Annotated in this window: 41 protein-coding genes and 2 pseudogenes (2 of these 43 cut by a window edge); 19 read left to right on the top strand and 24 right to left on the bottom strand. The window is 46.3% G+C overall.

The features are described 5' to 3' along the window. The 4 genes from Xbud_RS06555 to Xbud_RS06540 form a co-directional block, all read right to left on the bottom strand. Positions 1 to 2,799: the 5' portion of an RHS repeat protein gene (locus Xbud_RS06555; protein WP_099135306.1), read on the bottom strand. 339 nt of this gene lie to the left of the window's left edge; 2,799 of the gene's 3,138 nt are visible here — the first part of the coding sequence; its start codon is at positions 2,797 to 2,799; its stop codon lies off the left edge, out of view. Positions 2,800 to 2,850: 51 nt separating this feature from the next. Further along, complete coding sequence (locus Xbud_RS06550; RefSeq protein WP_099135305.1) at positions 2,851 to 7,266, bottom strand: SpvB/TcaC N-terminal domain-containing protein; 4,416 nt, start codon at positions 7,264 to 7,266, stop codon at positions 2,851 to 2,853. A 1,328-nt stretch (positions 7,267 to 8,594) separates the two neighbouring features. Next, entirely contained in the window at positions 8,595 to 9,137 is a 543-nt protein-coding gene (locus Xbud_RS06545) for a transcription repressor NadR (RefSeq protein ID WP_209026520.1), read from the bottom strand. Then, complete coding sequence (locus Xbud_RS06540) at positions 9,127 to 10,281, bottom strand: IscS subfamily cysteine desulfurase (protein WP_099135303.1); 1,155 nt, start codon at positions 10,279 to 10,281, stop codon at positions 9,127 to 9,129. The genes Xbud_RS06545 and Xbud_RS06540 overlap by 11 nt, the downstream gene beginning before the upstream one ends. 101 nt (positions 10,282 to 10,382) lie before the next feature. Between Xbud_RS06540 and nadB the strand changes: the two genes are divergently transcribed. From nadB to nadA, 3 genes are read left to right on the top strand one after another with little or no spacing between them, the layout of a single operon-like run. Then, positions 10,383 to 11,933, top strand: coding sequence for an L-aspartate oxidase (gene nadB, locus Xbud_RS06535; protein ID WP_211283498.1), 1,551 nt, complete (start codon positions 10,383 to 10,385; stop codon positions 11,931 to 11,933). After that, positions 11,933 to 12,796, top strand: a complete 864-nt coding sequence (gene nadC, locus Xbud_RS06530; RefSeq protein WP_099135301.1) for a carboxylating nicotinate-nucleotide diphosphorylase — start codon at positions 11,933 to 11,935, stop codon at positions 12,794 to 12,796. The genes nadB and nadC overlap by 1 nt, the downstream gene beginning before the upstream one ends. After that, complete coding sequence (gene nadA, locus Xbud_RS06525; protein WP_099135300.1) at positions 12,783 to 13,889, top strand: quinolinate synthase NadA; 1,107 nt, start codon at positions 12,783 to 12,785, stop codon at positions 13,887 to 13,889. The genes nadC and nadA overlap by 14 nt, the downstream gene beginning before the upstream one ends. Before the next feature lie 101 nt (positions 13,890 to 13,990). On the opposite strand, the gene Xbud_RS06520 is transcribed toward nadA, so the two are convergent. The 7 genes from Xbud_RS06520 to Xbud_RS06490 all read right to left on the bottom strand — a co-directional run bounded on the left by Xbud_RS06520 (position 13,991) and on the right by Xbud_RS06490 (position 20,608). Beyond that, positions 13,991 to 15,532, bottom strand: coding sequence for an NAD(P)/FAD-dependent oxidoreductase (locus tag Xbud_RS06520; RefSeq protein WP_099135299.1), 1,542 nt, complete (start codon positions 15,530 to 15,532; stop codon positions 13,991 to 13,993). A 26-nt stretch (positions 15,533 to 15,558) separates the two neighbouring features. Then, a complete protein-coding gene (locus Xbud_RS06515) occupies positions 15,559 to 15,957 on the bottom strand; it encodes a DUF805 domain-containing protein (protein WP_099135298.1) in 399 nt (132 codons plus the stop codon). A gap of 97 nt (positions 15,958 to 16,054) precedes the next feature. Beyond that, on the bottom strand, positions 16,055 to 16,807 hold the full coding sequence (locus Xbud_RS06510) for a cache domain-containing protein (RefSeq protein ID WP_099135297.1): 753 nt from the start codon (positions 16,805 to 16,807) through the stop codon (positions 16,055 to 16,057). A gap of 53 nt (positions 16,808 to 16,860) precedes the next feature. After that, on the bottom strand, positions 16,861 to 17,598 hold the full coding sequence (locus tag Xbud_RS06505) for a FadR/GntR family transcriptional regulator (protein ID WP_099135296.1): 738 nt from the start codon (positions 17,596 to 17,598) through the stop codon (positions 16,861 to 16,863). A 53-nt stretch (positions 17,599 to 17,651) separates the two neighbouring features. Continuing rightward, complete coding sequence (locus tag Xbud_RS06500; protein ID WP_099135295.1) at positions 17,652 to 18,425, bottom strand: nuclear transport factor 2 family protein; 774 nt, start codon at positions 18,423 to 18,425, stop codon at positions 17,652 to 17,654. A gap of 15 nt (positions 18,426 to 18,440) precedes the next feature. After that, on the bottom strand, positions 18,441 to 19,871 hold the full coding sequence (locus Xbud_RS06495; protein WP_099135294.1) for a gamma-aminobutyraldehyde dehydrogenase: 1,431 nt from the start codon (positions 19,869 to 19,871) through the stop codon (positions 18,441 to 18,443). Between the two features lie 269 nt (positions 19,872 to 20,140). Beyond that, the gene (locus Xbud_RS06490; RefSeq protein WP_099135293.1) at positions 20,141 to 20,608 is read right to left on the bottom strand and encodes a MarR family winged helix-turn-helix transcriptional regulator; all 468 of its coding nucleotides are present in this window, start codon (positions 20,606 to 20,608) and stop codon (positions 20,141 to 20,143) included. A gap of 152 nt (positions 20,609 to 20,760) precedes the next feature. On the opposite strand from Xbud_RS06490, the gene Xbud_RS06485 reads away from it, so the two are divergent. From Xbud_RS06485 to Xbud_RS06470, 4 genes are all read left to right on the top strand, one after another. Next, the gene (locus tag Xbud_RS06485; protein WP_099135292.1) at positions 20,761 to 21,216 is read left to right on the top strand and encodes a hypothetical protein; all 456 of its coding nucleotides are present in this window, start codon (positions 20,761 to 20,763) and stop codon (positions 21,214 to 21,216) included. Positions 21,217 to 21,380: 164 nt separating this feature from the next. Beyond that, positions 21,381 to 22,127 carry a bifunctional NADP-dependent 3-hydroxy acid dehydrogenase/3-hydroxypropionate dehydrogenase YdfG gene (gene ydfG / locus Xbud_RS06480; protein ID WP_099135291.1) on the top strand — a complete coding sequence of 249 codons (747 nt, stop codon included), beginning with the start codon at positions 21,381 to 21,383 and terminating at the stop codon, positions 22,125 to 22,127. A 129-nt stretch (positions 22,128 to 22,256) separates the two neighbouring features. Next, on the top strand, positions 22,257 to 22,619 hold the full coding sequence (locus Xbud_RS06475; RefSeq protein WP_099135290.1) for a DUF1283 family protein: 363 nt from the start codon (positions 22,257 to 22,259) through the stop codon (positions 22,617 to 22,619). 33 nt (positions 22,620 to 22,652) lie between these two features. Next, positions 22,653 to 22,994 carry a DUF1161 domain-containing protein gene (locus tag Xbud_RS06470; RefSeq protein ID WP_244589865.1) on the top strand — a complete coding sequence of 114 codons (342 nt, stop codon included), beginning with the start codon at positions 22,653 to 22,655 and terminating at the stop codon, positions 22,992 to 22,994. Positions 22,995 to 23,054: 60 nt separating this feature from the next. On the opposite strand, the gene bioD is transcribed toward Xbud_RS06470, so the two are convergent. From bioD to Xbud_RS06430, 8 genes are all read right to left on the bottom strand, one after another. Next, the gene (bioD, locus tag Xbud_RS06465; RefSeq protein ID WP_099135289.1) at positions 23,055 to 23,618 is read right to left on the bottom strand and encodes an ATP-dependent dethiobiotin synthetase BioD; all 564 of its coding nucleotides are present in this window, start codon (positions 23,616 to 23,618) and stop codon (positions 23,055 to 23,057) included. Between the two features lie 120 nt (positions 23,619 to 23,738). After that, positions 23,739 to 24,959 (bottom strand): sugar metabolism global transcriptional regulator Mlc, encoded by a 1,221-nt coding sequence (gene mlc / locus Xbud_RS06460; protein WP_099135288.1) that lies wholly within the window; start codon positions 24,957 to 24,959, stop codon positions 23,739 to 23,741. A 347-nt stretch (positions 24,960 to 25,306) separates the two neighbouring features. After that, positions 25,307 to 26,599 carry an iron uptake transporter deferrochelatase/peroxidase subunit gene (gene efeB, locus Xbud_RS06455; protein ID WP_099135287.1) on the bottom strand — a complete coding sequence of 431 codons (1,293 nt, stop codon included), beginning with the start codon at positions 26,597 to 26,599 and terminating at the stop codon, positions 25,307 to 25,309. Further along, on the bottom strand, positions 26,596 to 27,495 hold the full coding sequence (locus Xbud_RS06450) for an EfeM/EfeO family lipoprotein (RefSeq protein WP_099135286.1): 900 nt from the start codon (positions 27,493 to 27,495) through the stop codon (positions 26,596 to 26,598). Before Xbud_RS06450 ends, efeB begins: the two co-directional genes overlap by 4 nt. Further along, positions 27,485 to 28,324, bottom strand: coding sequence for an FTR1 family iron permease (locus Xbud_RS06445; protein WP_099135285.1), 840 nt, complete (start codon positions 28,322 to 28,324; stop codon positions 27,485 to 27,487). The genes Xbud_RS06450 and Xbud_RS06445 overlap by 11 nt, the downstream gene beginning before the upstream one ends. 22 nt (positions 28,325 to 28,346) lie before the next feature. Further along, entirely contained in the window at positions 28,347 to 28,685 is a 339-nt protein-coding gene (locus Xbud_RS06440; RefSeq protein WP_099135284.1) for a cupredoxin domain-containing protein, read from the bottom strand. A gap of 78 nt (positions 28,686 to 28,763) precedes the next feature. Further along, a complete protein-coding gene (locus Xbud_RS06435; RefSeq protein WP_099135283.1) occupies positions 28,764 to 29,318 on the bottom strand; it encodes an iron transporter in 555 nt (184 codons plus the stop codon). Between the two features lie 301 nt (positions 29,319 to 29,619). Continuing rightward, complete coding sequence (locus Xbud_RS06430; RefSeq protein WP_099135282.1) at positions 29,620 to 30,252, bottom strand: helix-turn-helix domain-containing protein; 633 nt, start codon at positions 30,250 to 30,252, stop codon at positions 29,620 to 29,622. 313 nt (positions 30,253 to 30,565) lie between these two features. Between Xbud_RS06430 and tus the strand changes: the two genes are divergently transcribed. After that, positions 30,566 to 31,492 carry a DNA replication terminus site-binding protein gene (gene tus / locus Xbud_RS06425; RefSeq protein WP_099135281.1) on the top strand — a complete coding sequence of 309 codons (927 nt, stop codon included), beginning with the start codon at positions 30,566 to 30,568 and terminating at the stop codon, positions 31,490 to 31,492. Between the two features lie 90 nt (positions 31,493 to 31,582). Here the strand turns inward: tus and fumC are convergent, their stop codons facing one another. Next, entirely contained in the window at positions 31,583 to 32,977 is a 1,395-nt protein-coding gene (fumC, locus tag Xbud_RS06420) for a class II fumarate hydratase (protein WP_099135280.1), read from the bottom strand. Between the two features lie 173 nt (positions 32,978 to 33,150). Between fumC and manA the strand changes: the two genes are divergently transcribed. From manA to add, 3 genes are all read left to right on the top strand, one after another. Continuing rightward, complete coding sequence (gene manA / locus Xbud_RS06415; RefSeq protein ID WP_099135279.1) at positions 33,151 to 34,326, top strand: mannose-6-phosphate isomerase; 1,176 nt, start codon at positions 33,151 to 33,153, stop codon at positions 34,324 to 34,326. 171 nt (positions 34,327 to 34,497) lie between these two features. Continuing rightward, positions 34,498 to 36,021, top strand: a complete 1,524-nt coding sequence (locus Xbud_RS06410) for a YdgA family protein (protein ID WP_099135278.1) — start codon at positions 34,498 to 34,500, stop codon at positions 36,019 to 36,021. Positions 36,022 to 36,186: 165 nt separating this feature from the next. Continuing rightward, the gene (add, locus tag Xbud_RS06405; RefSeq protein WP_099135277.1) at positions 36,187 to 37,188 is read left to right on the top strand and encodes an adenosine deaminase; all 1,002 of its coding nucleotides are present in this window, start codon (positions 36,187 to 36,189) and stop codon (positions 37,186 to 37,188) included. 43 nt (positions 37,189 to 37,231) lie between these two features. On the opposite strand, the gene Xbud_RS06400 is transcribed toward add, so the two are convergent. Together Xbud_RS06400 and Xbud_RS06395 are read right to left on the bottom strand one after the other, a co-directional pair. Further along, positions 37,232 to 38,239 carry a bile acid:sodium symporter family protein gene (locus Xbud_RS06400; protein WP_099135276.1) on the bottom strand — a complete coding sequence of 336 codons (1,008 nt, stop codon included), beginning with the start codon at positions 38,237 to 38,239 and terminating at the stop codon, positions 37,232 to 37,234. A gap of 39 nt (positions 38,240 to 38,278) precedes the next feature. Continuing rightward, a complete protein-coding gene (locus Xbud_RS06395; protein ID WP_099135275.1) occupies positions 38,279 to 39,319 on the bottom strand; it encodes an oxidoreductase in 1,041 nt (346 codons plus the stop codon). Between the two features lie 140 nt (positions 39,320 to 39,459). On the opposite strand from Xbud_RS06395, the gene Xbud_RS06390 reads away from it, so the two are divergent. From Xbud_RS06390 to nth, 8 genes are all read left to right on the top strand, one after another. After that, entirely contained in the window at positions 39,460 to 39,900 is a 441-nt protein-coding gene (locus tag Xbud_RS06390) for a DUF2569 domain-containing protein (RefSeq protein ID WP_099135274.1), read from the top strand. A 125-nt stretch (positions 39,901 to 40,025) separates the two neighbouring features. Further along, a complete protein-coding gene (rsxA, locus tag Xbud_RS06385) occupies positions 40,026 to 40,607 on the top strand; it encodes an electron transport complex subunit RsxA (RefSeq protein WP_047680103.1) in 582 nt (193 codons plus the stop codon). Then, positions 40,607 to 41,230 carry an electron transport complex subunit RsxB gene (gene rsxB, locus Xbud_RS06380; protein WP_099135273.1) on the top strand — a complete coding sequence of 208 codons (624 nt, stop codon included), beginning with the start codon at positions 40,607 to 40,609 and terminating at the stop codon, positions 41,228 to 41,230. The genes rsxA and rsxB overlap by 1 nt, the downstream gene beginning before the upstream one ends. Beyond that, on the top strand, positions 41,223 to 43,235 hold the full coding sequence (gene rsxC / locus Xbud_RS06375; RefSeq protein WP_099135272.1) for an electron transport complex subunit RsxC: 2,013 nt from the start codon (positions 41,223 to 41,225) through the stop codon (positions 43,233 to 43,235). The genes rsxB and rsxC overlap by 8 nt, the downstream gene beginning before the upstream one ends. 12 nt (positions 43,236 to 43,247) lie before the next feature. Further along, the gene (gene rsxD, locus Xbud_RS06370) at positions 43,248 to 44,327 is read left to right on the top strand and encodes an electron transport complex subunit RsxD (RefSeq protein WP_099135271.1); all 1,080 of its coding nucleotides are present in this window, start codon (positions 43,248 to 43,250) and stop codon (positions 44,325 to 44,327) included. Between the two features lie 10 nt (positions 44,328 to 44,337). Further along, entirely contained in the window at positions 44,338 to 44,964 is a 627-nt protein-coding gene (gene rsxG / locus Xbud_RS06365) for an electron transport complex subunit RsxG (RefSeq protein ID WP_099135270.1), read from the top strand. Continuing rightward, positions 44,965 to 45,672 (top strand): electron transport complex subunit E, encoded by a 708-nt coding sequence (locus Xbud_RS06360; RefSeq protein ID WP_099135269.1) that lies wholly within the window; start codon positions 44,965 to 44,967, stop codon positions 45,670 to 45,672. A 14-nt stretch (positions 45,673 to 45,686) separates the two neighbouring features. Next, positions 45,687 to 46,319 (top strand): endonuclease III, encoded by a 633-nt coding sequence (gene nth, locus Xbud_RS06355; RefSeq protein ID WP_099135268.1) that lies wholly within the window; start codon positions 45,687 to 45,689, stop codon positions 46,317 to 46,319. A gap of 139 nt (positions 46,320 to 46,458) precedes the next feature. On the opposite strand, the pseudogene Xbud_RS21595 reads toward nth, so the two are convergent. Both Xbud_RS21595 and Xbud_RS06350 read right to left on the bottom strand, forming a co-directional pair. Then, positions 46,459 to 47,775, bottom strand: a pseudogene (locus Xbud_RS21595) (condensation domain-containing protein); the annotation flags it as partial. Positions 47,776 to 47,844: 69 nt separating this feature from the next. Further along, positions 47,845 to 57,671: pseudogene (locus tag Xbud_RS06350) on the bottom strand (amino acid adenylation domain-containing protein); its annotated part runs 4,981 nt beyond the window's last position; the annotation flags it as partial.

Genomic DNA, 57,671 nt, shown 5'->3' with positions numbered 1-57,671 from the left:
CGCAGCAACGTCACCAACCCCTTCCAGCGTTTTCTGAGATTCAGACACCTGAGAACCCATTGCAGCCGCGCTTGCGGCAATACCTGATTTAACCAAGTCATCGTTTAAAACAGCGGAAACTGTGCCGGATGCAATGCCTACCTCAACACCAGCTACACTTCTGTATTCACCTGTCCGTCCCTGCCGTTTTAAAACGGGATCATTCATGCTTGTCACACCATGAGCAACAGCCGCGCTACCAACACTTCCACCAGCCATAAAATTACCTGTCGCAGTAGACAAATGCGCTGCCGTGCGCCCTCGAAATAATTTGGCGTAAACCTTAGATAAAGAGCGTGAAATAGGGCCAGCAAAAACACCAATAGCTCCGGCAATCGCCCCGCCTGCGGCAACCACACCAACAGCAACAGGTATCGCCAGCCCTGCGCTTGACACAACACCCGCAATGGCAACCGCGACACCGACACCAACACTTACGCCTCTGAATCCACGGATAATATTCCTCTTCTGCTGCTCTGTTTTTGCTTTACTAAGCGCATAATTAAGCAGTTTTTTATATGCTTTCTTATATACGAACTTTACGGCAGGCCCCGCAATTTTTTTAACCGCACCTACAGGACTGAAATCAAAAGAAAAGTCAAAATCAAACAGTGATGTTAAGGATAATGATGGCCAGGAAAACGACGGTCCGGAGAAGCTTGGCAAAGAAAATCCATTGTTGAATAATCCACCGATCAACGTAATGACGTTGCTCATCAATGATGCCCCTCCATCACTATCTGTACCATTGACAGGGTTATTGTGCACCATACTGAACATATTCAATCCATCAATAATGCCACCGGGATCTGCACTGAGCCAACGTCCCGCCCACGGCTGATAATATCGCAGGCCATAATAATAAAGCCCGGTTGCATCTCTTTCTTTTCCTGAATATCTGTGAAACTTATAAGCTGCTTCAGTCTGGTTTCGTACAGTCCAGATTGACGTTCCACCATAAGGATAATATTCCTCTTGACTGATAACTTTCCCAAATTCATCAACTTCCATCGCACTACTGCCGGTAAAGTTACTATAGGAATAACGTAACTGGTCACCTTTAATTTCAGCTGGCTGACCTGATACCCAGTGAAGTAGCCTGACGTGGCCCACAGTTATAATATGTAGCTCTTCGTTAAGTGTATTTCCCCTGAACATCGTTCTTAATTCCAGTCCAGGAAGATAGACTGTTCGCGCTTTACGTTGGGTATTGCCATTCAGGTGTTGACTGACTTTAACCAGCCGCTGGCTGTCTTCATTATAGCGATACCATTCTTCATCCATCTCCGTGTCGCGACTAACCGGAGTTACTCGAGATAACTCTCCGCGTTGGTTATACCCAAGCTTCTGACCTGGCAATAATGAAGTTTGATGTCCACCAGCATCAAACCAAGTATCTACTTGCTCCGGATCAGTGGTAAACGTGCTCAGTACAGCACGATTGTTACGAGAAGAAACTGTCAGAGATGTTACATGGTTATTGCCACTACCCGATGCATTATGTTGGATTTGTGTAAGATTGTTTCCACGATCATAAGTGTAGTGACGGATGTAATTGGTATACACATCATCACCATTGGATACCGGAATCAGTGGTGATGGAAGAGAACTTATTGAGCCAGAAAGAGCCGACATCTCCCGGCCGGTGGCACTAATCAGTTGGTAAAACGAGTCATAGGTATATTGACTTTCGGGGGAAATTTTCTGGTTACGCCAGTACCGTACAGCCTGTGCATGATCGTAAACACTGACAACATTTCCTACCGGATCATATTTATAATGAAAATTCTGTAAAATTGCAGCTCCGGATAGATGATTGGATGGCCGTTCAACCCGACTTTCAGACAACCGCTGAGTTTTCTGTTCATACAGATTTGTCGTTAAGATCCCATTACCATCTTTTTGGGTTAGTATCTGTCCTGCGGCAGAATAGGTCAGAGATGAAATTATATTTTTTTCTTCTCCCTGTGCAGGAGTTAACCAATTACTTTTTAACTGGCCTGCACGGTCGTATTCATAGCGCTGCTGATTGCCCATAGCATCAGTTTGTGTCAGTAGCGCGCCAGTGACATCCGTCGTCATATAAGTGGTAAAACTATTCTCGGAAACATTCCCGGAAAATGAGGTATTCCAATCATTGGGTGTATTTCCCTGCCAATCAGCTTCTATATCATCTGGCAATAGCTGACGGGTTATTCTTAGGGGACTTCCCAATAAAGATACGCTCTGACATTCTTCACAACCTGCCGTATCGTAGCGCGATACACAGGTTCCAACCAGATTATATGCTTTTTCTTGTTCACTATTTCCTGACCAAACAAAGCGTTCAATAACACTGAGTTCTTGATCTGGTGCTTGTTCAGTAATACTCAGCAAGCGGCCTGCCAGATGATTTTCCTCATATAAATATCGCCGTTTCACTCCCATTGCATCAACACTGATAACAGGCCGTCCTGCAATATCATTTAATGCCGCAGCAACGCCATCATCGGCACCTTCTGTTCGGAGAGCTATACCGCCCAAACTTTGTATACTGGCCCTGTCTGGTTTTATGCTGTTATCTCTTTGCCATAAATCATATTGACGTGGTGAAAAAATCCGCTCCGGAAAGCCAGCCAGCGTATATTGACTAAAAGAAATGCGTTCATCAGTTAGATCCACAGTATCCGGATGTCGGTAATACTGAACCGTTCTGACGTTTAAACCACGGTTATCCATAACTACAACGGACGGGGTTTTTGAATATAGTGTCTGTGACATTCGATGACTCCTGAAAAATGTTTCCCGATATGTCGGTGGCTAGAACATTTGCTATTGATTTACTTCTGCTGCTGTGTCGTTTTCATCCTCACTGACAACAAACCAGGGAGTAATTAACGTCCGTCGCAAATAACCTGCCGCAGTAACTACTTGGCAGACACGCCCCAACGGGTCGTAACAGTTTGTGTCAGCGAATAGATCGCGGCGTGCACTATCATCTTTTACATACCGCCAGTCATTAAGAAAATAAGGCAGGTATGTACGCAGAGGCTGACCTTTTCCGTCATATTCTGTCCTGCCGGACACCGCCCATCTGAAATCAGTTTGTTCATTTATGGGGGCTCCCGTTTCATCCGCCATAATTGTACCGTTATCACTTAACAGCCATGCGTCCCCTGCCTCATGCCTGACTGCGGTTTGTAACGTTCTTCCGAAGCCATCACTGAAAGAGATGCTTTGATGCAATTGTTGTTCTGGATCGCTGTCATATCTGTCCGTCGAAATACTCAGCATATGAGGTGGAAGACGAGGAACTGTTTTTAAATTTATGGTGGAATTTCGTAGCAGATAACGTTTAAGAGCGAGCCGACCAATGTAATTATCTTCGGTGAGTAAGTCTTTAGAGTCTGTAACTTCCGTTGTTGCTCGCAGAATCCAGCTCAATGGATCGTATACTGCAAGCCCAGCCACAGGGATACCCGGTTTCAGTTCAAGCGCTTTATCGACAAGAGAAGGCACAATAAAAGGTGTAACTTCATTTTCTGGTTGGGTGTACCCCTGCATCACCCCTTCTTCTAGTCCCCAAAATCTTACGCTTGTCACTCTTCCAAGCGCATCATAAGTGGTAGTAGAAGTATTGTCATTTGCGTCAGTTACCATATAGGCAACGTTAAAACGGTAATCATATCGGGCAGATGCAACCGAGCCAGTGGGGCTTTTTTCCTGAATTACAGCGCAGAAATGCGTATCCCAGCCAATAAGATTTTTACCGGTCATCAAGGTCTGACGTTGCGCCAGTGGTCGATAAAATCCTTCTGCCCCCGCAAAATCGGTGTAGTTATGGCGCCCAACCCAAACGTTGAATATATTATTATCTTGTAAAGGCGCTGGAACAGACTGCCAACCCGCATTTTCAAGCTCTTTTTTAAATTCATCCGAGCTCATTATTCCAGCAAAAGCTTTTAACGAAGTCTTATTAAATTCAGCGGTTTCTGTGTAAGCAACAAGAGGTGGAAAATCCGGTTTACCACCAGCACCTGTATAATTCACCACCGAATGACCCAAATAATCATCTTCCGTTCCAGGCAGTACCCCGGCACCATCAGTAGTGTCAAACCATTCCAACGATAATCCTCTGTCAGGCACGATATCCTGAGACAGTTTCTTCGTATCACTGCGTGAGATCGCTGGCAATCCCGGTATCCATGATGTTTCGTCAATTAAATGGTGATATTCGTAACGCTGACGAGTCAAACGTAACAATATTTGTTGGTCGTCATAACTGCTGTCAAACAAGGTTTCTGGCAAGGTATCCGGGTATGGCGATGCTGGAGGTTTCTGCCGTCGGGGATAAGCAATGCTCAAAGTATCTGTCGGAAATCCCAACACATCACTTTTCAAAATAATCTGTTGGCTGCACTGTGGATCGACGGTAATACGCTCATATTGGTAGCTTCGCGATTCCAGAATGGATGGCCATGCTGAAAGTTCATCTGCTGATACTCCCACAAGTATTCGGATTTGAGGGCGTGATTCACTGACAGCATACGGTGTTCCTGCCAGCTCTGTATCGTCATCTCCATACACTTCACTGCGTAATGGCATCCCTTTCATTGCCCGGTTTAACCAGTACATTTCCTCTTGATTGGGAGTGATTGTAATTTCACGGTTGGTTGTAACATCATAGCGGGTAAAACGAGGAGTAAAATGCGCAAAAGCCTGTTCATCGCCTTGCCAGTATTCGTGTGGTAACAGATAATCCAGCGCTGGTATTCCCGTTGCAAACCAGCTAATGGTACGGGAAGGTGCTGGTGTTTCAGCGATTGTTCCATAAGTAGCACCCGCCTGTTTATCTGTATCTGTTTGCGTGACTCGCCCGAAACCACGGTATTCCCGTTCCCGCCCATCCCATGCTCCATGAGCATAATCACAACGGCTTGATAGTCGGTTTCCTGTAATCTCATCCAATACTTCTGTACGCCACAAGAGATGAACCGGGAATGGCAGGTAACTGGCTATCGTACGCCCTTCTTCAGCCGCCTGCTGTTTTTCATCCAGCCAGAATTGAGCAGAACTGCGATAACTTAATACAGTATCACTCCCCATATTGTTGTTTATCGCATTCAACAGCCAGGGTTTCTGTGTTGTCATTTCCAGACGCCAGTGCTGTACGGAGATATGTGGTACCGTCAGAATAATGCTGGTAACCCCAAGCCCTCGGATGTCTGCAATCTGGAGCTGGCAGGTGTCATCAAAATTCACCCCAGATGGCAGGTCAATTTTCAATGGTGCTGCGAATCGATTACCATTTTCGTTGAGATAGAGCTCCATATAAGTATTACGAACATAAATCAGGTCAGTGGTGCCAGAACCGTCTATGTCTGCCATATACAACCGATTGGGGTTAAAAGTTTCCCCGGTAATTTGGAAACCCGGCAGTGTTAACGGTTCCCCAAAACGTCCCCATCCCAGATTTGGCCAACAGCGAACACCTTCAGCAGAAATTTCTACGAGATGTTGCTGACCAGAGCCTGTCATATCACTGAATGCAACTAACTTACGCTCATCTCTTCCGGGGATCGGTAAAGGAATAGTTCCCGTATGTTCAACATTTTGAGCTTTACCCCACCCTTCTTGGTTATCAGCCCAAAACCGTACACTATTGGGGCCAATGAGTGCGAGATCGGGTAATCCTGTACCAGTGATATCAGTCAGTTGAGCTTGTGGATGAAAATATTCCATTGGAATGGAAGACAACGGGATAAATGGCGTCCATTCTCTCTCCGGCGTCATAGAGTGGTAACCTCTGAGTCCGGCGACGGTGACTACCCAGTCCAACCGACCGTCACCATTGAAATCGATCAGCATAGCACTGTCCTGCTGAACCGGAATATGGGGTAACGGTTTTGCCGTATCATAGGTGACAGCATCTGTTTCATCCGATGTTATATCTCTCACTGGTGCGCGATACCACCAGGCACCGGGAATATCCTGATAAAGCACACCGGGAATTCCCTCACCGTATAAATCGACCAGTTGATAAGGCTGGAATGCATTAAAATCTTCCAACTCAGGCATCTTCTGCCAGTTCTGGTGCAGATCATTTTCAAAGCGCTGATAATCGACTTCCAGCGGAGCCAAAGTAACCGGTGTACCATCTGCTTCATGTGCCAGACGACGAGCACTAAGTAACAAAGAAACACGGTTGTTCAGGTCATACTCCAGGATCAAACGGGATACCAGTGCCGGAGTTTCATTCGTGATGTTTTCCCCTGCCAGCGTCTGCAAGCGGTGAAACATCAGAACTTGCCGACATAAACGGCGTGTGCGCACTTCAAAACCAAACTGATAGCGGGAAAAACAGTCCGGCCGGCACAACCACTCGCCGGAAGTATGATATTCCGGCACAGTATAAAGGGATGAGGAACGCTCGCCGTAGTCAAACACCAGATGAAACAACCAAGCGTCATCTGCCGGAATACCGGATTTCAGCGCGATAAATGCCGCTTCCGGGAAAATATTGCCGTAACAGACTTTCGCCAGATAGCGCTGAGCATACATACCAATGTGTTGACGAAGTTCATCGGCATCACAGCCTGTATCATCTTCTGTACGATAATGATAATAAATATGTTCACCCGTTGGCGTTACCGTCTCTTCTAATAACCAACAAGCAATTTTTGTTGCATCTTTCGGATCAGCAATCTGAGCGTGATTGTGTTTACCCAACAGATGTACTTGTCCATCTGTTGTAAACATCACCCAAAAAGGCTTATCCTGACCGCTCTGCTGCGGCTGCCAATACTCCAGCTTACTAAAATCACTGACAATTCGTGGCTGATAGCGGGTGACGATATACGGTTGTTTCAACGTAGTTCCCAGTAACGAAGTTGCAGTACGTCGATCAGGCTGCCCTTTTGCATCGGGAACAACAGACAACACTTCACCGGAAGGGCCGAGAAACGTATCCTCTCCCCTATATTGAGGCACACCATGAGATGTCCGCAGGCTGATCAGACCTGCCCCACACTGCCATCCCATACCAAATGCCCCATTACCCGCTGCACTGCTGTAACTTAATGCCAATACTGGAGCAACTCCCCGACCACCAGACACCGGTAATGGCAGTGAGAAAGACGCCAGCCCATCCGGCCCGATCGCCCCCAGCGATTCCCCCATTCCATAAAGTGCCCCTCCTCCTTTCGGTAACGATGGCATCTCCAGTTTCAGATCTTTTGAATTCTGCATATAATTCTCCCTCGGCAGGCTCTTGAAAAAGCCTGTATTTTCTGTAATCAATTATCAGGAACGGATGGGATAGTAGGCTTCCCCCCAGCTAAGCTGTTGTTCGAACATTTTTCTTAAATTCTAATGGTCAATATTTTGTAGATTATTACCCTATCTTTGAACAAATCCTTCGCCTTATCTGATATTAAAAAAGTTAAACGAAGTATTATTTTAAATAGCGGAGTAAAATTAGTGCTTTTGCTAAATTTTTATTTTAATCATTTAGCTTGCGGTTCAATTGAATAAATAACACACAGACAAATAGTAACTTAAAATCCCATACCTTCCATATCAATGTCGATATGAGAAATTCATTCTTTAAATATAACAAATAAAATTAGAAATATTTTTCTGTTTAGTGAGTTAAAATTCACTATGGAATTTTGTCAAGGTTTTATTTCTATCATGCCATATTCATTATTTAATACGATGTGTTATAGAAAAACGATTTCTTTTTTTATTGGAAGAATAGAATGATAAAAGTAGTGTTAATTTAACAAACATTGTTGTCAATTTATGTGGCAGTGACTTAAGTGTGTGGAAGTGGTTATGAAGTCGTTTTCGTCACAGCAACAACCCAGAATGAGAAAAATGGGTGTATCACTAATGAAAGCTTATTCAGCACATATTAATGAGACAATATCTCAACTAACACATATTAATAAACATAAGATGGTCATTTGAGGTATAAGAATTAATATAATCATATTTTAATAATATTAATAAATATATTTTTATCTTATCACTTCAATATTGATATTTATATTATCATAGTATTTTTTCCCTTTTTCAATTCTAGCATTACACTTATATTTTTGTGGTCTATTTGATCCAAGGTATGTGACCTTAACTGTATCACCTATATTGACATCATGGAGAGTTTCTTGTTCGTCAAAACCAAGGCTATCAGAGAGTTGATCAAATCCCGAACCAATAATTCGATCTTCGGTTTTATAAAAAAACTGTATCGTCCATGTTTATCCCAAGAACCGACTATAATAATAGACTCATCGTCCTTCTTTATATTAATAGTGCTTTTCCACCCACAACAGGTTCATGACTAAAAGTAAATAACTGCATATCTTGTGATGTATCATTCATTTGTTCTATAGGCATTTTCATCTCCCTCTACACCATTTCAACAAATGTACCTGCTTTTAACTCGAACTGATAAGATGGATACCCCTATGGCGTCCATCTTTTATTATGTGCATACTCTAATAATTATATTGTCTAGATTTTGCGCTCAAAAAGGCGGGTCATTAGATCTGTTAGCCAGCAAGGAGCTATCAATCTTTAATAAGTATTCCTGCTGCATCAAGCGCCGCAACCGCATTTTCGAGGCGCTGGCGCTCCGTAGCACATAGCATATGTAAGTGCACGCCTTCCGTCAGTTCAGATAGATAAGATGCGCCAGTCTCATTAATTCTTTCTAGGAAAGTTGCGACGTCTTTACGTGTGCTGAGGCGCAGTTCAGCGGTTAACTCACCATACACTATGTGCTCAATGATGACGTTTTTAATCGTAACGCCGCAATCGACAATTAATAGTAGTTCCTCTTCGGCTTGCTCGGGAGCATGTTTGCAGGCGACAATAATTTCAATTTCCTTTTGTCGAGTGGCTGAGTACGGTACATATAGGTAACCTTGAATAGTAGCTGTAATCGGCTCACCCCGGGCTTTTAACAACGATATATCCTGCACGATCACTTGCCGTGATACCGCTGCTTTTTTGGCCAGATAGCTTCCTGTTAACGGTCCACCTTCCTGTTGTAACCATTCGATAAGACTGGCCCGTCTTGTTTCTCCCACGAGTTTTTTTTCAGCGTCCAAATACCGGCTCCTGTTGAATTTCATGGCGCAGAGCGACCAGCGCCTGTAGTAAGACATCAATATCTTCTTCAGAGGTATAACGTCCAAATGAGATACGAATGAATTGTAAAGCATCGCGGTTTGACAGTCCCAATGCGGTTAAAGCACCCGAGGGAGCCTGCTGCCCCGCGGTACACGCGCTGCCCGTTGCGATACACACCCCACGACGATTACAAGATAGCATAGCATACTGGCCTTCAACACCTGAGTAAAAACAACCGAAAATACCAGGTAATAGTTCGTGTTCCCTATCGCTGAAATAGCTCACTGGTAGAGTGTTTTCCCGCAAACCTCGTATCAGCCTGTTTCTCAACATGCGGCACCATTGCTCATCTTGTTCGCGGCGCTCCATCGTTTCTTCACATGCGGTAATAAACGCACCGATCAGTGGCACATTGACGGTGCCCGGACGAAAACCATTTTCATGTGTCACCGTCGGATACAAAGGACGCCATGGGATGCCGGGACGAATATAGACTGCCCCGGCACCTTTGGGAGCATAGACTTTATGGCTGGATATCGAAATCGCATCCACGCCTAGTTCATCCTGTAATACAGGGATCTTACCGAACGTTTGCACTGCATCTGTATGAAACAGGATATTCTGTCCCTTGGTCAGCTGTGCTAATTGGGCGATAGGTTGAACAATGCCAGTTTCTGAATTCGCATGCTGGATAGAAATCAGTCCAGTATCAGGGCGTAGCGCCTGTGCCAGAATCGCTTCCGTCACTATACCGCGCGTATCTGGAGTTAATACTGTGACAATAAAGCCTGCCTCTTCCAGAGCCTGCATTGCATAGTGCACTGAAGGGTGTTCCATTTTCGTTGTCACTATATGTCGTTTACCACTTGGAAGAGCTCTGGCCAGAGACTGTATCCCGAGCAGATTCGCCTCAGTACCGCAACTGGTAAAATAAACACCTGACGGATCTCCCCCTAAAAAGCGAGCTAGCTGACGGCGACAGTAGGATAATACCACTGACGCTTGTTCGCCGGCATCATGCAAGCTGCTGGCGTTACCATAGCAACACTGACTAAGTTTCTGAAAGGTATCAAGCGCCTGGTGCGACACGGGTGCTGATGACGCATAATCCAAATAAATCACAACAGTAAGCCCCCCTTAGTGCAGGTAAAAATTCCCTTGTCAAGATTCTAAGGTTATGTAATCTTATGTGTCAAGACATATGTAAAGACAGGAGTAACACAGTGTCAACTAAACGTATCGTTGTCATTGGCTCGGGGATAGCCGCACTGGCTTGTGCCTCGTATATGCCTACAGACTGCGAAGTCATAGTCATGACCAAACACACCGTTGGCAACAGCAACTCGACACTGGCACAGGGAGGAATTGCTTCCTCCTGGCTACCAGATGACTCTATTGAACAACATGTCGGAGATACGCTGGCTGTCGGTAGCGATCACAACGATGCCTACCGGGTTAAGGATATTATTCGCACTGGCAAAGAGATCATTATTCAATTGCTGGCAGCGGAGTGTCCATTTGACAAAACAATTACTGGCGAGCCAGCGCTCGGACGGGAAGGCGCACACACCTCAAAACGTATTTTTCATGCCGGCGGCGATCAGACCGGCAGGATCCTTGTCAAATTCCTAAGCGACCGCTTGGGTAAACATATTCGCATATGCGAACACACAAAAGTTCTGGATATTATCCATCAGGCCGACAGATGCGCAGGTGTACGATTTAAAACTAGTCAGGGTGAACTAGCCTCTCTCTACGCGGACGCCATTGTACTGGCGACGGGGGGATGCGGCCATCTATATTCGACGACCAGCAATGATAAGGCCATTACAGGTGGCGGTCTGATGATGGCTTACCGTGCAGGTGCAGCCCTGACCGACCTGGAATTCACTCAGTTTCACCCGACACTATTGGTTAAAGATGGTGAAGCATTAGGGTTGATTTCGGAAGCAGTAAGAGGCGAAGGCGCGGTGCTCGAAGATGAAAATGGCCGACGAATTATGGAAGGCCGTCATCCGCAAAAAGATCTTGCAGCACGAGACATACTATCTCGCATTATTTATAACGAACAGCAGCAAGGACACCGCGTTTATTTGAATATTCATGCTGTTCCCAACTTTGTCAAACGTTTCCCTACCATTAGTAAACTGTGCCAGGAAGCGGGCATAGAGATAGCCTCAGGGCGGATCCCTGTATCGCCCGGCATGCACTTCCTGATGGGTGGTGTAGTGGTCGATGATAACGGACAAACTAACGTTAAAGGGCTATATGCAATTGGAGAAGTCGCCTGTACCGGCTTTCACGGTGCCAATCGACTGGCGAGTAACTCACTGCTTGAAGGGCTGGTATACGGTCAACGTGCGGCACGACACATTGCTGAACAACAGCCGATACGGTACACGCCGTTAAAGGAGGAAAAAGAGAAGCAACTCGCTGTTCCGTGCATCACAATGCAGCAGTTACAGCAGTGGGTTTCTGCCCATCTATCCATTGTCAGAGATCATGGATCGTTAAGCGTGCTTATTGATGAACTCTCCTCCATTCCTTACCGGAACATCACATTAAGTAATATCAGCATACATGATGCGGAGCTAGCCAACTCTTGGGCTCTGGTGAAATTGATGGCTCAATCTGCGCTACTGAGAACTGAAAGTCGTGGTGGACATTTCCGCACTGACTACCCTGCCCGCGACGACTTCCAATGGCGTGGCAAACAGATAGTTCACTGTCAAGGGTATACTTCAATCATTTATAACCAAAGGATCGGCAATTAATGGAAATCTTGCAGCTTAACTCCATGCTCACGCGTTTTCTGGAAGAGGATATCGGCTACGGCGACCTGTCGGCTAATGCTATTTTCGACACGCAAATGGGTACGGCACAGCTCGTATCACGTCAGGATGGCGTGTTCGCAGGTGGACAACTGCTGACCGTCGGCTATAAATTGCTAAATAACACTATCAGCGTGACTCTGCATGTTAAAGACGGCGAGTGGATGACCCAGGGCACGATTTTAGCTGAAATTAAGGGGGCAGTACGCGATATTCTCAAAGGGGAGCGAGTCTTACTCAATCTGCTGCAACGTATGTCTGGTATCGCCACACTCACGCATCGCGCTATAAAGATGCTCGACGATCCATCCATATACCTGTGTGATACTCGCAAAACAACACCAGGGCTACGCATGTTGGAAAAATATGCAGTAAGGATGGGTGGAGGTAAAAACCACCGCTTTGGTCTGGACGATGGGGTGATGGTTAAAGATAATCATATCGCTGTTTGCGGCTCTATTCGTGACGCGGTGGCTAAAGCGCGCGTCTACGTCGGGCACATGGTGAAAATAGAAGTGGAAATAGAAACCGAAGAACAGCTTGAAGATGCTATCGCTGCGGGTGCAGATGTCATCATGTTTGATAATTGCACGCCCGAACAGGTTATGCGCTATAACTCTATCACCCCCGAACACATTATCACCGAAGCTTCTGGTGGCATAACCCTCGACACTCTGCCGTACTATCGCCATACGGGCGTCAATTACATTTCTCTTGGTTTTATCACCCACTCCGCGCCAGCACTGGACATTGGTTTAGATATGGCGATCACGCATCAGGAGGCCAGCCATCATGGCTCTGCTTGACATCATTCGTCCCGGCAACGTTACTATGCCGGAATATTACAAACAGCGCACCGAACAGGAAATGAGTCGCCGTATCGGAGAAATCAAACGGGCATACGGAACTGATCTGTTTATTCCCGGCCACCATTATCAAAAAGATGAGGTGATCAGATTCGCTGATACCACCGGGGACTCGCTACAACTGGCACAGGTTGCTGCCGGTAATCAGAAAGCAAAATATATTGTTTTTTGTGGTGTTCACTTCATGGCGGAAACTACCGACATGCTCACGCACGACAGACAAATGGTCGTGTTACCCGACATGCGCGCCGGATGTTCAATGGCAGACATGGCTAATCTTACCCAAATGCACCGAGCCTGGAATAGCTTGGTATCGCAGTTTGGCGATAATATTATCCCACTGACTTACGTTAACTCGACTGCTGACATTAAGGCATTCGTTGGCCAGCACGAAGGTGCTACGGTAACGTCGTCCAATGCAAAAAAAGTACTGGCATGGGCGCTGTCGAAAAAAGCCAGAGTGCTTTTTCTCCCCGATCAGCATCTCGGCCGTAATACTGCATTCGATTTAGGCATACCGTTGACGGACATGGCGGTGTGGGACCCTGAGCAAGAAGCACTCCTGACCCAGCGTACGCCGGACGAAATCAAAATTATCCTTTGGAAAGGCCATTGCTCAGTGCATGAAAAGTTCACTGTGCAGAATATTCGTGACATCCATGTGCGTGATACTAACTTTCGAATCATTGTGCATCCAGAGTGTAGCCGCGATGTAGTAGCTGCCTCTGACCTGGCGGGCTCAACCAAATATATTATCGATACAATCGCAAGCTCGCCATCGGGCAGCAAATGGGCGATTGGTACGGAAATGAACCTAGTGAATCGTTTAATTCGCCAACATCCGGATAAACACATTGTATCACTCAACCCAGATATGTGCCCTTGCCTTACGATGAACCGAATTGACATGCCGCACTTGCTTTGGGCATTGGAACGTATTGAACAGGATAATCCCGTCGGCGTCATTCGTGTGGATCCATGTATCACCCGCTATGCGTTGTTGGCATTGAATAGAATGCTGAATATTGTTTAACAAGGCCACCTAATTCAAAGATGATTCAGCTAATGAACGCAAGAATATCGTATTTCCTTGCGTTCTTAATAGCGGCCTATCGGCTAATAGAAGCCAGCCACTCAGAACGAAACCATCTCTGCCGGATTAAACATGCTTCTCGCTCCCAGAGCACCTTTAATCAATGGAATAACCATCGGAGAGAAGTAGGAACCCAGCGGGATACTCAAGTGGTCGATACGGGTAAGCATGGCAAAATCGTGGTTACGTCCGGCGATATCGTCGCTGATAGCTTTGCCAATGCGCACCGTCTGCGCTACTCCATGACCACTCCAACCATGCACCATATACACAGGGATGCTGTCACCACTTTTGCGGGCATCGGTAGCACCATTCAGGGTCAAATCGCTGATCCCGCCCCAGGAATATTCCAGTTCGGGATTTTCCAGATACGGGAACACGGTCTTGATACGATCTAGTAAATAATTGTTCACATCACGCGGTGACCAGGAGTTTCCAGTGCCCTGCCCCCCAAACAACAATCGGTTGCCACGCACCGCGCGATAATAGTCTATCTGTAACTGTGTATCGTAGACAGGCAGATCTGACGGGATCAACTTTTTGATATCCATTGACAAAGGTGGAGTTACCGCTATATAGGTGAAAAAAGGCACTGTAGTGGAAGGGCCGGAGATAAACTCATCGCTGGAGCCATGCACTCCCAGTACCACGGCTTTACTTGCCCTGATAACTCCCCGCTCAGTTTCTATAACTGTACGGTTGGCATCCTGCCTGATGCTCTTCACTTTCGTACTGTCATAAACTCGTCCCGCCAGTCTGGCAAAGCCATAAACCAGGCCTCGCAGTAGCGCCAGAGGCTGAACCTGTCCACCGATACTGTCGATATTGGCACCATGATAGATACCCGAACGTACATACTCTTCCTGCAATTCGTGTGGCCCAATAACCTTCGCCGCCGTATCTCCCAACTGACCCCGAGCATCGGCATTAGCCACCAATGACCCCATATGACCTGGGTGTATCGCTGCTGTAATATGACCGTATTTGCGGTCGCATTCAAAACCGTAACGCTCACAGAGTTCATCCACAAGATCCATTGCTTCAACTGATGCAAAACGCCATAAACGTTTGGCTTCATCGGGTGAGAATCTCTCCAGTATGGTTTCAGCTCCCCAACGGGCAATACCGGGGGTCATCTGCCCCCCATTACGGCCAGAAGCTCCCGAACCGATGTTATCCTTTTCGACCAGAATCACATCCACTCCCGCTTCAGCAAGATGCAGCGCTGTGGAAGCCCCCAGCAATCCGCCGCCAATCACTACAACCTCACAACTCTGGTCTTTAGAAAAGCCACCAAAAGCCGGCCAATCAGCCAGAGCGGATTCATAGTAGTTGGCTGGCATGGCCTTGGCCACTACATTTCTATGCCAGTTCCAGATACGCGGATCCAACCCCAACCGGCTGGTTCTGTATTGTGCATCCTGCAACAGCGTCGGACGGAATCGGTCAATATTGGCGGACGGAACATCGACCGCAGTTAAGGTCTGGGCGAGCAGAGATGTTGTTGGGAGTATAGATGAAAGCACTCCCACCCCTGTGAGCGTCGCGACAGTAGAGATAAAATTTCTTCTATTCATTGCCATTTCAGCACCCTTTTAGTGGCCTGGAATCACCCGTTAGCCCGACCTGGGATATTTTTCTGTGAGTGAATTCGGTTCTCTGAATTGTATTTATTGCTGCCAGCCTGCCCTCTTAGAGCCGCGAGAGCCAGTAGGATACTAGTGCCGACAAACGGGATAAGATGTAACAGTAACCACCAAGCGCTACAGTTAATATCGTGCAGGCGACGGGCATTTACCGCCAGCGCTGGCAAAAATGTGAGCAGCAGATAGATAGCGCTGAACCACCCCATATAAATTTCGGGATTGGCAACAGCAAACAACCTTTCCAGGAAAGAAATGATGAGAAAAGCCAAGCTCTGAAACAGAATGAAATACCAAAACTCCTTACGCCGGGCTCGCCCACTGAAACAAGCATAATTCTTTAAGACAGTTAAATACCAGTGCATAATTGTCCTCTCTTGTGAACCAGCAAGTTCCCCCTAATGTCAAAAACATCATCAGACCACGCAATGCCTTCTGACGTACCGCATGACCAGCCAGGCTTCAGCAAACAAACGCCTTGTGTGATTTAGTGTGTGATGACGGCAAGATCACCAAACGCAGTGAAGGTACTTCACCCTCGGCCGATCGGTTAACACCTTGGCTTTTCAATAGTGAACCTGCACGCACTCCCGGCACTGTCGAAGTCACGACACGCGCATCATTATTAATAATCAATGCTGGCTTACCGATAGCGCCCAAAACCGGCAGAAGTAACCGGTCCAGTGTTGACACCAGCATATCCACCGCTGCAACACCGACAAACTCCTCACCGATAAGTACTGGATGGGCTATCGTAATCGTGTAGGCACCATTGCAGACATAATCCACATAGGGGCCGTCAATGACGGGAAGATGGCGACTGGCCGGCTGACGGAACCATTCAAATAATCGGAAATCCAGACGCCTACGCTGCTCCTGATTGTGTTCCAATTGCGCATATTGAATGGTATTCCCTTCCTGACGCCACCACTCCAGCGTCCAGTACCCTTTCTCTTCCCCAATTACCTCCGTTACCGCATAGCTGGCAAACCCTGCCCCGTTACACCAAGTGTTGTTACGCAATACTTCGTGGATATGTTTTTGTAATGCGCCGCGCTGCTCCTGCGCTAATCGGATGCCTTCGGTATGATATAACGGCAATTTTAATAAAATACGCGCTGTCTTATCCGCTAAAGCTGCGGTGGCCTGCTGCGCCGCGACCAGGATATCGTCCAGGATGCTCCTGGCCCGCTCTACGTGTATGTCGTTGTACATATGCCTCCCTCTTTCCTGGGATGAATGCAGCCGCCTTACTCGCGATCAGATCTCTACAAGAACAACGCATCAGTATCCATACGAAATTTGCATTCAAGCAGGTGGTCGGTAATTCGGGTAATCATCTCTTGTGCCAGCTGGTAACAAGCGAAGTCATCCCCCTTATACAAAGCCGCCAAGAGTGTACGCCAGGCGGCAACAACTTCACTGTGAACGGCAGCTTCTCGGTACAGAAGCTCCATCAAAGGGACCCATTCGGCCTGAATCTCTAGCTCCTGATTGGCAAGCCTGGCTGACTGTGCCTGGGATGCCAGGGTTAACAGACAACGCATATCTGCTTGTATACGGGCGTCCGGTTGCGTCGCGGCGGCAAAGCTGTCGACCAGCTGCTCAAGCTTTCTCAGTTCATCCGGCGTTGAACGTTGAGCCGCAAGCCTGGCGCTGTGGCCGATCACAGCACAGTGAAACTCGCTGAAATCCGCCAGTTCACCTGAAGCTATCAGCCGCAACGGGTGATATTTCCGCATTATCTCAACGGAAACTTGGCACACAAAACTACCACCATGACGCCCGCGCCGAGTCTCAATCAACTGTCTGGCACGTAGTGTGTTCAGGGCGTCACGAACTGTGACCGGTGACACACCTAATAACCGCGACAGTTCGTTTTCATTAGGCAACTGCTCATCGGTCTGTAATATCCCGGAGATGATCGCGTTGCTTAAACGCATCACAACCTGTTCGGTCCGGGTAGCCTGATCAAGCGGTGCATAGACGATGGAATATGCTGTCATTCTCTAATTCCTGATCGAAATAACACGGGATTTCAGCATGTCTGCAAGCAACGCTAAAAAATACCGTAGCGATGCAACGCCTGCGTATCCTCTGGTACTGGGGTTATAGCATCCCAAAGTTCAGCCACTTGGCCGTTCTCAACACGCCATAGCTCAAAGTAACTGTGACGTGCTTCAACAATACTTCCTTCCGAATGGGTCAGAACAAACTGCCCGTCAGCTACTGTGCGGTGGATTTTTGCATAATGCAGGCCTCTCCCTTCATCTTTGAGTTGCTTAAGAAACGCAATGACCGCAGCCGTACCATCGGGAATATCGGGGCTGTGCTGGCGGAACTTTTCACCATTGGTGTAGTTCCAAAACTCATCATAGTGCCCTTCGATCAGGGTACGCGTGAAAAAGTTAACCACCAGTTCACGGTTTTTCTCCCTGTCATGGCTATGGCCCGTTTCAGTCGGGCCATCTAACTGAGTTCGGCCACTAGCATTGGGCGCGGACTGTGGCACTAAGCCGTCCCAATGCTCCACAATTAAACCATCGGCAACCCGGTACAGATCAAAGCCGACCAACGGCTGATCGTCTAACCCCGTAAAACGGCCGTGGATAGCAACCAGATCACCATCCTGTAGTACACGATAAGTTTCATGGTGCAGTTCAGGATGTGCCTGAACCAGCTCACGCAATCCGGTAAGACCATCTTTGACCAACGGCGAATGCTCAATGAAATTCGGCGCAAAATAACGCTCAAGCGCTTCCACATCACGGCCAGTAAACAACTCGTGGTGCGCGTGCGACACCAAGTCGCGCGGAGATCTATTTTGATTCATTATGGATGTCCTGTATCAGTCGTTGGAACTCATCACGTGTTTAATACGCGTATATTCATCGAAACTATAAACCGACAGATCTTTACCGTATCCAGAGTTTTTAAAGCCACCATGCGGTGCTTCTGCCGTAAGAGGAATATGTGTGTTAATCCAGACCGTTCCAAAATCAAGCTCACGCGACAAGCGCAACGCACGACCATGGTCGCGGGTCCAGACACTGGAGGCCAGCCCATATTTGACATCGTTAGCTTTCTCTATGGCATCCTGTTCGGTTAGGAACTTCTGTACTGTGATAACAGGGCCAAAAATCTCGGTCTGAATCATTTCATCGTGCTGCTCCAGACCGGTAATCACCGTAGGTTCAAAGTAATATCCCGAACGATCGGCCTGACGGCCTCCTGTTTCGATACGGGCATGAGCGGGCAGACGCGCAATAAACCCTTTAACCTGCTCCAACTGACGAATATTATTAAGCGGCCCATACAACGCCTCTTTATCTTCTGGATCACCAAAACGGATGGCCTTAGCTGCTGATACCAGTTTGGTAATGAAGATATCGTAAACAGATTCATGCACCAGCACACGTGAAGCTGCTGTGCAATCCTGACCGGCGTTGAAGTACCCAGCGGTAGCAATGGTTTTGACCGCTTTCTCTATATCCGCATCGGCAAAAACAACCACCGGTGCTTTGCCTCCCAACTCCAGATGCGCTCTGGTGAGATTAGCCGCCGCTGAAGAGGCAACCTGCAAACCTGCACGCACGGAACCAGTGATGGAAACCATAGCCGGCATTTTGTGTGAAACTACCAGAGCACCCGCGCTGGCATTACCCAACACCACGTTGAAAGTGCCGGCAGGAAAGAGCGGAGCGGACAATTCAGCCAGTAACAGAGTACTCTCCGGTGTAGTGTCGCTCGGTTTAAGCACCACAGCATTACCCGCTGCCAGAGCAGGTGCTATCTTCCACACCGCCATCATCAACGGATAATTCCATGGGGTGACCTGCCCCACCACGCCCAGCGGTTCACGCCGGATGCTGGTGGTCATACCGGAAAGATATTCAGCAGTAGCCTTGCCTTCCAAAAAGCGAGCTGCACCAGCGAAAAAGCGGATATGATCCACCGACGTCGCAACCTCCTCAGAGGCAATCAGGTGCTTGACCTGCCCTGTATTGCGGCTTTGCACCTCAATCAGACGTTCAGCGTTTTTTTCTACCGCATCAGCCAGTGCTAGCAACGCTTGCTGGCGTTCTGAAGGTGTGCTGCGTCCCCATATTTTGAATGCCGCTTTAGCCGATGCATAAGCATCATCAACATCCGCCGCGCTCGCGTTAGGAGAACGCGCGTAAGATTTACCAGTGACCGGACTTACCAGATCAAAATATTCGGAACCTTTAGATTCGATATACTGACCATTAATAAAATGCTTGAGAGTTGGTATCGGCATTGCTACCTCCTGGTGGACTGAAGATAAAATATAACCTATGATTTAATATATTTAATGGTTGTGTTATCGTCAAATTTGTAGCAAAAATGTAAAAATCAAGATGATTTAGATACATACATGCAACTTTCAGCATTTCCATCAAGAAAAATATGCAAATCTGTGAGTAAGATCGAGGATTTCCATATCATCAGTGAAAAACAGGTAGATTGGTGATAATGCAGGCGATGTTCTCGCCTGCCATGTTTGGTTATGATTTTAGTCTCCCGGAATTATTCTTCTGTAACTTCTTCATTTAGCCTGCTGCGGAGTATTTTCAAAACATGGTTCATGGTATGGATATCTTCCAGTGATATCCCTTCTGCCAGTCGATTCATCCATGGCGCTTCCAGCGCCATGGCATGACTGAAAGCCTTACGACCATTTTCCGTCAATACAACCAGATATGCCCGCTTGTGATGAGGATTTTGTACAAACTCCACTAACCCTTCTTTTTCCAACTCATTGATGAGGCGCTGCACATTCTGTCGGTTCATGCCCATATCTCTGGCCAGCCATGCGACAGGCTGAGGATTTTCAGCGGACACAATTGTTCCCAACACCTGCCAGCGGGCGCTGGTCAAGCCAATATTGGCTACCAACCGGTTTCCCTCGGTCAGCAAGCTGCTAGCCACCCTGAATAAATTAAGTGCCGAGGCACTTAATGCTGCGCCAGCCGGAGTTCTATTCATTTCTTTCATATTGTAACCTGTAAAATAGTTTGACATCATTAATTCATATTGACATTATAGTGTCAATATGAATTAATTGTCATAATAAAAGTTAATTTGTGGCGGTATCAGGATCAAATATCCCAGTACCAAAATCTTCCCTTATACCCGATTGGTGAAACATGCGTACAACAATCATCCATAGTGTTTCCGGTACACTGGCCATGCTTCTTATTGCTACATTCTGGACATCCACTGTGATTTCGGAACTATTTTTGGATACCACAGCAGTAGTGGTAGTCAAACATTGTATCGCATTTTACGGGCTGGCAAGCCTTGCAATACTGATGGCTATAACAGGAGGTTCTGGATTTTCGCTGAGTAAAGACAGGAAAGGTCGCCTGATCGACGAAAAGAAAAAACGCATGCCGATCATTGGCATCAACGGGCTACTGATCATGATCCCAGTAGCCATATTTCTGAATATAAGGGCCTCTGAAGGGATGTTTGACACCTGGTTCTACACAGCTCAGGCTTTGGAGCTGGCAACAGGCCTTGTGCAATTAACTATGATGAGCAGAAATTTTCAGGCAGGCTTACGACTTGCAGGGCGTTTACGAGTAAAAACTCCCCGCTGATCAGTTTGTTCTCCATTTTCATTTACACTTATTATGAGCCCGTAAAGATGGAGTACGGGCAACCTACAAGCTGTTTCAGATTATTTTATTACCTGGAAGTTTCCCCGCAATCCTATTAAATTACCAAATGGTTCTTCTAATCTATCTACAAAAAGAGGACAACTATGATTGTTTTTGTGACAGGGGCGACAGCTGGTTTTGGTGAAGCGATTACACGAAAATTTATTCAACATGGCTCTATGGTCATTGTCACAGGGCGTCGTAAAGAGCGTCTGGATAAGTTAAAAGAAGAATTAGGTGAAAATATTTATCCTATCCAGCTAGATGTAAGAGATCGAGCCGCAATCGAGCAAACTATACGGGAATTACCCGATAACTTACGTAATATTGATGTTCTTGTGAACAATGCTGGTCTTGCATTAGGGCTAGAGCCAGCATATCAGGCCAACCCTGATGATTGGGAAACCATGATTGATACTAATACAAAAGGTTTGGTGAACATGACCCGAAGCTTGTTGCCTAAGATGGTAGAAATCAATCACGGTCATATCATTAATATTGGTTCAATAGCAGCAAGTTGGCCATATGCGGGTGGTAACGTATACGGGGCAACAAAAGCATTTGTAAAACAGTTTAGTTTAGGGCTTCGTGCTGATTTGCTAGGAAAAAATATTCGGGTAACGGATATTGAACCAGGGCTGGTTGGAGGGACAGAGTTTTCTCAGATTCGCTTTAAAGGTGATAATGAAAAAGTGAATAAAACTTATGAAGGTGCTGATGCCCTGACCGCTGATGATGTTGCAGAAGCTGTATTTTGGGTTGCGAATCTACCTGCCCGCGTCAATATCAATACATTAGAAATGATGCCGGTTTGCCAAACATTTGCAGGTATGAATGTACACAGGAATTAATATTCCATCTTTTGATGAATCGTTAGTGCTATAGGTGTTATTTTATACCCGATATAACGTAGATTTCTAATATTGATATATTTTATTTCGGGTATCACTCAATGAATACTTTATGAAAGAGGTTAAAACATGAATATTCATCATTCCTTAATAGCCAAGATTATCCCTGTGATTTCTCTCCTTTTGCCATTATTTTGGCAGACACCTGCTTTTTCCAATCCTTGTACATCAAGTAATTGCATCACTATCAATGGTGGGGGTGAAAACTCAATGACCAAAGAAGATGCTCGACAGAGCAAGGAGGAATGGAACGATCAACGGTCTCTACGTAATAAGGTTAATAAACGTAGGGAAAAAGATTTTAATAAACATGAAATTGACGTTGACAATCGTGATGCTTGTTTGAAAAACTCTAACCTGAATGCTTATTGGGAACCGAACACAAAACGCTGTCTGGATATCAAAACAGGTCGCTCTATTGACCCCGAATAAGCCACACCGACTTCAATAAGATAAGGAGATAAGGTGAAAAAACTCTTGCTAACCGGGGCTATGTTTATTGCTGCTTTTGTACCTTCTGTCACACAAGCTTCGCAAGATCTACAAAGCCAAAACTCACAAAATATAGTGAGTTCACAAGGTATAAGTTCACAAGGTATAGTAACGTGCGAAAGTCTGAAAGAACAGATTGCCCAAAAAATCATTAATAATGGTATTAAAAAAACGGACTTCAGCCTTGAAGTTGTTGCGAGTGATCAGATGGATTACGGTAGTGGGAAAATTGTCGGAAGCTGTAATCGTGGTAAACAAAAAATTATTTATACCCGATTCACTCACTCCGCTGACGAGAAAAAGTCCGCTAACTAACACAATTAAAAAAACAAAAAGGGAGTATATGTTAACTCCCTTTTTTGTTTCCATTTTTTCTTAATTACCAAAAGATAAAGTATCAAATGCCGAGATAACTGAGATATCCAGATAATGAGACAAATCCCGCTCTTCTGGCCTTAAAAGATAGGGAATTTCACCTAATTGAGGGGCTGGTATATGACAACGTAACCTCTCTAATACTATTGCATAATGTGCCAATCCAGGATTAATACGATTGGGTATCCAACCAATCAGTGGTAACCCGTCACTAATAATCGATTGGGCAGTCAGAATGGCATGGTTGACACATCCGGCTTGGATCCCAACGACTAAAATAACAGGCAGTTTTTCCTTCATTACCCAATCAGAATAGAACGCATTATCTTGTGATAATGCACGCCAGCCACCCTCTCCATCAACAATTACGCGGTCTGCTTTATGACTCAATTTGTTAAGACAGTTTGTCATTTGAACAAAGTCAATTTGACTTTCTTCCCTTGCAAGAAGTTCATATCCTACTGCGGTTGTCCCTTCATGATTAAAGATTTGCAGTAAAGCGCGGGTAACAACTGTTTTACCGATGTTGGTATCCGTGCCTGTAACAAATAAGCGCGTTAACATAAATTCATTTCCGTGGTAACAGATAAACTGGCTACTAAAGTTTATAGCGAGCAGACTTGAAGTGTAGGAGATGTGTTTGGGACAGGGATTGCGTTAGCTCAATGTTTTATCAAATGTGTTCTATCCTTGCATGATTTCGAGCAGCAACTGACCACTGTATAGTGATTGCTTAATCAATGATGCCGCTGGCAGAGTTCCTGAATTAGTAAATTCAGTAGCAACAATATCAACTTTTTGACTGTATCCCGGAAGTGAAAGCTGAGTGATTTTCTGTTGAATGACAGGATAAAGAATATGTTGCGCTGCATTCAGCGGCGAACCAATCAGTATTTTGTCAGGATTGAAAATGTTGACCATAATCGCCATGATATCCCCGATTCTCTTCCCAACATCACGGATAATTTCTATTGCAAGAAGATCACCTTGCTGTGCAGTCTGACAAAGCCATTCAACTGTCAGAGGTGTTTTTGTAGACATTAACGAATCAGGCTGTTTTTGAGCTAACTGCCGTGCTTTTATCAAAATGTTTTTGATGCCGACAACAGTTTCCAGGCAACCAGTATTACCGCAATAGCAATGTTCACCATCAGGCTCGACTTGCGTATGCCCTATTTCGACAACACTTTGATTTCCTGCATGAAGTATTTGCCCTGCTGTCATAATACCGACACCGACATTGTCATCAATGACAACCTGGATAATATTCTGACAATTCTTCCCTGCCCCGTATAAAGATTCTGCAATTGTCCACGCAGTAATGCCATGCTGCAAAAAAATAGGCACTCCGATACACCGATATAAAAATGACCCAAGAGGAAGGTTCTGGATATTGTAATACGGTGAACTATGAACAACTCTATTAATCGGATCAACAATCGCATTAGTGGTAATACTGATAGCAGTCAAACGCTCAAGACGAGATTGATGCCGAAAGAAAAAATCATCAATCAGGGCAACAAGATCGTCCAGAAAATCTTGGTTTTCGGATGAAAGAAATGGTAATTCTTGTTCAGCAACCAAGTTGTTGCTTAAATCCCGAAGCCCAAATGCGACGCTACCATTATCAATACGTATACACAGAAATTGCCACCCTTGACTATCAATTTTCAATCCGGTCGCTGGACGTCCACGAAACCCCAAATCAGGAAACTCGACTTCTTTCACTAAGTGAGCATCCAGCAGCTCTCGTGTAATCTTCGTAATACTGGCAGGAGCCAACTGCGCTTTTTTAGAGAGTGCAATACGTGAAATAGGTCCATATTGATCAATCAGACGATAGACCAGACCGATATTAATTTGCTTAATCTGGTCAACATGGCTTGGCTGTACGTCCACACTCACTGTGCCTCCCGCTATTTAATTTGCGCCTCTAAATAATTAGTAACGATTATGTCGCGGTTTAAAGCAGAAGGTATCCGTTTGAAGCAAAAATGTGATCTTTCACACGAACTTCTCGTGATTGTTACTTTTGATTAACAATTTGCATCAATAATATTTGAGAACAAATGTTGTGTTAAACGCTCTGTTGCTGGAGTGAATCGGTATATAAAGGAAATCATGTGGGTATTAGTAGAAATTCAACTATCTCTGATGTTGAAATAGAGTGAACTGTCAATATGCATTGGGCAAAACTGTATTTATCAAAAAGGTGTATCGAATCGTTATTGCCCATGCATGCCTGTTATAAATTAAGTGAGGGCGCGAGCGGCTCGGATCAGACTCTCTCCAAGATAATCATACTTGGATGATATACCCGGTAGAACCAGATAGTAGCCACCGCCGAAAGGTTTAATGTAGCGCTCTAAGGGCTCACCATTTAACCGTTTTTGGGTATCAATAAAGCCTTTTTTCAGGTCATTTTGGAATGAAACAAAAATCAGCCCCATATCGAGTTGCCCTGTTGATGTTAACCCAAGTGAGTAACTATAACTGCGCCGACGTAATTTGGAAACATGCCGTTCGGTTGTTCGAGGCTCCGCTCGACGCATATGGGAGTCAAATAACACCCGATCGCCATGTGGATCACGATTAAACTCGGGGTCGTCGTGCTCATGCTGCTTTCCCATCGGCGCCCCGCTCGCTTTATGTCGTCCAAAATCATTCTCTTGATCTTCAAGCGGGGTTCTATCCCAAAATTCCAATGCAAAGCGGATGAGACGAACGGCTTGATAACTGCCATTTTCTATCCACGCAGGTTCTTTTTTCGTAACCCAGACGAGGGAGTTCATTAAGTCATCATCTTTCGCATCGGCATTGCCTGTGCCATCTTTAAATCCAAACAAATTGATAGGCGTTGTTTTGCATTCAATATCGCGAGCAGGTAAAAAACCATCTATCTTCCAAAGCGGTGCAACCTTTCCCGATAGCTGACGCAAAACATCACGTAATGCATAAATCACAGTTTCTCGGCTATTGGCACACAATTGCAGTAAGAGATCACCGCCACACCACGACGCTTCTAAGCGGTCATTTGGGAACGCGGTCATCGCAACAAATTTTTCCGGTTTTAGCGAGGTTAACCCAAAACGGTTATCAAAGAGCGAATGACCGAGTGAAATCGTCATGGTTAAATCATCTGCCGCTAAATAACTACCGAGAATCCCAGATTCTGCTGGCGGCATACGATCATTCGTGATTTTTTCCGCCTGCCGGTTTTGCGTTAATCGAGCAATACATTGTGTCAAGCGCTTAAAAACGTCTTCAACCTCATCAAGCGTGGAAACTGTTAAATTCAGCGACAAAAAAATCGCTTCTTTTTGTTCTGGCGTGATCACGCCCGCCTGATGTTTTCCTAAATAAGGAATGGTATGTGTGCGGCTGAGGTTGTCACATGTTTTCGTTTCCGGTATCGCCATTGTCGGTAAACTCAGCGTCCCACCGGATAACAGAATGCTGCCTGCTCCTAGCCATTTCAACGTCGTGCGTTTACTCAGCGAAATCGATTCATTCTCACTGGGGATCGTGTTTTTTTCGTGTTTCATGGTTCGTTCCGGTATTTATAATACACATCTATCTTCAATGCTGTCCGCAGTCCAGACAACGCCTCCGCTAACTGTGTCAGTTGGGCGTAAAGCTGTTGTTTATCCCGATGAGAGAGTTGCTCATAATGGAAATATTGCCCTTGTGCAGAGCGATAATTCGCCATCACGGAATCAAGCGTATCAAATTGCGTATTGAGTGATGTCACTATTTCAGAGGGTAAAAATGGCGCCAACCCGTCAACTATCCAGCGCGCACCTTGCAAATTTGCCGCAATATCCGCCAAGTCACTGCGACTATAGCGGTTTTCATCACCGCCGAGTTTTGTCTCTAAAATAAGCTCAATGCTGTCATCCGCGGATTGCACTAATTTTGCTATCGGGAGCGTTTCCACCGCTACACGCTGTTTTAAATCTTGTACATTACGCAGTAGCGCTTGCGTTGCTGCCAAAGCATCCGATTTATCGTTCGTTGAAAACAGTGCGTATTCAACACGATGAAAACCGATAAATTTCGGATCGCGCTCCTGTTCAAGAAAATAACTAGCGTGGGGGTTAATCACACGATCTGCATGACCAAAAACAACAACCACCGCGCGGATCGTCTCATAATCATAATGAGCCTGAATATACGCTTGCTGCGCCGCTTGCCAATTTCCTGCGTTTAATGCACCTTGCAATGTTATTAACTGCGCTTCAATGGCCGCCACTTGTACGCCCATCGTTTTCATATAGGCCGCAATCATCGGTTGATATTGCGTCGGTGTAGGAATATCCCCTTTGGCAATAACGATTTCATTACCGATGTTTGGAAGCCCCGCACGATACTTTTCCGCCCCCGCGCCTAAACTCAATAACAGTAATAGTGAAACAGTCATTCTCAACGTATTACGTAGCATGACGATGCCCCCGACGACGGAATAACGCAATCACGATGACCCAATAAACGGCAAACGTCAGCACACTTACCCCAATAGGTTGCGCCCGATACCCAAACAGGGTAGCCATAAAATTCCCTATCAACCCTGAGTCATCTAACCAATTGCTGGTATCCCATAATGGGTAGATGAGAAAATCATTCAGCTCAATATCGTGTTCTAACAGCACATTGGAAATCTCTTCCACGCCTTTGAGAAGCAATGAACATGCTAAGAAAAGCAGTACGATACCAGTGATACGGAAAAACCATTTCCACGCAATTTTTTTATAGCTAAGTAAGAACAAATGCAATGTCAGTGCAGCTATCACGATCCCTAATACTACTTCCCCCGTAAACGACCACATGGAATCTCGCGTTAGCCCCATCACGATACTGGAGAGAAAAACAACGATTTCACTACCTTCACGCGCAATCGCGATCGCGACGATAAACAATGCTCCCCACCAAGAGTGGTTTTGTGCGCTACGAACCATTTCGTGTTCAATACCCGATTTAAGTGAGGCGCTGTGCTGGCTCATCCAGTACACCATTTGTACGATAAGGACACAGGCAAAGAGCGACATCCCAATCATAAAATAGGTTTGTCCGCTGTCATCGAGCACATTAAATACGCCGTAAATTAACAGGGCTAAAAAGAGGGATAAGGCCCCCCCAAGTGCGACACCGCTCCATAAATAACGGCGCCCTGCCTCTGCATCAGGGTGTTGTTTGATCCACGCATAAATAATGCCGACTACGAGTAGCGCCTCAAAGCTTTCGCGCCATACCACAAAAAGAACTTGTCCCATACCATATCCTGCAACCAAATGATTACTCAGCTATTATCTCACCGACGGGGTGCGCGAGATGAAAATCATCAAAAAATGTATATTTTCCCGGTTTAAGCGGTGCTATCACCACCACCGAGCTCGCACCGGGCGCCAAGACTTTTTCTTTACGCAATTGCGTGCTTTCAAATTCAACAGGCTCCGTACCGGTATTGCGAATTTTGATCCGAACGGGCGTTTTCGCAGGCACATTTAACACCGGTGGAGTTAACTTACCGTTATTCATTTCAAGTTCAATGGTAAATTTTTCAGCGGCAATCACCATGGGCACATAAATCAACGATACGACCGCGATGCACAGAGTGAAAATGAATGATTTCATGATAAACCTCGACGAGAGCGTGACGTCCAATGTCTAATAACAGCGAGCGCTTTATTATTGCTCGCTGTTTCCAATAACTTAATAACTGCCTTTGCGACCCGTTCCGGCGTAATCGAAGTCCCACGAAACACTAAATGGTTCGAACCATGCCGCCACGCCAGTTTCTTTATCGATATGACGCCCGAATGTAACCTCATCATTCATACTTGGCGGGGAAATACGATATTCCACACGGTATTTTCCATAACCATTCAGTTTCAAATTTTCACCATAGTGAGGACCATCGCTGGCGACCATTGCCATAAATGTGCCGGATTGTGTTTTTTTCGGCTCATCTAACTTAGTAACCTTATAATCGACTTTCAAATATGGGATCCAATCCCCTTCGGCAAAACCATTTGGATTCTCTTCGACCGCGTGAATATCCGCTTCCAGATGAATATCGGATTTTTCAGCCGCCAGATGGTGCATTTTATGTTTGCCTTCCATCGACATGGTGATCGGTTGCAAGTAAACACCTTGAATTTCCATGCCATTTTTGATAACTGGTTGCCCCAGAGGATATTCCAACGCCATAGCCGATGTTGATACCACTCCCAGTAACGCTGCCGCGACACTCATCCCAATACGCATTTTGATACCTCGTTGTTATTGTGCAAATAGTGATATTAATAATAATCATCATCACTTTTGTTATTCAAGAAAAATTGTTATTTATACTAGATTTTTTCAATGTCATTTGTGACCCCCAGTGAATTAAGCTTGGGGCTCCTATTTTGTTATTATGCAGGTTCAAGTATATCAGGAACATTAGGCGGAATGTTTTAGTCATTTTATCAATGGAATGGTGTTGCCATTTTTATTTCATTATTAACAATACTTACTTTTTATTTAGGAATGAAGCTCAATAAATTAACAGCATAAAGTTTAATGATTAATAATGTGATTCTGTTGGTAATAAATTAACCTTGCTTAAATAACCATCAATTATTTCAATGTGTTTGTCTTTTTTTAGAGAAAATAATATACGCTGTATACAACTACGTGAAAGTGTGCATCGCTGTTCTATATATTTGATAACAGATATATTTTCTCTGAAATCGTCTGGCAAAGTGATAAGGCGGGATAATAAGCTGCATACAATCTCTTTAGCGCCATGACGAAATATACTGATATCCCTCGCATATAAAAAAGCCATTTTATAAGAGACTACTCTCATCCACTCCCTGTAAAGATCGTGTTTCTTTATAGCACCTAACGCACTAATACGAGGTAATTGATATATCTTACAGTCAGGGCCAAGTTCGATAGAGTAATAAACTTCTGCACCAGAATAGAAAGATAAGCCCAGAACATACGGTGAAAACACTGTTGCAATGATTAAATCATCACCTAGCCTGCGAATATTTACATATCCCTTCTCAAGTAAAAAAAACTTAGCAAATTCACGCTCAACTTTAATCAACGTACCTTGTGTTGGTTGTTCAGATGAGACTGACTCAGAATATGGTAATAATGTATCAACGATCTTGGTAAAAGAATTTACTGGCTTAATTAATTTATTCATATTAAACCACCTCTGCATGTAAATTTTACAAATAAAATTTTTAAAATTGAAAGAATTTCTTATGAGTTTGCTAACTAATTAGTTATTCACGATCACTAATTTAAAAAATTAAGGGGATACTTGTTTTTAGTTTTTAACACAATCTATAAATGTTTATCAATAACCCATTTCAAAGATTAATTCTCCTTATCTGCCCTATTTGACTTTATTTTTTTCTTTTTTGGGTGGTTGAGCTGTTTTTTGATTTTGTTTAATAGTATGTTGTAACTAAATGAGTAAAAAATCGTTGGCTTGAAAATCAGAGCAATAAGATATGAATAAATACCTTTCAATAGAATCACTTACATCCTGTTTTAAAAAACAGGAAGAAAAATTGGCTGAGCTGATTGAGTTGTTGATAAAATATCCGCTTATTGATGCCCGGGTATTTCAATTACCACAAATTGAAAAAGGCGAAGAACATGAGCAAATTACCGAAATTAATGTGAATCCATTACAAGGAAATGAAGCACTTAGCTTAGGTTTAAGCTTCTATCAGAAGCTATTCATACACCATAACCACCCTAATATCAGCAGCAAAGCAGCAAGTCGATTGCCAGGCGCACTATGTTTTTCTGTAAGCCACCAGCAATATAAAACTGCAATGGATGTTATAAAAGAAGTTAATCAACTCAAAGCCGAGCTGGAAAACATCGTAACTAAAGAATCAGGGGTTAGCAAAGAGCAACGATTTGAATTTGTCCACGATCATTTACGTGGTTTAATTACCTTAAATGCCTATCGCACGATAACTCCCCTCGTGAACCCAGATACCATCAATTTTGGTTGGGCCAACAAAAACATCATTAATAAAGTGACCAAACAACAAGTTCTTGAACGGTTGGAAAAAAGTTATAATGCCGGAAAAGCCGTTCCCCCCTACTCCAGCGATCAATGGGCTGCATTGGTTGCATTAGAAATCACAGATATCAAAAAGCTACCCGATGATGTAGTTTTGAAAATTAAACGACCAGTAAAAGTACAACCCATAGCTCGCGTTTGGTATTCAGAAATACAAAAACAGGTTCAGTATGCCTGCCCTCTGCCAATCATCGCTTTTTATACTGAAAACAGTGAGATCAAACCCAAAGTGGGTACGTTATCGAACTATAATGCCAATGCAATCAAATACCGCCATAAACCTAAAGCAAAACCACTTGAGCTCGTGATACCGCGTTTACACCTTTATCGGGAAATATAAGGCGACCAATTTGGCTGATGTAGAAATAGAAAAACCGGAGGATTTACCCTCCGGTCTTACATCAGCCAATACCAAAATCAGCAAGAGTTATTATTTCATGCTGCCAACCATATCTTCCGGGCGCACCCAAGCGTCAAATTCAGCTTCGGTCAGATAACTCAGTTGCATTGCTGACTGTTTTAGAGTCAGACCTTCTTTATGTGCTTTCTTAGCGATTTCTGCCGCTTTGTCATAACCGATATGGGTATTCAGCGCAGTTACCAGCATCAGAGATTCATTCAACAACTGAGTAATACGGGCACGATTAGGCTCAATACCGATAGCACAATGTTCACTGAAACTGCGCATACCGTCCGCCAGCAAACGAACAGACTGCAAGAAATTATGAATAACCATTGGGCGGAAGACGTTCAGCTCAAAGTTACCAGATGCGCCGCCAATGTTAATCGCTACGTCGTTACCCATGACTTGCGCACATAGCATAGTCATCGCTTCACACTGAGTCGGATTAACCTTACCTGGCATAATAGAGCTGCCCGGCTCATTTTCAGGAATGGAGATTTCACCGATTCCACAACGAGGGCCAGAAGCCAGCCAGCGAATATCATTGGCAATTTTCATCAATGATGCAGCCAAACCTTTCAATGCACCATGGGAATGAACCAGTGCATCACAAGTACCCAGTGCTTCAAATTTATTTGGTGAAGTTACAAAAGGTTGCCCGGATAATTCAGCGATCTTTTTCGCAACACGAACTGCATATTCAGGATGAGTATTCAAGCCCGTTCCAACGGCTGTTCCACCCAGCGCCAATTCACATACATGAGGAATGCTATCTTCAATGTGTTTCAGATTATGAACCAGCATTGCGGCCCAACCTGAAATTTCCTGACCTAAAGTCAGAGGTGTCGCATCTTGCAGGTGAGTACGACCAATTTTTACAATGTCTTTAAATGCTTCTGCTTTATCTGCCAGTGTTTTTTGCAGTACTTTCAGCTCAGGCAATAGATGCTCACTCAATGCGATAACGGCCGCAACATGCATTGCTGTTGGAAACACGTCATTCGAACTTTGACTCTTGTTAACATCATCATTAGGATGGATCAAGCGTTCATTGCCTCTTTGACCGCCAAGGATCTCACTACCACGGTTCGCCAGCACTTCATTCATGTTCATGTTGCTTTGAGTGCCCGACCCCGTCTGCCAGATAGCAAGAGGGAATTCTGTTGGGTGTTTGCCTTCTAATACCTCTTTCGCCGCAGCGATAATTGCCTCACCACGTTCCTTCGGTAAGAGGCCCAGATCCATATTGACACTGGCCGCAGCCTGTTTAGTCAATGCAAGAGCATGGATCAATGCAACTGGCATTTTCTCCTGAGAAATACGGAAATGTTCCAGTGAACGTTGAGTCTGCGCTCCCCATAATTGGTCAGCAGGTACTTCAATTGGCCCCATTGAGTCTTTTTCAATGCGAGTGGCTGCCATTACTATCTCCTTAGCACACAAAATAATTGAATACGCCAGATCAAACTTTGCAGATAAATTAGTCGGCATTTGTTTATAGTGCCATAAATTTACTATCGATAATGCGACCTAATCGTGTTTATTGTATTGTTGTTATATAAGTAGGTATATTTTTTATTATAGGAAATCCAGCCATGCTGAAAATGACCAACCAGATCCAACATTATGATTGGGGGAGTAAAACCGCCCTGACAAATATTTATGGCATCGAAAATCCTGACAATCAGCCAATGGCAGAATTATGGATGGGAGCACATCCGAAATGCAGTTCTCAGGTTACTGATCCTGCAACAGGCGAACCTATCACATTAAAACAGCTTATCGCTCAAAATCCGGAAAAGTATTTGGGTAAAAAAGTAGCGGATCAATTCCAACGTCTGCCATTTTTGTTTAAAGTGTTATGCGCCGCTCAACCTCTTTCTATTCAGGTACATCCTGATAAACCATCAGCAGAAAAAGGGTTTGCTAAGGAGAATGCTGCGGGTATTCCTTTGGATTCACCACAACGCAATTACAAGGATGATAACCATAAGCCAGAGCTAGTGTATGCACTAACGCCATTTAAAGCGATGAATGCTTTCCGGCCTTTACCAGAAATTGCTGAGCTTCTTAGTTACGTTTCTGGCGCACATCCCAATATCCAAACATTTATGCAAAACCCCACTGAGCAAAATTTATCATTTCTTTTTTCTCAGTTACTGACCATGCAGGGCAAGCAGAAAAGTTTAGCCATCGCAGTATTAAAATCAGCATTAAATAGCCGCCGGGGAGAACCTTGGGATACCATCAGAAAGATGACTGTGTTCTATCCTGATGATAATGGCCTGTTTACCCCTCTTCTGCTCAATATCGTTGAACTGCAACCAGGACAGGCAATGTTTCTCTATGCCCGCACTCCTCACGCTTACCTTGAAGGTATTGCATTAGAAGTTATGGCTAATTCAGATAATGTTCTGCGTGCTGGTTTAACCAGTAAACATATGGATGTCCCTGAATTAATGGCTAATCTGGATTTTATCTCTAAATCGGCCGATACGTTGTTAACTATCCCAACTCAGGAAAAAGACGCTCTAAATTACCCTGTTCCCGTCAACGATTTTCATTTTTCAATTTATACTGTTTCAGCACAACCGATAGTATTAGAGAATGATTCTGCATCAGTTCTATTTTGCTTTGATGGTCAGGTGACTATAAATTCTGGTAAGCAAGAATTGAGAATAGTCTCAGGTGAATCAGTCTTCTTATCTGCTATAGAGAAAATCATGACTGCTCATGGCAATGGGAAACTTGCCAAGGTGTCAAATAAATAGATTAAATTCATATAGTTATACTTTTACCCATTGGTTGTTAATCACATTTTTATTGAAAAGCGATTAAAAGTTCTTTAGTTAACCTATACAATTAACAACTTTTTTTACCCAAAGACATATCGCATATATCCCAATGATATTGTATGCGCAAAATAAGGATGGAATTCCCACATGAAAAAATCGTTAGTAGCTGTAAGCGTAATTGTTGCTTTAGGTGCAGCGTGGACAGGTGCGTCCTGGTACACAGGGAAGAAAGTTGAAGCTCGTTTGGATAAAACAGTCCAGAAGATGAACACAGAACTTACAGATGCATTCCCCGATAGCAGGCTTGAAATGCAGGTAAAAGATTTCCAGCGTGGTATTTTCAGCTCTGACGTCCGTTTTATCCTGAGTGTAAAAGATGATGCAAAAAATGCGGGCATGAAACCAAACGAAAAAATAATCTTCAAATCTCATATCGATCATGGCCCATTCCCAATTTCAGTCCTGAAAAAATTCAATTTCGTCCCTAAAATGGCCTCTATCCATTCAGAAATTGAACAGAGTGATCAACTAAAAGAACTGTTTGAAATTACTAATGGTAAATCTCTGTTTAACATTGATGCTAGTGTAAGTTATAGCGGCAATTTATCTTCCAATATTGAGATTGTGCCAGTCGAACATACGAATAAAGACGGAACTAAGATCACTTTTTCCGGTGCCAAAATCAACACAGATATCAGCCGTGATTTAAGTGAGCTTTCTTTCAGTATCAAAAGCGATGAACTGACCGTAGATGTACCTTCAGAAAAAAGAATTATCACTCTCAAGGGTATTGATTTTAACGCTGGTGACAATAAAAAAGGTAAATTCGATCTCTATTTGGGCAATCAAAACTATGCTATTGGCGAAATAACCTCGAAAAGTTCCAATGGTAAAGACGATTTCCTTCTCACGAATTTAAAAATTTCAACCAAAATGAGTGAAAACAAGGAGAACGTGAATACTGGTGTTGCTTATGAAATCGATGGACTCAAAATGGGCAATCTGGATTTCGGTTCAGGTAAACTCGTGTTTAACGCAGATAATTTGGATGGTCAAGCCGTTCATAAATTTTCGCAAACCTACAATGATATTATAGCAAAATCATTTTCTACCAAAGAGTTAGAACAATCATCTCAGAATATGGCCGCTGATCTTTTCAGCCACTTGCCAATACTGCTGAAAAACAATCCACACTTCAGTATCGTGCCATTTAGCTGGAAAAACAGTAAAGGTGAAAGCACATTAGATTTTAAGATTGCGCTGCAAAACATTCCTGAAGATCTGAATAAAATCGCTCAAATGGGAACAGAAGAACAGCTCCGTACCCTACTCCAGGAATTATCACTTAATGTCAAATTGTCTAAGCCCATGCTGATTGAACAAATCACCAAATCAGGCGAATATTTAGGTGAAGATAAAAACAAAGCTGAAAAAACCGCTAACATGCAGGTTCAATTTATAGCCGCTCAAGGTGCTGCACTTAACGTTGTGACTAACACCGATGACGCCATTGACCTCAACCTCCACTACGCCAACGGCAAAGTGAAATTAAATGGTAAAGAGTCCAGCTTACATCAATTCCTGCTTGATAATCACCTCATCGACTCCCATGATAATGCAGGTGAATCAAATCAGCATGATAGTGAAGCTGAATTTCCTGCTACTGAGTAATAGAACAGAACCCGATTAGGGTTCCCTACAAGAAAGTACACGCTGAAGGTTAAAAAGACCGACACAGTAAAAACATCGTAAAAAAAACGATAAATAGTGCTTTCATTGCCAGTCAATGCGTTGACTGGCTTTTTTGTATATTTTTCTGATAAGAAGGACAAAAAAATGATTGATACACAGCTTCCACTCACTGACTTACACCGTCACCTTGATGGTAACATTCGCTCTGAAACCATTCTGGATCTTGGTCGTCAACATAATATCGCTCTCCCTGCTTATGAACTGGAAACTCTGCGTCCCCATGTCCAGGTCATTGAAAATGAGCCAAATCTTATTAGCTTTCTGCAAAAACTTGATTGGGGTGTTGCTGTACTGGCTGATTTGGATGCTTGCCACAGGGTTGCGGTAGAAAACGTAGAAGATGCAGTCAATGCCGGACTGGATTATGCTGAACTCCGTTTTTCACCTTACTATATGGCAATGAAACACCAGCTTCCGGTTGAAGGTGTCGTAGAAGCTGTCATTGACGGTATTCACGCCGCCAGCAAACAACACGCTATCCAAATTCGCCTGATTGGTATTCTGAGCAGAACATTCGGAGAAAAAGCCTGTTCTCAAGAATTAGCAGGCTTGCTTGCCCATAAACAACATATTACTGCGATGGATTTGGCAGGTGATGAACTTGGTTTCCCCGGGCAGCTGTTTGAACCACATTTTATCCAGGCACGTGATGCGGGTTGGAACATCAGTGTACACGCAGGAGAAGCAGCCGGCGCAGAAAGCATCTGGCACGCGATCCGCAAGTTGGGAGCAACCAGAATCGGCCACGGCGTTAAGGCTATCACCGATCCTGCGCTCATGGATTATCTTGCGGAAAACCGCATTGGTGTTGAATCCTGCCTGACATCAAACCTGCAAACCAGTACCGTCAGCTCCTTATCAGCTCACCCGCTGAAAAAATTCCTTGAGCATGGCATTCTGGCATCAATCAATACCGATGACCCGGCCGTTGAAGGAATTGAAATTCGCAATGAGTACAACGTTGCTTCGCCTGCCGCTGGACTATCGCCAGAACAGATACGACAGGCACAGATTAATGGGTTGGCAACAGCATTCCTGAGTGAAACAGAGAAACAAGCATTAAGCGCTAAAGTTGCAAACCGCTAACAGATGATAACAAATCGTACTTTTTACTTTTAAAGGCAGAAGATCACTCTGCCTTTTTTCGGCGGGCAGCATACCGATTTGCAAGTACCGCACAGACCATCAATTGGATTTGATGGAAGATCATTAACGGCAACAGCATAATGCCAACCATTGCAGCCGGAAATAAAACATTCGCCATCGGCACTCCATTGGCGAGGCTTTTCTTGGAGCCACAAAAAACGATGGTAATTTCATCTTCTTTGCTGAATCCAAATAAGCGTGAGCTGCATACATTAATGGTTAATACCATTGCCAGCAGAACACAACAGACAATACCAATCATAACCAGTGAATAAGCATCAATTTTATGCCAAATGCCTTCTACAACCGCTTCGCTGAATGCAACATACACCACCAGTAAAATAGATGAACGATCCGTCACATTGACCAACTTTTTATGCCGTTCTACCCAATCGGCAATCAATGGGCGTGACAAATGACCAACAATAAAAGGCACCATTAATTGCAGGATAATATCTTTTATCGCTTTCCATGTATCAGGATGAACAGCACTATTACCAGTACTATCACCAACACCATCATGAATCTGGATCAGAAAACCAACAAGTAATGGAGAAAGAAAGACTCCCAACAGACTAGATGCTGAAGCACTGCATATCGCGGCAGCTACATTTCCTCTGGCAACAGAAGTAAAAGCAATCGCTGACTGCACAGTGGCTGGTAAAGCACAAAGATACAAAAATCCCATATAGACCGTTGACGACATCCATTCCGGTACAATGAAATGTAACCCCATACCTAATATAGGGAATAAAACAAAAGTACTAAAAAAAATAATTAAATGCAGACGCCAATGCCCTATTCCTGCCAGAATCGCATCACGTGAAAGTTTGGCTCCATGCATAAAAAACAGCAATGCAATAGCTGCCGTAGTTAAATGTTGGAACCACGTCTTTACTTCTCCTTCACAGGGGAAAAATGACGCAATCATTACTACGGTAATCAGTGTTAACAGAAAAGGATCGATTTTTAACTTTTGCCACCAGCCCATCAATGCCATTCCTCTTACTTTAAAGTTAATCAATTGAGGTTAATCAATCACCACAGTACGTTGCTCTTTCGCTGATTTTTCACCTGCCTCAATCAACTTCATAATCAAGATAGCTTCATCTGCGGTCACAGGGTTAGGTTTTCCTGTCAAGATAGCATCACGAATAGCAGCATAATAAGCACCATAGTTACCCGGTAAATTAGGAATGGCTTGCGTAATCAAGCCATCACCTTGTGACAACGTCACATATCCATAGCGCGCATCATAACCCCAACCTTCCTGCGATGGCTTTTCGCCTGCTTTCAAACACTCTTCCTGTGTATCTAAACCATATTTTATGTAACTGCCCGCCATTCCATGCAGGGTATAAATGGGAGATTCCGCTGCTACAAGCATTGATGCATGTAATACCACTTTTAACCCGGGATACTTGAGTTGTGCATGAAAATAATCTGGTGTTTCAGCATTTGGGCGTATCATACCTAAGTCTGTTGTAATGGCTTGAGGCTTACCAAAAAACTGAACTGCCTGATCCAATAAATGAGGGCCCAAGTCATACCAAATCCCACTACCCGCTCCTGCCGCTTCTCTCCAGCGTTGACGAACAACCGGACGATAGCGATCAAAACGGGATTCATAATACTTTAATTCTCCCAATACATTTTCTTTAATCAGCGATTGAACGGTCAAAAAACCTGCATCCCAACGACGATTATGGAATACAGACAACAATAAGTTAGCATCTTTCGCCTGCTTCTTAAGTGCCTCTGCCTCTTCCACCGTAACCGTAAAAGGTTTATCAATCACAACATGCTTACCAGCAGACAATGCTTTTTGCGCTAATGGGTAGTGGGTATCGTTGGGAGTCGGGATAACAATGAGGTCAATATCTGGATCGTTGAATAACGCTTCTGGTGAAGAGACAACATTAATGGTTGGCCAATCTTTTTTAACTTTTTCTATATCACTACTGGAAATGGCAACTAACTCAACATTTGGCGTCTCTGCAATTAATGGTGCATGAAATGTCTTACTGGCATAACCATATCCAACCAAACCAACTTTCAGAGAATTACTCATAACTGCCTCTTAACATTTGTTAAACTATTATAACAAAGCATCAGAAAATACCACCAGCTCTTATTCATTAGCAAATAATCTTAATTCCTGTGTTACTATCTTTTGGTATCTGAATACCCATCATGGAGAGAATATTTTTTATGTATCAATCCAATGATTATTACCGTATCAACGGTTGGTTATTGGCTCCTGCCGCTTATTTAATCATGACGCTTATCGCTGCCAGTTCAATGTTAGTGTTATATGTCATAACTTTTTTTCAGCAAGGCAATGTCATTCACCAAACAGGAGGTAATTTCACTATCCTGTGGTATATCTCTGTATTAACCACGGCTATTATGTGGTGTTTTACGTTTTGGGTATTAAAGTTGCTTTTTATTCGTTCAAAACGATTCCCACGTATTTTTATCATCTGGTTAACACTTTCTGTTCTTATTGCCATTAAAACATTTGCTTTTTCTCCTATTCCCGACGAAATGGCTATTCGCTCACTACTTTGGCCCCTATTAGCTGCTGCTGTTTTTGTTCCTTATATCAAGCGCTCTTATCGGGTTAAAATGACTTTCACACAAGATCGATAACATCCCCTAAAATTGATTGTTATCATTGCCCCCGCTTGCCTCACCACAAGGCGGGGGAGTTTCTGTCATTTTCACGACTATAAACATATATTGTTTTCATCAAATCTCTTATTTTCAGGATAGCAATGACTGAATACCTTCTTTTATTTATTGGCACGGTCTTGGTCAATAACTTCGTTTTAGTGAAGTTTTTAGGCTTATGTCCATTTATGGGAGTATCCAAGAAACTCGAAACTGCCATTGGCATGGGGATGGCAACCACTTTTGTCCTGACCCTCGCCTCTATCAGTTCATGGTTGGTAAATACTTTCATTCTTGTTCCGCTGGATCTGGTTTATTTACGCACCTTAAGTTTTATTCTTGTGATTGCCGTTGTTGTCCAATTCACCGAATTAGCAGTTCGCAAGACCAGCCCTGCACTCTATCGCTTATTAGGCATCTTCCTGCCATTGATAACAACAAACTGTGCTGTGCTTGGTGTGGCTTTGCTGAACGTCAATCAATCACATAATTTTTTACAATCTGCGATATATGGTTTCGGGGCTGCCGCTGGATTTTCCCTTGTCATGGTGCTATTTGCCGCAATTCGTGAACGTTTGGCGGTTGCCAATATTCCGGCCCCTTTTCGTGGTTCATCGATAGGGCTTATTACTGCTGGGTTAATGTCCCTTGCATTTATGGGCTTTAGTGGTTTGGTGAAATTCTAATGATATCTTTATGGATTGCTATCAGTGTATTAAGCATACTCGGGTTAATCTTTGGGTTAATTCTGGGTTTTGCCGCTCGCCGTTTTAAAGTGGAAGAAGATCCGATTGTTGAAAAAGTCGATAATCTGCTGCCACAGAGCCAATGCGGGCAATGTGGTTATCCGGGTTGTCGCCCTTATGCAGAAGCTGTTGCCAACAATGGAGAGATGATCAACAAATGTGCCCCGGGCGGAGAGCAAGTGATGCTCAAGATGTCAGAATTACTGGGGGTTGATCCACAACCATTGAATGGCGATGAAAGCATACAAAACCCGGTTAGGAAAGTTGCCTTCATTGATGAAGAAAATTGCATAGGTTGTACAAAGTGCATTCAGGCATGTCCTGTTGACGCCATTATCGGCGCAAATCGCGCAATGCACACTGTAGTTGAAGATCTCTGCACTGGCTGTGACTTATGTGTCGCACCTTGCCCGACCGACTGCATTACGATGATCCCCGTTGCAACCACAACATCAAACTGGAAATGGGATTTAAACTCCATTCCGGTTAAAAATATTCCAGTTGAGCCAGAACCCATGTTGATATCTTCTGCTAAGCCTGTTGAGGTTAAAGCCAATGTTTAATCTATTCAATTTGCTTAACAAAAACAAAATATGGGATTTTGATGGCGGTATTCATCCACCAGAGATGAAGCTGCAATCCAGCCGTACGCCATTACGCTATGCTCCGTTACCAGAAGAATTGATTATTCCCTTACAGCAACATATTGGCCCGGAGGGAGAGCTACTGGTTAAAGCCGGGGACAAAGTACTTAAAGGCCAACCGCTGACAATAGGGATTGGCAGAACTGTACCCGTTCATGCATCCACTTCCGGTACTATCACGGCGATTGAACCTTGTGTTACAGCCCATCCTTCTGGGTTGAAAGAACTCTGTGTCCGCCTGCGTCCAGATGGAGAAGATCAATGGTGTGAACGCATCCAAACCGCGGATTACACATCCCTTGATGCTGATACTTTGCTGCAACGTATTCATCAAGCCGGTATTGCTGGTCTTGGTGGTGCAGGATTTCCAACCGCCGCAAAATTAAAAGGTGGTGGAAGTCATATCAATACTTTGATCATCAACGCAGCGGAATGTGAGCCTTATATCACGGCTGATGATCGCTTGATGCAGGAACATGCCGGTGAAATTATCGAAGGCATACGCATTTTGATACATTTGCTCAATCCGAAACAGGTTTTGATCGGGATTGAAGATAACAAACCTGAAGCAATTGATGCCCTGAAAAATGTTCTGAAAGACGATAAATCGATTGCCGTGCGCGTTATCCCAACAAAATACCCATCCGGTGGTGCAAAACAGCTCACCAAAATCCTGACGGGCAAAGAAGTCCCTACTGGCGGACGTTCTTCCGGTATTGGTGTTCTTATGCAAAATGTTGGTACGGTGATGGCCATCAAACGAACCATTATTGACGGAGAACCCTTAATCGAACGCGTTGTCACTCTGACGGGAGAAGCCATCAACTCACCGGGCAATTTCTGGGCTCGTTTAGGTACACCTGTTCAATTTCTGTTACAACAAGCCAAATTTAAACCTCAGTCAGAGCAAATGGTCATTATGGGTGGGCCATTAATGGGCTTTTCTTTACCTGATCTGAATGTGCCTATCGTCAAGATCAGCAACTGTATACTTGCCCCTTCCACCCAGGAAATGGAACCTAAAGCGACTGAAGAAGCCTGTATCCGTTGTGGATTATGTGTTGAAGCTTGTCCGGCCGGGTTATTACCCCAGCAACTTTACTGGTTCAGCCGTGGTCAAGAGCATGAAAAAGCCAAGAACCACAACTTATTTGACTGCATTGAGTGTGGTGCTTGTGCTTACGTATGCCCTAGCAATATTGCTCTTGTTCAGTATTATCGGCAGGAAAAAGCCGAAATACGCGCTATCGATGCCGAAGCTCGCCGATCAACTGAAGCTAAGCTTCGGTTTGAAGCTAAACAAGCACGTTTGGAACGCGAGAAACTGGCTCGCGAAGAACGCCATAAAAAAGCGATAGTTCAAATAGACAATCAGGATAAAAGTGCTGTACAGGCGGCTCTCGCTCGCGTGAAAGAAAAACAGTCCAACGCTGGCGAGTCAATCACCGTACAAGCCGGGCAATCACCTGATAATGCAGCAGCCATTGCAGCACGCAAAGCCAGAAAAGAGCAATTACGTGCTCGTCAGACAGAAAAACAGGTATCGAATACTCAAACCACAGCAACAATAACATCCGCTGAAAGTGAAGATCCTCGTAAAGCTGCTCTTGCCGCAGCTATCGCCAGAGCAAAAGCGAAAAAGGCCACACAACAAAACCAAGAAGTGACAACGTCACAAGAAATTTCACAACAAAATAGCATGGATGAAAAACAAGATCCCCGCAAAGCCGCTGTCGCAGCCGCCATTGCCCGTGCAAAAGCAAAGAAAGCCGCTCAAACTCAGCCTGAACCTGCTCCACAACAAGAAGCTCAAGCCGTGGTTACCGAAGAGGTTGATCCCCGTAAAGCTGCTGTCGAGGCCGCCATTGCCCGCGTAAAAGCGAAAAAAGCCGCTCAAGAAAAACAAGAAACTCTAACAGAATAGTGACATTTATCGATGAAATTTAGGCCAGTCAAAACTGACAATAACCTGTTAAAAGTCGCCAGTTCGCCTTTTACACACAGTAAGAAAAATACCAGCCAGCTTATGTTATGGGTGGCTTTAGCTGCTATACCGGGTATCGCAGTGCAAACCTATTTCTTTGGCTATGGAACTTTGATCCAAATCCTGTTGGCAATCATTACCGCATTGATGGCTGAATCTGTAGCTATTGCATTAAAGAAACAACTGGTCATTCCCTACCTTAAAGATAATTCGGCATTAGTGACCGGATTACTGCTTGGCATTAGTCTGCCGCCGCTGGCACCGTGGTGGTTGATCATACTCGGTACTTTCTTTGCCATCATTATTGCTAAACATCTTTATGGCGGGCTTGGACAAAATCCATTTAATCCGGCTATGGTAGGTTATGTTGTCTTACTTATTTCATTTCCTGTACAGATGACAAGCTGGATGCCACCAGCCTCGTTACAAATCATGACGTTGACTCCGTGGGATTGCCTGATGGTGATCTTTACAGGACACACACCTGATGGTTCGACTCTGATACAACTTCAACAAGGAATTGATGGATTAAGTCAGGCTACGCCACTGGATAGCTTCAAAACCGGCAGACTGACCCACAACATTAATGAAGTATTACAGCAACCGATATTGCAAGGTACTCTGGCAGGAATTGGCTGGCAGTGGGTCAATGTGGCTTACTTGTTTGGTGGATTAATCATGCTGAATCGCAAAGTGATTAACTGGCAAATCCCGACCACATTTATCCTTGTACTGGGAAGTTGTGCTTTAGTTAGCTGGCTGATCGATCCAAGCCGTTATTCACCTCCTTTATTGCAAATTTTTTCCGGCGCAGCCATGTTAGGCGCATTCTTTATTGCGACGGATCCGGTCAGCGCATCAACTACACCGAAAGGCCGTTTGATTTATGGAGCCGTAATTGGTTTGCTGATTTGGGTTATCCGTGTCTATGGTGGCTATCCAGATGCCGTGGCTTTCGCTGTTTTATTAGCAAATATCTGCGTACCACTTATCGACAATTACACACAACCCCGTGCTTACGGCCATAAATAAGGGAGCTGCCATGTTAGAAACTATGCGACGTCACGGTATTACCCTCGCAATTTTTGCCGCTTGTACCACCGGGTTAACGGCAATTGTTTATTCATTGACAAAAGACCGGATTGCAGAACAAGCAGCGTTACAGCATAAGGTATTATTGGATCAGGTTGTTCCTCCCACGCTGTATGACAACGATATGCTAAGTGAATGTTATCTGGTAACCGCAGATGCTTTAGGTAATCAACAATCCCATCGTCTCTATCTGGCACGTAAAAACGGTACTCCGGTTGCTGCTGCAATAGAAAGCACTGCACCTGATGGCTATTCAGGAGCTATTCAACTACTGGTAGGCGCAGATTTTTCTGGCAAAGTACTTGGTGTGCGTGTTACCGAACATCATGAAACTCCGGGGTTAGGAGATAAAATTGATACCCGTATATCCGATTGGATCTATGCTTTTTCTGGCAAGAAAATCGCTTCCAATAATGATACTCATTGGGCGGTTAAAAAAGATGGCGGGGAATTTGATCAGTTTACGGGAGCAACCATCACTCCTCGTGCTATTGTCAATGCCGTTAAACGGACAACTCTCTATATGGAAACCATTCCGGCACAACTTTCTTCATTACCCACATGTGGAGCAAAATAAATGAGTGAAACCAAAAACCTATTTCTTCAGGGGTTATGGAAAAACAACTCCGCATTAGTACAACTTTTGGGGCTTTGTCCCCTTTTGGCGGTTTCTTCTACTGCTACTAACGCACTGGGACTGGGATTGGCAACGACACTGGTTCTGTTGAGCACCAACATCGCCGTATCAGCTTTACGCCGTTGGGTTCCTCATGAGATCCGTATCCCTATTTATGTGATGATCATTGCATCTGTTGTCAGTGCCGTTCAGATGTTAATCAATGCTTTTGCATTCGGATTATATGAATCATTGGGGATCTTTATCCCGCTAATTGTGACTAACTGTATTGTTATCGGACGTGCAGAAGCCTACGCATCAAAAAACTCAATCTATCACTCCGCGCTTGATGGTATTGCAATGGGGCTTGGGGCAACATTTGCCCTGTTCGTACTTGGCGCCATACGTGAAATTCTGGGTAATGGCACACTTTTCGACGGTGCAGATCTATTATTAGGCAGTTGGGCTAAATCATTACGTATTGAAATTGTGCATATGGATTCCCCATTCCTGCTAGCCATTTTACCACCAGGTGCATTTATTGGATTAGGTTTGATGCTGGCCGGGAAATATATCATTGATGAGCGAATTAAAAGCCGTACAGATGCTAAAACGCGTCGCTATGACAACATAGAAAAAGGCTGTGGCAGCCATATCACAAGAGGATAAAGGCGTAATCAGATATGAATAAACAAAAACGGGTCGAAATTTTAACCCGCTTACGGGATAACAACCCTAATCCAACGACTGAACTGGTTTTCAATTCACCATTTGAACTGCTGATTTCAGTATTGCTGTCAGCACAAGCAACGGACGTCAGCGTCAATAAAGCAACTGCAAGACTTTATCCGGTTGCCAACACGCCACAGGACATCCTTGATTTGGGCGTTGATAGCTTAAAAGAGTATATAAAGACTATCGGGTTATATAACACCAAAGCCGAAAACGTAATTAAAACCTGCCGGATCCTGCTGGAAAAGCATCAAGGCGAAGTACCGGAAAATCGCATAGCGCTTGAAGCATTACCGGGCGTCGGTCGTAAGACGGCCAATGTTGTTCTGAACACGGCCTTTGGCTGGCCGACGATAGCTGTCGATACCCATATTTTCCGTGTCAGCAATCGGACTCAATTTGCTCCGGGAAAAAATGTCGATGAAGTCGAAAAGAAGCTATTGCAAGTTGTACCTGATGAATTCAAAGTAGATTGCCACCATTGGCTGATTTTACACGGTCGTTATACCTGTATTGCCCGTAAACCACGCTGTGGATCTTGTATTATTGAAGATCTGTGCGAATATGCGGATAAAACAGAGTAATACATCTCTTCTATTAGCTCCCGCCTAATCTGGCGGGAGCTAACCCTAATTTACAGAGAAACAACAATATTAAAGAGGCATCTCAAAAATCCGGTATAAATAATCGATACCGGATTTTTATAGTAAGGTGAAATTAATACTATTGCTCTGCTGATATCAGAATATCAATTTCCCTGATCCGCTGTTGGGGGTTATCTACCATGGTTTGCAGCACAGTAAGCAAATAGTCAATGTGCCGCTCTATGGTCGATTGATCAAACAGGGCGGTGGCATAACTTACCGCCCCAGCAACTATGCCATTCTCTTCAAAAAACTCTATTTCGAGATCATAGTTGGTAATATTTAAATCATGAGCAATTGATGACACTGTCAGCCCCGGCAATGTCCAGTCGGAATCTTCATAATCCTGCCAGGCAAATACGGCCTGACACAACGGAATATGGTCTAGCTGGCGTGACGGTTGTACAATTTCCATCATCTGTTCAAACGGCAAATCCTGATGCGCCTGTGCCGCTAACGTGGTTTGCCGGACTTGTGCCAGCAACTCCGCTACCGTCAACTCACCCGAAACTCTTGTGCGTAACGACAGTGTATTCACGAAGAATCCAATTAATGGCTCCACTTCCTGACGACTACGGCCAGAACTGTGGGTTCCAACAATAATATCCTCCTGACCGGACAAACGCGATAAGACCACCGTCCAGGCAGACAATAATGTCATAAATAACGTGACATTGTGCTGCGCACTCAGGCGTTTCAGAGCGGTTATTAATTCCACATCCAAATTGATGGGTAAAATCTGCCCGACAAACGACTGCTCCAACGGGCGTGGCCGGTCTGTCGGCAAATTCAGCAGAGCCGGTGCATCAGCCAACGTCGTGCGCCAATAGTCAACTTGCGCCTGCATATGTTCAGAGGAAAACCACTGCCGCTGCCAGGCTGCATAATCAGGGTACTGGATCGCCAGCACGGGTAAAGGATCCGGTTGCCCGGACAGAAAAGCCGTATAGAGAGAGTTCAGTTCATCTATCAGTACCTTCACTGACCAGCCATCGGAAATAATATGGTGCTGGGTCAGTAAAAACTGATAGTCGTCATCCGCCAGCCGGATAAGCATCGTCCGAACAAGCGGCCCTTGGCTGAGATCGAATGACTCATACACCTCCTCAGTACGCAGTCGTTTTAACTCTGTTTCGGCATCCGGGCACCCGCGCAGGTCATGATAAACCAACGGCAGTCCACGGTCTGCCACCAGCAGGCGGACCTGAGGCTGACCGTCAACAGAAACAAAGACCGAGCGCAGGGCTTCATGACGGGCAAATAACACATCCAGTGCCTGCTGCCAGGCTGCGATATCCAGTTGCCCACGCAAATGTAACACGAGCGGCATATTATAGTGTTCACTGGCACCCCTAAATTGCGTCAGAAGCCACATGCGCTCTTGAACGAATGACAGTGGCAGTCCCCCCTCACGGGAGACAGGCAGGATAGGAGGCAATGTGATTTGTTGATCAAACCGAATATGGAGTTTTTCAGCCAGGGCCGCCAAAGAAGGGGAGCTAAACAGTTCACTCAGTGGCAACTCTCCCCCTAAAACTGCTATCCGGTTCATTACCTGCATCGCCAGCAATGAATGACCGCCCAGGGCAAAGAAATTATCATGCCGGCTGATCTGTTCAATCCCTAAGACTTCCCGCCAAATCGCCGCCAATGCGATTTCCATTTCTCCGTGTGGGGCTTCATAAATCTGCCGGGCAAAGGCTTCTCCATCCGGGGCCGGCAGCGCCCGGCGATCCAGTTTACCATTCGGGGTTTGTGGGAAGCTGTCCAGACACACAAAGGCCGCCGGCACCATATAATCCGGTAAAATTGCACTCAGGTGAGTACGCAGGTTGTTGACCAACGCTTCATCTGCTGCCGCGACGATATAGGCCACCAACCGTTTACCCTGCCCGTCATCTAATGCCAACACAACCGCCTCCTGCACCGCCGGGTGTTCCAGCAAGCGGGTTTCAATTTCCCCCGGTTCTATACGGAAACCACGAATTTTCACCTGCTGGTCATTACGGCCAAAGAATTCCAGACTACCGTTCGGCAGGTAACGAGCCATATCCCCGGTACGGTACATCCGGGCACCCAAGACAGGGCTAAAGGGGTCAGGAATAAAACGTTCTTCACTTAAAATGGGTTGGTTCAGATAACCTCGTGCCACCCCCACGCCACCAATATAGATTTCCCCCACACTGCCTAACGGCACCGGTTGCCCGTGGCTGTCCAGCAGATAAATGCGGGTATTGCTGAGCGGCCGACCGATGGAACGGTCATCCTCAGGGGAGACAACGGTCTGACAGGTGGCGGTGACGGTATTTTCTGTCGGACCGTAGGCGTTTAATAACCGGGGACGGTGACCGCCCTGGGCAAACCAGTCCTGAAGGGCTTTTTTCTGCACGGCCTCGCTACCAATAATCATCAGTCTGAGCGCGTCAGGCAGCGCTAACCCTTTGTCTCTGCCCGCCAGTTCAGACCAGAATAACGTGGGCAGGAACAGCACCGTGATACGGTTTTCGCCGGTTAAGGTAATAAATTCCGGTATGGACGCCAGCCAGCTATCATCACGAATAACCAGCGTGGCTCCGTTACAGAGTGACGAGAAACATTCCTCGACGGCAACATCAAAGGCAAACGCCGCAAACTGCAATACTCGATCTTGTGCCGTCACGCCATACCGTTCATTCACCCCTAGCGTACGTTGATAAATCGCCTGATGTTCCACCATCACCCCTTTCGGCGTGCCAGTCGAGCCGGAGGTGTAAATCACATAGGCCAGATGCTGGGGTGTTAACGTTGAAACCTGTGGGTTACTGTCCGGTTGATCTGGCGGCATCGTCGGGTCCAGTACCGTCAGCCCGGCCAATACCTTGTCACTCAGTGCGGCCTGCCCGGTTCGGTCTGCCACTACCACGGATGGGGCACTGTCACTCAGGATATAAGTCAGACGCTCTGCCGGATAGGTTGTGTCGAGTGGCACATAGGCCCCCCCCGCTTTCAGGACGGCCAAGAGGGACACCACCATGGCCGGTGAGCGGGCCACGCAAATGGCGACCCGTTGCTCCGGCCCGACCCCTGACTCAATCAACTGATGCGCCAGCCGGTTAGCCCGGGCATTTAATTCTGCGTAACTGAGCGTTTGTCCCTGATATTCCAGCGCTATGGCCTGCGGGGTGTTTTGTACCTGCTGTTCAAACCATTGATGAATACATAACGCCGCAGGAGGATAAGGGGTCTCCGTTGTGTTCCAGGTGGTTAATAATAAGGTACGCTCCGCTTGCGGCAGGATGTCCAATTCCCGCACAGGCATAGCCGGGGTGTGCTCCAGTGCGTCCACCAGACTTTCCAGCGCCTGCTGCATATAGCCGCATATCCGCTCCGGCTCAAACGGCAGCACCACACTTGCCGTCAATCCCAACGCGTCACCAAAATCTTCCACCGACAACCCAAAGGGGTAGTTGGTTCCTTCCTCTCCGTCTAAAAATTCAATGCCTGCCAATGGTTCATCCGACGGCGCTGAGAGCGTATTGTGCCGATAATTTAACAGAGCACTAAAGAGCGGAGTGCCACGTTCAACCCCGCTACACTGTTGGGCCAGCGCCAGTGACGCATGCTCATGGGTTAATAATCCCGCCAGCCGGCGATGAGCGGTTTGTACGCTGTCCTGTACCGGGGTGTCATCCATATCTAACCGCAACGGTAAAGTATTAATAAACAGGCCCATGCCATTGCCTGCCCCTTCTCCCGCAGCCATGCGTCCAAACAGTACGGTGCCGAATACCACTTTTTCCTGTCCACTGCTGCGCGCCAACACCTGTGCCCAGGCCAGATGACACAAAGCCGCCAGACTCACTCCTTGCTGCCGGGCCTGATGGCGCAAACGGTCATTCAGTTCCGGTGTCAGTAGCTGGTAAAATTCTCTTTCCTGCGATCCATCAAGATGGACGTCCGCCAGCCCGAATGGCAAGGTTGGCTCCGCCACGTCCGCTAACATTTCAGTAAAGAAACGGGTATGGGCTGCCTGACTCACCCCCAACCGGACCTGCGCCACCAGATTACGGAACGGCACCGGCGCAGGCAGGCTTGCCTCTTGCCCTGTCAGGCAGGCCTGCACTTCACGGTGCATTACTTCCACCGTTTCATGGTCGCCAATCATATGATGATGTAATTCCAGTAAGAACCAGCGGCCATCGGTTTCCTGTGCCACCACAAAGTGCAGTAACGGCGCCTGACCCAGGTCAAGACGATAATGACTGCGATCAAAACGTCGGCTTAACTGGTCGATGACTGGGCCGTCAGCCGGATCCAGCGTCAGCTCTGTTACGGATAAGGAGGCATGACGCCAGACAACCTGCACTGGCACTGATATCCCTTGCCAGATAAAGGCAGTACGTAAAATATCGTGCCGGTCGACTATCCGTTGCATTGCTGCCAGATAACGATCCAGCAAAGACCGGTCAGCAAACGCCATCTGACCACTTAACAGATACGTATCTCCTTCCCGTACCAGCAAATGGTGGAACAAAATCCCGTCCTGCAACGGCGATAAGGCGTAGATATCCTGAATATTTTCTACCCCCCCCGGCACCTGTCTGACAATATGGTCAATATCTGCCTGGGTTAAATCCACCAGCGGTAACATCGCCGGGGTCAGTTGCTGTGTTGCGGGAGTAATCACGTTGGGCGGGATTTCGATGGTCTGATGCTGCCCCAACATTTTCGCCAGATCGGACAACACCGGCGACCGGAACAACTCCCGTGCCATCAGGGCCAACCCCTGCTGACGCAGGCGCTCAATCATGCGCACGGCAAGCAGGGAGTGACCGCCCAACGCAAAGAAACTGTCATGGCGGCTGATCGACTCAATGCCCAGTAATTCCCCCCAAATCGCTGCCAGCGTCATTTCGGTTGCCCCCTGTGGGGCTTCATACGCCTGCCGGGCAAAGGCTTCTCCGTCCGGGGCCGGCAGCGCCCGGCGATCCAGCTTACCATTCGGGGTCTGCGGGAAACTGTCCAGCCGCACAAACGCGGCCGGCACCATATAATCCGGCAAAACAACACTTAGATGGGTACGCAGATTGTTAACCAGCGTTTCATCTGCTTCTGCTACCCCAGTTTCCGCCACGACATAGGCCACCAGCCGTTTACCTTGTCCGTCATCCCGTGCCAGCACGACCGCCTCCTGCACCGCCGGGTATTCCAGCAAGCGGGTTTCAATTTCTCCCGGTTCAATCCGGAAACCGCGAATTTTCACCTGCTGATCATTACGGCCCAGAAACTCCAGGTTACCGTCCGGCAGATAACGAGCCATATCCCCGGTACGGTACATCCGGGCATCCGATACCTGACTAAAGGGATCGGAAATAAAACGTTCTTCACTTAAGATCGGCTGGTTCAGATACCCCCGCGCCACCCCAACGCCACCAATATAGATTTCCCCCACACCACCTAACGGCACCGGTTGCCCGTGGCTGTCCAGCAGGTAAATGCGGGTATTTTTAAGTGGCCGACCGATAACACGGTCATCGTTTGGGGAGAAAACTTCTTGACAGGTAGCCGTAACGGTATTTTCTGTCGGGCCATAGGCGTTTAATAACCGGGGACGGTGGCCGGCCTGGGCAAACCAGTCCTGAAGGGCTTTTTTCTGGACGGCCTCACTGCCAATAATCATCAGTCTGAGCGCGTCAGGCAGCGCTAACCCTTTATCTCTGCCCGCCAATTCAGACCAGAATAACGTGGGCAGGAGCAGCACCGTGATACGGTTTTCCCGGGCTAAAGCAATAAATTCTGATATAGAAGCCAGCCAGCTATCATCGCGGATCACCAGCGTGGCTCCGTTACAGAGTGACGAGAAACATTCCTCGACGGCGACATCAAAGGCAAACGCCGCAAACTGCAATACCCGATCCTGTGCCGTCACGCCATACCGTTCATTCACCCCCAGCGTACGCTGATAAATCGCCTGATGTTCCACCATCACCCCTTTCGGCGTGCCGGTCGAGCCGGAGGTGTAAATCACGTAGGCCAGATGCTGTGGCGTTAACATCGAAACCTGTGGGTTACTGTCCGGTTGAACCAGCGGCACCGTCGGGTCCAGTACCGTCAGCCCGGCCAATACCTTGTCACTCAGTGCGGCCTGCCCGGTTCGGTCTGCCACTACCACGGATGGGGCACTGTCACTCAGGATATAAGTCAGACGCTCTGCCGGATAGGTTGTGTCGAGTGGCACATAGGCGCCACCGGCTTTCAGTACCGCCAACAATGACACCACCATGATCGGTGAGCGTGCCACGCAAATGGCGACCCGTTGATCCGGTTCAACACCCAATGCAATCAACTGATGGGCCAGTCGGTTAGCCCGGGCATTTAATTCTGCGTAACTGAGGGTTTGTCCCTGATATTCCAGCGCTATGGCCTCTGGCGTTTTCTCTGCCTGCTGTTCAAACCATTGATGAATACACAACGCCGCAGGATAAGGGGTCTCCGTCCTGTTCCAGGTGGTTAATAATAAGGTACGCTCTGCTTCCGGCAGAATGTCCAATGCCCGCACTGGCATAGCCGGGGTGTGCTCCAGTGCGTCCACCAGACTTTCCAGTGCCTGCTGCATATAGCCCCATATTCGCTCTGGCTCAAATGGCGGCACCACACTTGCCGTCAATCCCAGCGCGTTACCAAAATCTTCCACCGACAACCCAAAGGGGTAGTTGGTGCGTTCCTTTCCATCTAAAAATTCAATGCCTTCAAATGGTTCATCCGACGACGCTGAGAGACTATTGTGTCGGTAATTGAGCAGGGCGCTAAAGAGCGGCGTACCGCGTTCAATCCCGCTACACTGTTGCGCCAGCGCCAATGACGCATGCTCATGGACTAATAATCCTGCCAGCCGGCGATGGGCGGCCTGTACGCTGTCTTGTACCGGGGTGTCATCAATATCCAGCCGTAACGGCAGAGTATTAATAAACAAACCCATTCCCCCCTCTGTCCCTTCGCCGCCGGTCATCCGCCCAAACAACACGGTGCCGAATACCACTTTTTCCTGTCCACTGCTGCGCGCCAACACCTGTGCCCAGGCCAGATGACACAAAGCCGCCAGACTCACTCCTTGCTGCCGGGCCTGATGGCGCAAACGGTCATTCAGTTCCGGTGTCAGTAGCTGGAAAAATTCTCTTTCCTGCGATCCATCCAGATGGACATCCGCCAGCCCGAAAGGCAGCGTCGGCTCCGCCACTTCCGCCAGCATGTCGGTAAAGAAACGGGTGTGGGCTGCCTGACTCACGCCCAACCGGACCTGCGCCACCAGATTGCGGAACGGTACTGGTACAGGCAGGCTTGCCTCTTTCCCTGCCAGGCAGGCCTGCACTTCACGGTGCATCACTTCCAGCGTTTCATGGTCGCCAATCAGGTGATGGTGCAATTCCAGCAAGAACCAACGGCCATCGGTTTCCTGCGCCACCACAAAGTGCAGTAACGGCGCCTGACCCAGGTCAAGACGATAATGACGCGGATCAAAACGGCGGCTTAACTGGTCAATGACCGGGCCATCAGCCGGATCCAGCGTTAGCTCGGTCACTGACAAGGGGGCATGACGCCAGACCACCTGTACCGGCACCGATATCCCTTGCCAGACAAAGGCGGTACGTAAAATATCGTGCCGGTCGACTATCCGTTGCATCGTTGCCAGATAACGATCCAGCAACGCACGGTCAGCAAACGCCATCTGACCACTCAACAGATACGTATCCCCTTCCTGTGCCAATAAATGGTGGAACAAAATACCGTCCTGCAATGGCGATAAGGCGTAAATATCCTGAATATTTTCTACTCCACCCGGCACTTGTTCAATAATATGGTCAATATCTGCCTGGGTTAAATCCACCAACGGCAACATCGCCGGGGTCAGTTGCTGTGTCGCGGGGGTAATAACATTGGGTGGGACTTCAATAACTCGATGCTGTCCCAACATTTTCGCCAGATCGGATAATACGGGCGACCGGAACAAATCCCGTACCGTCAGTGCTACCCCCTGCTGACGCAGGCGTTCAACCATGCGTACGGCAAGCAGAGAGTGACCGCCCAACGCAAAGAAACTGTCATGGCGGCTGATCGACTCAATGCCCAGTAATTCCCCCCAAATCGCTGCCAGCGTCATTTCGGTTGCCCCCTGCGGGGCTTCATACGCCTGCCGGGCAAAGGCTTCTCCGTCCGGGGCCGGCAGGGCCCGGCGATCCAGCTTACCATTCGGGGTCTGCGGGAAACTGTCCAGCCGCACAAACGCGGCCGGCACCATATAATCCGGCAAAACAACACTTAGATGGGTACGCAGATTGTTAACCAACGTTTCATCTGCTTCTGCTACCCTAGTTTTCGCCACGACATAGGCTACCAGCCGTTTATCCTGCCCGTCCTCCCGGGCCAGTACCGCCGCCTCACGCACCGCAGGGTGTTCCAGCAAGCGGGTTTCAATTTCCCCCAATTCGACACGGAAGCCGCGGATTTTTACCTGCTGGTCATTGCGGCCGAGGAATTCCAGACTGCCGTCTGGCCGGTAACGGGCCATATCCCCGGTACGGTACATCCGGGCATCCGATACCGGACTAAAGGGATCGGAAATAAAACGTTCTTCACTTAAGATCGGCTGGTTCAGATACCCCCGCGCCACCCCCACGCCACCGATATAGATTTCCCCCACACTGCCTAACGGCACCGGTTGACCGTGGCTGTCCAGCAGGTAAATACGGGTATTGCTGAGCGGCCGGCCGATGGAACGGTCATCCTCAGGGGAGACAACGGTCTGGCAGGTGGCGGTGACGGTATTTTCCGTTGGGCCATAAGCATTTAATAACCGGGGACGGTGACCGCCCTGGGCAAACCAGTCCTGAAGGGCTTTTTTCTGTACAGCTTCACTGCCGATGATAACCAGCCGGAGCGCGTCCGGCAGCACTAATCCCGGCTCTCTGGCAGCCAGTTCAGACCAGAATAATGTTGGCAGGAACAGCACCGTAATACGGTTTTCGCGGGTTAAGGTAATAAATTCTGCCATGGAGGCCAGCCAGCTATCATCACGGATCACCAGCGTGGCGCCATAACATAATGAGGAGAAACATTCCTCGACAGCGACATCAAAGGCAAACGCCGCAAACTGCAATACCCGGTCCTGCGCCGTCACACCATACCGTTCATTAACACCCAGCGTACGGTGATAAATCGCCTGATGTTCCACCATCACCCCTTTCGGCGTGCCGGTCGAGCCGGAGGTGTAAATCACGTAGGCCAGATGCTGGGGTGTTAACGTTGAAACCTGTGGGTTACTGTCCGGTTGATCCGGCGGCATCGTCGGGTCCAGTACGGTTAATTCAGCCAGTACCTCGTCACCCAATATGGCCTGTCCAGTGTTATCCGCTAAGATGACGGATGGAACGCTGTCGTTGAGGATATAGGCCAGCCGCTCTGCCGGATAAGTGATATCCAACGGCACATAAGCGCCCCCCGCTTTCAGGACCGCCAACAATGACACCACCATGGCCGGTGAGCGTGTCACACAAATGGCGACCCGTTGATCCGGTTCAACACCCAATGCAATCAACTGATGGGCCAGTCGGTTAGCCCGGGCATTTAATTCTGCGTAACTGAGCGTTTGTCCCTGATACTCCAGTGCCATGGCCTCCGGGTTTTTCTCTGCCTGCTGCTCAAATAACTGATGAATACACAAGGCGTCAGGATAAGGGGTTTCCGTGGCGTTCCAAGTTTTCAGCAACAACTGGCGCTCTGCCGATGTCAGGATATCAATGTCCCCGATCCGCCGTTGGGCGTTAGCCACCATGGCTTGCAATACCGTATGCAAATAGTCAATGTGTCGTTCCATGGTCGTTTGATCAAACAGGGCGGTGGCATAACTTAACTCACCGGCAATCTTGTCATTCTCTTCAAACAGCCCCAGTTCGAGATCAAATTTGACAATCTCAACATCTTGATCAGCCGGTGACACGGTCAGCCCCGGCAATGTCCAGTCGGTATGTTCATTGTTCTCCCAAGAGAACATGACCTGAAACAGGGGCGTATGATCCAGCCGACGTGTCAGTTGTACGATTTCCACCACTTGCTCAAACGGTAAATCCTGATGCGCCTGTGCCCCTAACGCAGTTTCCCGGACCTGTGCCAGCAATTCCGCTACCGTCAACTCACCCGAAACGCCCATGCGTAACGCCAGCGTATTGACAAAGAAGCCAATCAACGGTTCCACTTCCTGACGGTTACGGCCGGCACTGGGGGTGCCAATCATGATGTCCGTTTGGCCGGATAAACGCGATAAGACCACCGTCCAGGCGGATAACAGCGTCATAAATAAGGTGACACCGTGCTGCGCACTCAAGCGTTTCAATGCGCTCGTTAATTCCGCATCCAAATTGATGGGTAAAACGTGTCCAACAAACGACTGCTCAGACGGTCGTGGCCGGTCTGTCGGCAGATCCAGCAAAACAGGGGCGTCAGCCAACATAGTACGCCAATAATCAGACTGCACCTGAATACGATCAGCAGAAAGCCATTGACGCTGCCAGACCGCATAATCAGGATATTGAATTGCCAGCGGTGCTAAAGGATCCGGCTGTCCGTCCAGCAACGCTGTATAGAGTGTGCTTAGTTCCTGTATCAGCACATTAACTGACCAACCATCGGACACAATATGATGTTGGGTCAGCAAAAACTGATAGTCGTCATCCGCCAGCCGGATAAGCATTGCACGAATAAGCGGGCCACGGTTGAGCTCAAATGGCGCCGACATTTCTTCCGCGCACAGTCGTTCCAGTTCCACTTCGGCATCCGGGTGTCTACGCAGATCATGCTGAACCCATGACAACCCATGGTCCGCCGCCAGCAGGCGGATCTGAGGCTGACCATCAACGGAAACAAAGACCGAGCGCAGCGCTTCATGGCGGGCAAATAACGTATTCAGTGCCTGCTGCCAGACCACGATATCCAATTGACCACGCAAACGTAGCGCAATGGGAATATGATACGTTTCACTGACACCTTCAAACTGAGTCAGGAACCACAAACGCTGTTGCGCGAATGACAATGGCAGTATGCCCTCACGGGAGACGGGCATAATGGCCGACACTACATTATCTTGTTTATCAATCCGGGCCTGCACTGCCTCAGCCAGAGCCGCCAAAGAAGGCGTGCTAAACAGCACAGGCAGCGGCAATTCGATCCCCAACGCCGCTAGCCGATTCATTACTCGTACCGCCAGCAGTGAATGGCCACCCAGCGCAAAGAAATTATCATGCCGGCTGATCGATTCAATTC

Origin of the sequence: Xenorhabdus budapestensis (assembly GCF_002632465.1) — a bacterium.
In the GTDB taxonomy this organism is placed as follows: Bacteria; Pseudomonadota; Gammaproteobacteria; order Enterobacterales; family Enterobacteriaceae; genus Xenorhabdus; species Xenorhabdus budapestensis.
The sequence above is the reverse complement of the archived record's forward strand: the minus strand, read 5'-3'. Positions and strand labels throughout refer to the sequence as shown.

Bases quoted from the DNA above. Each gene is read 5' to 3' on its own strand.
- manA (WP_099135279.1), top strand. From the start codon at position 33,151: ATGCTGAAAATGACCAACCAGATCCAACATTATGATTGGGGGAGTAAA.
- Xbud_RS06485 (WP_099135292.1), top strand. From the start codon at position 20,761: ATGCGTACAACAATCATCCATAGTGTTTCCGGTACACTGGCCATGCTT.
- Xbud_RS06475 (WP_099135290.1), top strand. From the start codon at position 22,257: ATGAATATTCATCATTCCTTAATAGCCAAGATTATCCCTGTGATTTCT.
- bioD (WP_099135289.1), bottom strand. From the start codon at position 23,618: ATGTTAACGCGCTTATTTGTTACAGGCACGGATACCAACATCGGTAAA.
- Xbud_RS06510 (WP_099135297.1), bottom strand. From the start codon at position 16,807: ATGTACAACGACATACACGTAGAGCGGGCCAGGAGCATCCTGGACGAT.
- Xbud_RS06515 (WP_099135298.1), bottom strand. From the start codon at position 15,957: ATGCACTGGTATTTAACTGTCTTAAAGAATTATGCTTGTTTCAGTGGG.
- tus (WP_099135281.1), top strand. From the start codon at position 30,566: ATGAATAAATACCTTTCAATAGAATCACTTACATCCTGTTTTAAAAAA.
- Xbud_RS06495 (WP_099135294.1), bottom strand. From the start codon at position 19,871: ATGCCGATACCAACTCTCAAGCATTTTATTAATGGTCAGTATATCGAA.
- nth (WP_099135268.1), top strand. From the start codon at position 45,687: ATGAATAAACAAAAACGGGTCGAAATTTTAACCCGCTTACGGGATAAC.
- efeB (WP_099135287.1), bottom strand. From the start codon at position 26,599: ATGAAACACGAAAAAAACACGATCCCCAGTGAGAATGAATCGATTTCG.
- Xbud_RS06445 (WP_099135285.1), bottom strand. From the start codon at position 28,324: ATGGGACAAGTTCTTTTTGTGGTATGGCGCGAAAGCTTTGAGGCGCTA.
- nadC (WP_099135301.1), top strand. From the start codon at position 11,933: ATGGAAATCTTGCAGCTTAACTCCATGCTCACGCGTTTTCTGGAAGAG.
- Xbud_RS06500 (WP_099135295.1), bottom strand. From the start codon at position 18,425: ATGAATCAAAATAGATCTCCGCGCGACTTGGTGTCGCACGCGCACCAC.
- Xbud_RS06395 (WP_099135275.1), bottom strand. From the start codon at position 39,319: ATGAGTAATTCTCTGAAAGTTGGTTTGGTTGGATATGGTTATGCCAGT.
- Xbud_RS06360 (WP_099135269.1), top strand. From the start codon at position 44,965: ATGAGTGAAACCAAAAACCTATTTCTTCAGGGGTTATGGAAAAACAAC.
- ydfG (WP_099135291.1), top strand. From the start codon at position 21,381: ATGATTGTTTTTGTGACAGGGGCGACAGCTGGTTTTGGTGAAGCGATT.
- Xbud_RS06430 (WP_099135282.1), bottom strand. From the start codon at position 30,252: ATGAATAAATTAATTAAGCCAGTAAATTCTTTTACCAAGATCGTTGAT.
- rsxC (WP_099135272.1), top strand. From the start codon at position 41,223: ATGTTTAATCTATTCAATTTGCTTAACAAAAACAAAATATGGGATTTT.
- Xbud_RS06400 (WP_099135276.1), bottom strand. From the start codon at position 38,239: ATGGGCTGGTGGCAAAAGTTAAAAATCGATCCTTTTCTGTTAACACTG.
- add (WP_099135277.1), top strand. From the start codon at position 36,187: ATGATTGATACACAGCTTCCACTCACTGACTTACACCGTCACCTTGAT.
- rsxG (WP_099135270.1), top strand. From the start codon at position 44,338: ATGTTAGAAACTATGCGACGTCACGGTATTACCCTCGCAATTTTTGCC.
- Xbud_RS06410 (WP_099135278.1), top strand. From the start codon at position 34,498: ATGAAAAAATCGTTAGTAGCTGTAAGCGTAATTGTTGCTTTAGGTGCA.
- rsxD (WP_099135271.1), top strand. From the start codon at position 43,248: ATGAAATTTAGGCCAGTCAAAACTGACAATAACCTGTTAAAAGTCGCC.
- Xbud_RS06440 (WP_099135284.1), bottom strand. From the start codon at position 28,685: ATGAAATCATTCATTTTCACTCTGTGCATCGCGGTCGTATCGTTGATT.
- nadA (WP_099135300.1), top strand. From the start codon at position 12,783: ATGGCTCTGCTTGACATCATTCGTCCCGGCAACGTTACTATGCCGGAA.
- Xbud_RS06505 (WP_099135296.1), bottom strand. From the start codon at position 17,598: ATGACAGCATATTCCATCGTCTATGCACCGCTTGATCAGGCTACCCGG.
- rsxB (WP_099135273.1), top strand. From the start codon at position 40,607: ATGATATCTTTATGGATTGCTATCAGTGTATTAAGCATACTCGGGTTA.
- rsxA (WP_047680103.1), top strand. From the start codon at position 40,026: ATGACTGAATACCTTCTTTTATTTATTGGCACGGTCTTGGTCAATAAC.
- Xbud_RS06490 (WP_099135293.1), bottom strand. From the start codon at position 20,608: ATGAAAGAAATGAATAGAACTCCGGCTGGCGCAGCATTAAGTGCCTCG.
- Xbud_RS06390 (WP_099135274.1), top strand. From the start codon at position 39,460: ATGTATCAATCCAATGATTATTACCGTATCAACGGTTGGTTATTGGCT.
- Xbud_RS06450 (WP_099135286.1), bottom strand. From the start codon at position 27,495: ATGCTACGTAATACGTTGAGAATGACTGTTTCACTATTACTGTTATTG.
- fumC (WP_099135280.1), bottom strand. From the start codon at position 32,977: ATGGCAGCCACTCGCATTGAAAAAGACTCAATGGGGCCAATTGAAGTA.
- Xbud_RS06550 (WP_099135305.1), bottom strand. From the start codon at position 7,266: ATGCAGAATTCAAAAGATCTGAAACTGGAGATGCCATCGTTACCGAAA.
- Xbud_RS06520 (WP_099135299.1), bottom strand. From the start codon at position 15,532: ATGGCAATGAATAGAAGAAATTTTATCTCTACTGTCGCGACGCTCACA.
- Xbud_RS06435 (WP_099135283.1), bottom strand. From the start codon at position 29,318: ATGCGTATTGGGATGAGTGTCGCGGCAGCGTTACTGGGAGTGGTATCA.